This is a genomic window from Lysobacter daejeonensis GH1-9 (assembly GCF_000768355.1).
GTDB lineage: Bacteria > Pseudomonadota > Gammaproteobacteria > Xanthomonadales > Xanthomonadaceae > Aerolutibacter > Aerolutibacter daejeonensis.
In genome coordinates this window covers 1-54,748 of sequence record NZ_AVPU01000007.1, presented here as the reverse complement: position 1 = coordinate 54,748, position 54,748 = coordinate 1, and the positions used below count along the sequence as shown (strand labels likewise).

Genomic DNA, 54,748 nt, shown 5'->3' with positions numbered 1-54,748 from the left:
ACACAAGAAGTCGATCGTCAACCAGCGCGAGGTCGGCTTGGATACCCACGCCTTCCACAACGCGTTGAAGAACGCGATGCGCGAGGCGCCTGACGTCATCCTGATCGGCGAAATCCTGGACGCCACCACGATGGAGGCGGCGATTGCCTTCGCCGAAACCGGCCACCTGTGCCTGGCCACGCTGCACTCCAACAACGCCGATCAGACGCTGGAGCGCATCCTCAACTTCTTCCACGAATCGGCGCACAAGAACGTGCTGATGAACCTCGCGCTGAACCTCAAGGCGGTGGTCTCGCAACGCCTGGTGGTCGGTACCGACGGCCGTCGCCTGCCCGCGGCCGAGGTGCTGATCAACACCCCGCATGTGCGCGACCTGATGCGCCGCGGCCAAGTGCACGAGATCAAGCAGGCCATGGAGGAGTCGCTGGAGGACGGCATGGAAACCTTCGACCAGTGCCTGTTCCGCCTGCACAAGGAAGGCAAGATCGAGATGGAAGAAGCGCTGCGCGCGGCTGACTCGCGCGACGGCCTGGCGCTGAAGTTCCGCCTGTCCGAAGGCGGCTCGGGCGAGCACGACCCCTACGCCGACGTGTTCGACGCCGCATCCTCGCACTGAGGCCCGGCGCGGCCTTGGACCGCCCACAGAAGCACTGGTGAAAATGCAGAACGCCCGCACAATGCGGGCGTTTTGACGTTCAGGGCAGCACGAGCCGGGGCTTGGTTTGCGCGGGACCACGCGCTTTCCCGTTACTGCGGCGGACAATCCGGCTGGCGCTCCGGCCGGGCCGCGTCGAACTCCGGCAGCTTGAGGCACGCCGCCTCGATCCGCGCGATGGTCGGAAACGCGTTGAGATCCACCCCGAAGCGGCGCGCGTTGTAGACCTGCGGCACCAGGCAGCAGTCAGCCAGCGTGGGGCGGTCGCCCTCGCAGAAGCGGCCGGTCGCGGGATGGTCGGTGAGCATCGCCTCGACCGCGCGGAAACCCTCGACGATCCAGTGCCGCACCCATTCGTCGCGCTCCGGCTGCGGCACGTGCCATTCTCGATCGAAGTACTGCAGCACCCGCAGGTTGTTCAGCGGGTGGATGTCGCACGCCACCACCTGGGCGATGGCGCGCACGCGCTGGCGGTCGCGCGCGATAGCCGGCAGCAGCGGGTGATCGGGCCAGGTCTCGTCCAGATACTCCAGGATCGCAACGGACTGGCGCAGCATCCGCTGGCCGTGCTGCAGCACCGGCACCAGCCCCTGTGGGTTGGCCGCGCGGAAGGCGGCGCCATGCTGCTCCCCACCATCGCGTAGCAGGTGCACGGGCGCGATCTCGTACGCCAACCCCTTGAGGTTGAGGCCGATCCGCACGCGGTAGGCGGCGCTGGAGCGCCAATAGCTGAAAAGCTTGAGAATGTCGGTCACGCTGGAATTCCGGGTTCCCCATCACCAGTCCCGCGAACGTTACGCCCGCGGAGGGAGGCCAACCGACCTTCGGTCGGCCCCCGGGGCCACTGGTCAGGCCAGGCCCGTCAGGACGTGGGACCTTCGATGCGCTGCTCGATGGCGCCAAACACGCTGCGGCCGTCGGCATCCAGCATCTCGATGCGCACGCGATCGCCAAACTTCATGAATGGCGTCACCGGCTTGCCCTGCTCCAGGGTCTCAACGGTGCGGCGTTCGGCGAAGCACGAAGCGCCCAGCGACGTGTCCTCGTTGGCCACCGTGCCGGAGCCGACGATGGTGCCGGCCGACAGCGGCCGGGTCTTGGCCGCATGGGCCACGAGCTGGGCGAAGTTGAACTGCATGTCCACGCCGGCCTCCGGCGCGCCGAACCACTCGCCGTTGATGTGGGTCAGCAGCGGCAGGTGCACCTTGCTGTCCTGCCAGGCGTCACCCAGCTCGTCCGGCGTGACGAACACCGGGCTCAATGCCGAACGCGGCTTGGACTGCAGGAAACCGAAGCCCTTGGCCAGTTCCCCTGGGATCAGGTTGCGCAGGCTGACGTCGTTGACCAGGCCCACCAGCTGGATGTGGCCCGCGGCCTGCTCCGGCGTGGCGGCCATCGGCACGTCGTCGGTGACGATCACCACCTCGGCCTCCAGGTCGATGCCGTAGTCCTCGCTGACCACCTTCACCGGGTCGCGGGGGCCGTAGAAGCCGGCGCTGACCGCCTGGTACATCAGCGGATCGACATAGAAGCTCTCCGGCACCTCGGCGCCGCGCGCCCGGCGCACGCGCTCCACGTGCGGCAGGTAGGCGCTGCCATCGACAAACTCGTAGGCACGCGGCAGCGGCGCGGCCAGCGCCGCCATGTCCACGTCAAAGGCGCCGTCCGCGTTGCCGGCGTTGAGCGTGTCGTACAGCGCATTGAGGCGCGGCGCAGTGTTGGACCAGTCCTCAAGCGCGCGCTGCAGCGTGTCGGCGATGCCAGTCGCGCGAACGGCGCGGGTCAGGTCGCGGGACACCACGATGAGCGTGCCATCACGGCCGCCTTCCTTCAGCGATCCAAGTTTCATTGCGTAATCCGGTTGGGTGCGCCTGTGCGCAATTGTTTCAATTGTAACTTTGTCGATGGCCACGCGGCAGTGGGTCACGACCTTACAGGCCCGGGCCCTGTTAATGTTAGCGGCCAGTTTCAACGGAAAGCAGGATGCTGACCGACTTGCGTGCGCTCCAGCGCCTGGCCGAATGCGATAGCCCCGAGGCGCTTACCACGGCGGTGGACACTCTGGTCCGCCCGCTGGGGGTATGCCACTGGCTGTACGCCACCGACTTGCCCCTGGCCAATGCTGCCCGCGGCCAGTTCACCCTGGGCGGCTACCCGCAGGCTTGGGTGGCGCGCTACCTGGAGCGCGATTACCTGCAGCTCGACCCTATCGTGGCCCACTGCCACGATCGCGCCACGCCCCTGCTCTGGCAGGACGTGCAACCGGTCGGCCGGCTTGCCGGCAACCCCCACCAGCGCAAGATCCGCCAGATGTTCGGCGAAGCCAACGAGTTCGGCTTGGGCGCCGGCATCAGCGTGCCGTTGCATGGCCCCGGGCTCGCCTGGGGCCTGATGTCCTTCGCCACAGAAACGCAGGGCGGGGCGCTGCTGGCCAACCAACTGCCGCAACTGCACCTTGTCGCTCACTTTACCCATGAGGCCGCCCGGCGCTTCGCCCGGCCCAACCTGCCCCTGCGACTGCCGCCCCTGACCCGTCGCGAACGTGAATGCCTGTTCTGGGCCAGCCAGGGCAAGACCAGCTGGGAGATCGGGCAGTTGCTGCTGATCGGGGAACGCACCGTGATCTTCCACCTGCAGAACGCCGCGCAGAAACTCGGGGTATGCGGGCGCCAGGCCGCCGTGGCACGGGCGATCTCACTGGGCATGATCTCGGCCACCCCACCCCAGGAGCGGGTCGCAACGTCAAAACCGTGACGGCGACGAACCTGTCAATTCCGGCAGCTGCCGTAAGCGACAGGTCACGCGCTCACTTGTCTCTCCTTCATCGCATCAAGGAGAGACGCATGACCCGCATCACCGTAGCCCGCGCCGGCGAAGCCGGCCTCCACGCCCCGCTGCTGGACAGCATGTTCCGACTACGCGCCGATGTCTTCCACAGCCGACTGGGCTGGGATGTACGTGTGGAGGGCGGTCGCGAGCACGACTGGTTCGATCTCATCGGCCCGCACTACCTCGTCGCACGCGCGCCCGGCGACACTACCACCGCGCTCGGCTGTTGTCGGCTCCTGCCAACCCTGGGGCCCAACATGCTGCGCGACGTGTTCCCGGACCTGCTCGATGGCGCCCCCGTCCCGGCCAGCGACGAGGAGTGGGAGGTCAGCCGATTCGCAGTGGCCGAAGCACATACACAGGGCGGCGTCGGCTTCAGCGCACTGCCTGCCGCTATGGTGGCCGAGTCGCTGCGGTTTGGCGCGGAGCGCGACTTGAGCGCATTGGTGGGCGTGACCAGCGCGGCCTTCGCCCGGATGCTGATGCAGCTGGGCCTGCAGGTCGATGTCCTTGGCACGCCGCGACGCATTGGCCGGGTGATGAGCCTGGCGTTCCGACTGCCCCTGCATGCGCGCAACCTGGCGGCCGTGGGCGCACGCCCGGCCATCCGCCAAGCGCGCGCCGCGTGAGCCCAGTCCATGGGGCGGTGGCAGCCAGGGGGGCTGCCACCGCCACGCAATCAGGCCAGGGCCGTTGCGGTCTCTTCCATGAAAGGGGTGCTGCGGTGGGCGCCGAGCAGCTCGGCCGTGCCATCCCACAGGTCATGGCGGGCGACCAGGGCGTCGCGAGCCGCATGACGCGCCTCCTCGAGGGCGTCGGGGGATCGCCCGAGGGCAGCGCTGATCATGCGGCTCGCGGCGGGACCGTGGCTGTCACCATCCAGCTCGATGTGACGCTGCAGGTAATAGACAAAGCCCGGGGCCTCCGCGGTGGTGAGACCCCAACGGTCCAGCAGGCCCTGGAACATGCCCGGAATGACGTTCTCGCGGCCGTAGAAGAAGCTCGCCATGGCCTGCACGGTGGAGCCGTGCTGGCAGGTGTCCAGCGTGTGCGACACAAATCGCCGCACGAACCTCGGCACACTCGCGGCCTCGAATGCATCCGCCAGCGCCATCCCGGCACGCAGGCTGGCCAGGAACACCTCGAACTGCGCGGTCGACGCGCCCACGTCGCGCATGGCGACCAGGTACAGATCCAGGTGGCTGGCGGGGCTGCCGTGGGCATCGATGTCGCTTTCCTCGGCCAGCACGATGTCGTTGATCAGGCGCGCGGCGGCCGGATCCGCGGGCGGCATCCAAGGCAGCGTGACGCAGGTCAGGTCGCGTTGCAGGCGCTTTGCCAGCGACATGAAGTCCCAGACCGCGAAGACGTGCACCTGCATGAAGGCGCGTAACGACGCCATGTCGGTGATGCCATCGAAGACCCGGTGCCGCTCCAGCCGGGAACGCAGGTCCTGCATCTGGGGGGTGAGCACAATATCGACGTCCATGTCAGTAATACTCCGGTTGCGTGCGTGGGAAGGAGGCCGGTTCAGGCCGACTGGTACAGCGGATAAAGGCTGGCTTCTTCGCGTTCGATCCGTTGCGCGAGGAGAGCGCCCACGGCGCGGTAGTCCTCGAGGAATGCCTCGTGCGTGCGCTGGTCGAAATGGTTGATCTGGTACTTCTTGACGAAGTCGACCACGCCGCGCGCGATGGCGTTCATTTCCCGGCGGAAGCTGCGGATCAGCATCAGGTTCTCCGGGTCGTCCTGCATCGCGTTCTCCACATAGTTGTAGAAGCGAACGTTCTCGGCGATGAGGTGGCCTTCGAAGTGCGTCTTGAACGTGGTGAGCATGGCCGGCACGCTGCCATACCGGCGATCCGCGGCCTGGTTGCCGATCTCGGTGAACAGGCGCACCAGATCGCCGTGGTCGCGCTTGAGCGACGGCACCAGCGCGGCGTCATAGGCGATCGCACGCGGGCTGCGTACCGTCGTACTCGTTTCTTGCACCAATGTCCGTTGGGACTGCTCGGATTCCGAGCCCAGCACTTTCTTGATCAGACCGAACACAGAACCCCCCGAATTCCTCTTCCAACCAATCCCGGCTGAAGCGTGGACCCAAGGTAGCGGCAGGCCGCCTTGCTGGGCACCTGCAAGATCCGGCAGGTCATGCAGGGGCATCACTCCCCTCGGAACGCAGGCAACAAAAAACCCGCCTTTCGGCGGGTCTTTTGTTCTGTATTGGCAGCCCCGGAAGGATTCGAACCTCCGAATGTCTGAGTCAGAGTCAGATGCCTTACCGCTTGGCGACGGGGCTATGGAACAGATTGTAACCCAAGGATTAGCGCTTGGAGAACTGCGTAGCGCGACGTGCCTTGTGCAGACCGACCTTCTTACGCTCGACTTCGCGGGCGTCGCGGGTCATGAAGCCAGCCTTGCGCAGCTCGGACTTCAGCGACTCGTCGTACTCGACCAGCGCGCGGGCGATGCCCAGGCGGATGGCGCCGGCCTGGCCGGTGATGCCGCCACCGGCGACGGTGATGGTCAGGTCGAACGTGTCGGTGTTCTTGGTCAGCTCGAGGGGCTGGCGCACGATCATGCGGGCCGTCTCACGACCGAAGAAATCCTCGATCGAACGCTGGTTGATGGTGATCTTGCCGTCGCCCTTGCGCAGGAAGACGCGGGCGGTGGACGACTTGCGGCGGCCGGTGCCGTAATTCTGCTGGAGTGCCATGTGTCAGTACCTTAGAAATCGAGCGGCTGCGGCTGCTGGGCGGCGTGCGGGTGCTCAGCGCCCTTGTAGACCTTGAGCTTGCGATACATGGCGCGGCCGAGCGGATTCTTCGGCAGCATGCCCTTCACGGCGATCTCGATCACGCGCTCCGGGTGGCGCTCAAGCGCCTGGGCCAGGTTCTCGGTCTTGAGGTTGCCGACGTACCCGGTGAAGCGGTGGTACTTCTTGTCGAGCAGCTTGTTGCCGGTGACGGCAATCTTCTCGGCGTTGATCACGACGAGGTAGTCACCGGTATCGACGTGCGGGGTGAACACCGGCTTGTGCTTGCCACGCAGGCGGCGGGCCAGCTCGGAAGCGAGGCGACCGAGGGTCTTGCCGGAGGCATCGACCACGTACCAGTCACGCTGGACGGTCTCATTCTTGGCGCTGAAAGTCTTCATGACTGCTCTACTGATGGGTACATGGTCGGGCTGGTTCCGCGGGCCGGACGGGCCAGCGGAACTTCGCCGCGCGATGTAAGGGCGGAACGAAAGAAGCGGGATTGTAGCGGGGCAGTTGCGCCACCGCAAGTCCGCAGCCGGCAATGATAGCATCCGGCCATGCCCGCCGCTCCTCCGACCTCCACCGACCCGCTGGTGGCCTTGGCCGACCGTTGCGTGCAGTGCGGGTTGTGCCTGCCCGCCTGCCCCACCTACGCGCGCGACCACCTGGAAGCGGAATCGCCCCGCGGCCGCATCGCCATCGCGCGCGGGCTGGCGCTGGGCAGCATCGCCCCGAGCGTCGCCGGTGACGCCCACCTGGACCATTGCCTGGCCTGTCGCAGCTGCGAAGCGGTCTGCCCGGCGGGCGTGGAGTATGGCGCCCTGATCAGCCTGCAGCGCAGCCGGCAACGGGCGCGACGGCCCTTACGGGCCCTGCAGCGGATTACCGAGGCGCTGGCGGCACACCCGCGGCAGCTGACCGCGCTGCTGCGGCTGTATCGATGGACGTTCCCGTTGCTGCCCGTCGCGATGCGCCGATTGCCACGGCCGCCCGCCGCGCCACGAGGACGCCCTCCCAAGCCACTGCCCGCAACAACGACCACCCCAGCGCCGCGAGGCAACGTGCCCGCGGTTGGCACCCACCCACCTTCGACCAGCACATTCCTGGCCGATGCCCCGTCCGTGGCGCTGTTCGCGGGTTGCGCCGGGCGCGGCTTCGAGGCACCGCTGCGCGCCCAGTTCGGCGCGTTGTGCCATGCGCTCGGCTACCGCGTCGTGGACGCCCCCGGCCAGACCTGTTGCGGCACCCTGCACCGCCACGCCGGCGACGCCGACACGGCGACGCGTCTGGCGGCCGACAATGCCCGTGCGCTGTCCGGCATCGACCACGTGTTGACCCTCGCCTCCGGCTGCCATGAGGCGGTGGCCGCGTCCGTCGGCACGGACGGGCGTGCCGAGGACGCCCTGGCCTTCCTCGCGCGCCACCTGGACCGACTGGAGTGGGCGCCCTGCCCCGATCGCGTGGCCGTGCACCTGCCCTGCTCCCAGCGCAACGTGGTCCGCTCGACCCCGGCCTTGCGCCGCCTGTTGGATGCGGTGCCCGGGCTGCAGGCGCTGGAGCTGACCGCCGGCACGGGCTGCTGCGGCGCCGCCGGCACCGCGATGCTGGAAGATCCTGCACGCGCCGCGGGCTACCGGCAGCCGCTGCTCGACCAGCTGGCCAGTTGCGGCGCCACTCGATTACTCAGTGCCAATCTCGGCTGCCGCCTCCACCTGGCGGGCGGCACCACCATCCCGGTTGAACATCCGCTGGAATTCCTGCTGCGTTTGGCACGGATCAAGAATCCGCCGCCCGCGTCACCTTAGACTGCCGGCATGCAGAACCGTGCCCTCACCCCGTTCGACCGCGTGGCCGTGGAGGCCCAGCGCGCCCTGGAAACCGTACTGGGCAGCCCGCCCGCGCTGCGCGCCAATCCGGCCGCCATGGAAGCGGACGTCGTGCTGGACGAGGTGGAGCGCCGCCACGCCGCCGGGCTGATGCGCATCAACCATGTCGGCGAGGTGTGCGCCCAGGCCCTGTATTGCGGCCAGGCGGCGGTCGCGCGCGACGACGCCACCCGCGCGCACCTGCTGGAAGCCGCGCAGGAGGAAACCGACCACCTGGCGTGGTGCGCCGACCGCCTGCGCGAGCTGGACAGCCGTCCCAGCCTGCTCAACCCGCTGTGGTACGCCGGCAGCTTTGCCATCGGCGCGCTCGCGGGCTTGCGCGGCGATGGCTGGAACCTGGGCTTCGTGGTCGAGACCGAGCGCCAGGTGGAAGCGCACATCGACGAGCACCTGGCCTCGCTGCCCGCGGGCGATGGACGCAGCCGGGCGATCCTTGAGGTGATGAAGGCCGACGAGGCGCGCCATGCGGACGAGGCGGAGGCGGCGGGGGCGCGGGTGTTGCCGGTGCCGGTGCCCAGCCTGATGGCGGCGGCTTCGAAGGTGATGAAGGCGATTGCCTATCGGGTCTGAGCATCGCTGCGGCGCGCCGGGTTGAGCGCTTCGCTACGGGACGGAGCGGGACTGCCATGGCATTGCTCCAGCCCTCCATCGCGGCATCCTGCCGCGAGTCGGGCCACGCGCCATCCATGGCGCGTTTTTCCGCAACGCCATGGCAGTCCCACTCCTTTGGCACGCTGTTCTGAACCCCAAACGCAGAAACGCCGGCATGGCCGGCGCTTCTGGGTGTTGCCTTGGACCAACGATCCTGATCAGTCGGCCAGGTTGCGGCCGTGGTACAGCTCTTCGATCTCGCGCTTGAGGCGCGCCTCGATCTTCATGCGGTCCTTGAACGAGAGGTTCTTGGCCTTCTCCTCGAACAGGTAGTTGTCGAGGTCGAACTCCTTCAGGTGCATCTTGGTGTGGAAGATGTTTTCCTGGTAGACGTTCACGTCGAGCATCTCGTAGCGCGACTTCACGTTCTTGGCCAGGTAATCCTGGATCGAGTTGATCTTGTGGTCGATGTAGTGCTTCTTGCCCTTGATGTCGCGGGTGAAGCCACGGACGCGGTAGTCCATGATCACGATGTCCGACTCAAGGCTCTCGATCAGGTAGTTCAACGCCTTCAGCGGCGAGATCACGCCGCAGGTGGCGACGTCGATATCGCATCGGAAGGTCGCGATGCCGCTGTCCGGATGGGTTTCCGGATAGGTGTGCACGGTGATGTGCGACTTGTCCATGTGCGCGACCACGGCGTCGGAAATCACGTCCTTGCCCGCGGCCTTCTTGTCGATCACCGGCTCCTCGGAGATGAGGATGGTGACCGACGCACCCTGCGGGTCGTAGTCCTGGCGCGCGATGTTGAGGATGTTGGCACCGATGATCTCGGCCACATCCGTCAGGATCTGGGTCAGGCGGTCGGCGTTGTAAGCCTCGTCGATGTACTCGATGTAGCGGCGACGCTCGTCTTCGGAGGCGGCGTAGCACACGTCATAGATGTTGAACGACAGGGCCTTGGTGAGGTTGTTGAAACCCTGCAGCCGCAAGCGCGGCAACGGCTTGACCACGGTCTTTGTCCCGGTGAGGCGAGGAAGGGGGGCAATTATGGGGCAATTTCGCCCCCGGGGGTGAAACGCGACCGTCTTCACACCGTTCCGGGACGCTTGCCGCACTAGGACAGGTTCTGACCATTTGCGACATTGCCCGGTAGGCCCTAAGCTCCATCATGTAGCTGAATCCTGACTCAATGCCCAACAGACCGGTCGACGAATCCGTGACAGTCCTGCGCCGAACCAGCCCCCTCATGCCTGACGGGGCCACCATTGAACGCTTCCTCGCCCACTGCCACCGCCGCCGCTACCCGTCGCGCACGGACGTGTTCCGTCCGGGCGACCCGGCCAGCACGCTGTACTACGTGGTCTCCGGCTCGGTCAGCATCATCGCCGAGGAGGAAGACGGCCGCGAACTCGTGCTGGGCTACTTCGGCGCCGGCGAGTTCGTCGGCGAGCTGGGACTGTTCATCGAGAGCACCCAGCGCGAGGTCATCCTGCGCACACGCAGCGTCTGCGAGCTGGCCGAGATCGGCCACGAGCGCTTCTACGACCTGCTGCTGACCCGCATGGCCGCGGATGCGCCGAAGCTGCTGTACGCGATTGGCGCACAGATCTCGCGCCGGTTGCTGGACACCAGCCGCAAGGCAGGCCGCCTGGCCTTCCTCGACGTGACCGACCGCATCGTCCGCGCCCTGCACGACCTGGCGAAGGAACCGGAAGCGATGAGCCACCCGGACGGCACCCAGATCCGCGTCTCGCGCCAGGAGCTGTCGCGCCTGGTGGGCTGCTCGCGCGAGATGGCCGGCCGCGTCCTGAAGAAGCTGCAGGCCGACGGCAAGCTGCATGCCCGCGGCAAGACCGTGGTGCTGTACGGCACCCGCTGAGGCGTCATGAGCGACGCCCTGCTCTGCCCCAAGTGCGGCGCGCCGATGGAGCGCGTCGCCCACGTGAACGGCCATGCCGACCGCTGCACCCGCTGCCGCGGCTTGTGGTTCGAAATGCTGGAACATGAGCGGCTGAAGGACGACGCCGAGACGATCGACACCGGCGACGCAGAGGTGGGCGCCGAGTACAACCATGTCGACCGGATCAAGTGCCCCAGTTGCCCGCAGAGCCCGCTGATCCGCATGGTGGACCCGCAGCAGCCGCACATCTGGTTCGAAAGCTGCAAGCGCTGCTACGGGCGCTTCTACGATGCCGGCGAGTTCCGCGATTACGCCGAGCACACCTTCGCGGAGTTCTTCCGCGACCTGGACGCGCCGCAGCGCGATTGAGTCAGGTCACCGGGTCGCCCGCGCGGCCCGGGCATCCCCAGTTGAGGATGGGCGTGCCGGCCGGCAGCAGCCGGCGAAACATCGCCACGCGCGAGGGCTTAGGGTTGACCACCACCGGCCGCGCCGCCGCCTGCAGCAGCGGCAGGTCGGCGCTGCTGTCGGTGTAGGCCATCGCCACCGGCGCGGTGAAACCGGCCTGGCGCAGCATCACCATCTTCATGGCGTGGTGGCAGTGGCGGCGCGGGCCGACGCCCCCCAAACGCGGCACGACTTCGGTGCCGACCACCGGCACGTCCTCGTGGGCGACGAAGGCGAGGATTGCGCGGGCCAGTTCGGGGGGGGCGCCGGTGGCGACCACCACCTGGTCCCCGGCTTCGCGGTGGCGATGCAGCACGTCCAATGCGATAGGCAGCAGGCGGCCACGAATTTCGTCGGCGTGGAGCGCGACATAGCGGTCGATGGCCGCGTTGAAATCCGCGACGCCGCGCATGCCCAGCGAGCCGGCCCAGACGAACGCCGAGATGCCGCGGCGGCGCGTGGGCAGGAAGGCAATCAGCGGCGCGAACACCGGCGCGAGCAGCAGTGCCAGCGCGCGACGCCACCACTGCCGCTTCACCAGCCAGGCGAACAGGTGCGTGCCGGAATCGCCGTCGTACAGGGTGTGGTCGAAATCGAACACCACCAGCGGGGCGTCAGCACGTACCCCGGGGTAGGTCCGCGGCGCCGCGGACATCGCGTCGTCGCTGCTCATGCGGTGAACATCGACTGGAGCGCGGCGCCCGGGTCGGGCTGGCGCATGAACGACTCGCCGACCAGGAAGGTGTGGATGCCGGCGCCGCGCATGCGGGCCACGTCTTCGCGGCTGCCGATGCCGCTCTCGGTGACCATGATGCGGTCGGCGGGCATCGCGGCCTTCAGCTCCAACGACGTGTCCAGCGATACCTCGAAGGTGCGCAGGTTGCGGTTGTTGACGCCGATGAGCTGGCAGTCGGTCTGCAGCGCACGCTCGAGCTCGTCGATGTCATGCACTTCCACCAGCACGTCCATGCCCAGCTCGTGCGCAAGATTGGCCATCTCGATCATCGGCCCGTCCTCGAGCGCGGCAACGATCAGCAGGATGGCGTCGGCGCCGATCATGCGCGCCTCGTAGACCTGGTACGGATCGATGATGAAGTCCTTGCGGATCACCGGCAGCGCGCAGGCGGCGCGCGCCTCGGTCAGGTAGGCATTGCTGCCCTGGAAGAAGTCGACGTCGGTCAACACCGACAGGCACGCGGCGCCGCCGGCCTCGTAGCTGCGCGCGATCGCGGCCGGGTTGAAGTCCTTGCGGATCAGGCCCTTCGACGGGCTGGCCTTCTTGACCTCGGCGATCACCGCCGCGTCGCCGGCGTCGAGCTTGTGCTGGATGGCGCGCACGAAGCCGCGTGCGGCCGGCTGCTGCTGCTGCGCGCGGGCGCGCAGCTCCTCCAGCGGGCGCACCCGGCTGCGCTGCTCGATCTCCTCGGCCTTGCGGGCGAGGATGCGGTTGAGGATGTCACTCATGCGGTTCGTCCAAATCCATAGGCGCGCTCGACCTTGGCCACGCGCAATTCGTAGTGGCTGTACCAGCGCGCGCGGCCGATGGCACGGGTGGCCGCATGCTCGGCCTGATGCTTCCACGCGAGGATGGCGCGCTCATCGGTCCAGTAGCTGAGGGTGATGCCGAAGCCGTCGGCATCGCGGGTGGATTCGGCGCCGAGGAAGCCGGGCTGCTGCGCCGCAAGCTCGAGCATGCGCTCGGCGGCCTCGGCGTAGCCGGTGTCGTCGGCGTCGGTGCGTAGCGAGGTGAACGCCACCATGTAGTACGGCGGCTCCGGCAGCCGGGCGAAGCGATCGGCGCTCATGCTCAGGCGGCTCCGGCCAGTTCGCGGGTCAGGCGCACGAAGGTCTCCATGCGCGCGCGCGCCGCACCGGAGGCGATGACCTCACGCGCGCGCGCGATGCCATCGGCAATCGAATCGGCAATGCCGGCCACGTACAGGGCCGCACCGGCATTGAGCGCGACAATTTCGCGCGGCAGGCAGGCTTCATTGTCCAGCGCCTGCCGCACCATCGCGATGGACTCCTGCGCATTGGCCACGCGCAGGTTGCGGCTGGCGGCCATGGCGATGCCGAAGTCTTCCGGGTGGACCTCGTACTCGCGCACCACGCCGTCGCGCAATTCACCTACCAGGGTGGCGGCACCGAGCGAGATCTCGTCCATGCCGTCGCGGCCCCACACCACCAGCGCGCGCTGTGCGCCCAGCTCCTGCAGCACGCGCACCTGGATGCCGACCAGGTCGGGGTGGAACACGCCCATCAGGATGTTGGGCGCATCGGCCGGGTTGGTCAGCGGGCCGAGGATGTTGAACAGGGTGCGCACGCCCATCTCGCGGCGCACCGGCGCGACCACCTTCATGGCCGGGTGGTGCAGCGGCGCGTACATGAAACCGATGCCGCAGGTGTCCAGACACTGCGCGACCTGCTCGGGCGGCAGCTCGATGGCGGCGCCCAGCGCTTCGAGAGCGTCGGCGCTACCCGAGCTGGACGACACGCTGCGTCCGCCGTGCTTGGCCACCTTGCCACCGGCCGCGGCGATGACGAAGGTGCTGGCCGTGGAGATGTTGAAGGTGTTGCCGCCATCGCCGCCGGTGCCGACGATATCCACCAGATGGTTGCGGTCGGCCACGTGGACCTTGCGCGACAGCTCGCGCATCACCGTGGCCGCGCCGGCGATCTCGCCGACGGTTTCCTTCTTGACCCGCAGGCCGGTGAAGATGGCCGCGGTCATCACCGGCGAGACCTCGCCGCGCATGACCATGCGCATCAGGTCGACCATCTCGTCGTGGAAGATCTCGCGGTGCTCGATGGTGCGCTGCAGGGCTTCCTGCGGGGTGATCGGCATGGGGGCTCCGGGTCTGGATCGCGTCGCGGTTCAGGTGCGCTCGAGGAAGTTGCGCAGCAGCGCGTGGCCGTGCTCGGTGAGGATCGACTCGGGATGGAACTGCACGCCTTCGACTGGATGCTCGCGGTGGCGCAGGCCCATGATTTCCTCGAAGGAACCGTCGGGGTTCTCGGTCCAGGCGGTGACTTCAAGGCTACCGGGCAACGTGCCGCGGTCGACCACCAGCGAGTGGTAGCGCGTGGCCTCGTAGGCATCGGGCAGGCCGGCGAACACGCCGCGTCCCTCGTGGCGGATGCGCGAGGTCTTGCCGTGCATGATGTTCTTCGCGCGGATCACGTCGCCGCCGTAGGCCTGGCCGATGCTCTGGTGGCCGAGGCACACGCCCAGCACCGGCGTGTCCTGGCCCAGTTCGCGAATCACGTCGACCGAAACGCCGGCTTCGTTGGGCGTGCACGGGCCGGGCGAGATGACGATCCGCTCCGGCGCCAACGCGCGGATCTGCGGCACGGTGAGTTCGTCGTTGCGAACCACCTTGACCTCGGCGCCCAGCGATTGCAGGTACTGGACGAGGTTCCAGGTGAACGAGTCGTAGTTGTCGATCATCAACAGCATGGCGCGCCTCCGGCCGGGATCCCGCGTACATCGTGGCCGGCCCAGGCGCCGTGGCGGCCCGCTCCCGTACCCCGCGCGCGGTATCGCGCGCCTGCCGCGGTGGCAGACGCCCATTGTGCCGCATCCGGTTGGTTCCTTCTGCAACCGGGCGCGCAGGAAGGCAGAAACAGCGCGGCCGGCTGCCCAAGGCAAGCCGGCCGCGGTGGCTCGACCGTGCGCGTCGCCCGGTCAGCCGCGCGAGCGGATCTCCACCACGTCCTCGCGACGCAGCGGCACCGGCGTGCTGCCGATGCTGGCCTTGGTCTCGGCCAGCATGGCCGGCAGCACCACGAGGTAACTGACCAGCCCTTCGGTCAGTTCGATCAGCTGCACCGCCACCTCGCGGTCGATGGTGGCTTCATCCTCGAACCGGTGGCCAATGGCGCCGCTGGGGGCCAACAGCTGGGCGATGTTCTGTAGTGGCTTGGCCAGGTCGACGTCCTTGACCAGGGCATCCAGCTGCCGCGTGAGCGGCAGCTCGCGCTTGTCGGGGCCCAGCAGACGCTTGGCCAGTCCATCGAGGAAGTGGCGCAGGGTGATCGCCGAAGCGCCCCACTCGGCATGGTTGAACAGCTTGACCGCCGATTCGTAGGTTCGGCCCAGCGGGGCGGAAAGGGTGCGCAGGTGATCCACCCCGGCCACAAGTTCGCGGCCGCTAGCGGGCGGATCAATGTAGAGGATGGGTGGCACCTGATCATCGTGGCGGTCGAACTTGAGCAGGAACATCACGTCGCCGCTGCAGCGTGGACACGCGGCCTCGGCCACCGCCAGCAGGCGCGCGTGCTGGTGCCAAGCGACCGGACTGAAGGTGGCCTCGCGCAGGCAATGCGGGCACACCAGCTCGATCTGTTGCGGATGGCCGTTGGAAAAACGGGCCAGGACCTTCGACTCGTGGACCACTTGCATGGCAGCCCCCCTTTGGGTCACGTCACCGATGCCGCATGGATTCCCCCGACCCATTGAAGGGCCGCTTATGTGAAGAAAACGTTGTGACGGTCGTCACGGGGCCACCGGTCGTCCGCTACCGATGACCGCCTGCCCTGCCTGGAAGACTCTCAGAGCCCGCGCGCGGCCTCGGCCACCGCCCGGAACAGCGCCCGGCCCTTGTTCATCGTCTCCTCCCACTCCTTCTGCGGGTCGGAGTCGTAGACGATGCCGGCGCCGGCCTGCACGTACAGCCGGCCATCCTGGATCACGGCGGTGCGGATGGCGATGGCAGTGTCGGCATCGCCGTTGCGCCCCGGCTCGCTCCAGCCGAGGTAGCCGATGCTGCCGGCGTAGACGTTGCGACGCGTGGGCTCCAGCTCGCGGATCACCTCCAGCGCGCGGATCTTGGGCGCGCCGCTGACCGTGCCCGCGGGGAAGGTGGCACGCAGCACGTCGGCGTAGCTCAGGCCGTCGCGCAACTCGCCGGTGACTTCGCTGACGATGTGCATGACGTGGCTGTAGCGCTCGATCACGAACTGCTCGCCCACCTGCACGGTGCCGGGCTTGCTGACGCGGCCGACGTCGTTGCGGCCCAGGTCGATCAGCATCAGGTGCTCGGCGCGCTCCTTGGGGTCGGCCAGCAGTTCGGCCTCGAGTGCGTCGTCCTCTTCCAGCGTGGCGCCGCGCGGACGGGTGCCGGCGATCGGGCGCACGGTCACCTCGCCACGGCCCTGCGCGTCGTGTTGCAGGCGCACCAGGATCTCCGGCGAAGAGCCCACCACCTGCATGTCGCCCACGTCGAGGAAATACATGTACGGCGACGGGTTGAGCGCGCGCAGGGCGCGGTACACGTCCACCGGGCGCGCCTTGAACGGCACGCTCAGGCGCTGGCTCAGCACCACCTGGAAGATGTCGCCGGCGCGGATGTACTCCTTGGATTTCTCGACGGCTTGGATGAAGCCCTCGCGGGTGAAGCCGCTGACGAAATCGGCCTCGTCCAGCGCCTGTCCTTCCAGCGACTGTGGGTAGCCGGGCCCGCCCTGGCGCAGCCGGTGCACCAGTTCGTCGAGGCGGCGGTTGGCCTTGGCCAGGGCGCGCGGGTTGTTCGCCTCGGCGTGCACGATCAGGTACAGGCGGCCCTTGAGGTTGTCGAATACCGCGACCTCCTCGCTCTGCATCAGCAGGATGTCGGGCGTGCCCAACTCGTCGGGCAGCGGATCATCCTCGCTGGCGGCGGCAAGGCGCGGCTCCAGATACTGGATGCATTCGAAGCCGAACCAGCCCACCAGGCCGCCGGTGAAGCCGGGCAGTCCGGGCACCTGCGGCACGGAATAAGCGGCGCGCAGGCGCTCGACCTCGGCCAGCGGATCCTCGACGGTGCGACTTTCGACCAGCTCGCCGTCCTCGGTCACGAACAGGGTATGGCCAGCGAAGGCATACACGCGCCGCGCGGGCAGGCCGATGATCGAATAGCGGCCAAAGCGCTCGCCGCCCTCGACCGATTCGAACAGGTAGGTGTGCGGGCCGTCGGCAAGCTTCAGGTACACCGACAGCGGCGTGTCGAGGTCGGACAGCACCTCGCGCACGACGGGGACATGGGTGTGGGTGTCAGTGGCCTGCGGCTGCAGCGAAGCGGGGGACATCACGCGGGAATTCCTCATGGAGCGACGGGGCGGTGGCGACGGCGGCGAAGGGCCACCATCGCCAACCCACGTTGGCCAGAAGGGAATGCGGGTCCGCCCGGAGTGTCATGCCTTCACTCTATCGTTTCAGTCCCGTACGCGCGAGGGTTGCAGGCGCAAACGGCGGGCTCAGGCGAGCACCGCACCGTCCAGGCCGGGCTCGGGCGCAGGTGTATCGAGCAACGGCTCGGGGTTGCCGGGCACGCGCAGCAGCGGGCAGCCGGCAGGCAAGTGCATACGCACGCGCCCGGGTACGCAGGTGACATCGAAGTGATCGGCCTCGCACGGCTCGCCATCGAGGTTGAGCATCAGCGGCGCGGGGCCGGAGAGACGCAACTGGCGGCAGCGGTGGCGCACCGCGACGCGTTCGAGGGCGGCCTGGCGTCCTTCCGCGACCAGCGTGCCGACCGTGGCGCCCACTTCGCCGGAAAGTTCCGGCACCACGGTGAGGTCGAGCAGGCCGTCGTCGATATAGGCATCCGGGCACAGCTGCTGGCCACCCCCGGCCTGGCGCCCATTGCCCAGCCCCAGCGCGATGAAGCCGCCCTCCCAGGTGAAATCGTCGGCTTCGATGCGGGCCTGGACCGGCTCGATGCGGCCCAGCCGCGCGATGCCGGTGACCAGGTAGGCCAGGCCACCAAGCATCTTCTTCAGGCCCTCGTCGGTCTCGACGGTGACTTCGGTGCCGAAGCCGCCGCTGGCAAGGTTGGCGCACCAGTGGACCTCGCCTGCGGCCGCTTCAACCCGCAGCAGGTCCACGTCCACCGGCGCCGACTCGCGCACCAGCGCCAATGCGACCTCGGGCTCCAGTGGCAGCGCAGCGGCGGTGGCAAAGTCGTTGGCGGTGCCCATGGGCACCAGGCCGACGCTGGGCAAGGTGGACGCATCGGCCTCGTGGCGGGCGAGCGTCGCGACGACTTCACTCAAGGTGCCGTCGCCTCCGCAGGCCACGACCGTGGTGACGCCGGCGGCGAGGGCCTCGTCCACGTAGCGTTGGGCGTCCCCGGCCTCCCACGTCACCCGCACATCGGCACGCACGCCTTCGGCGCGCAAGCGCAGTACGGCCGCGCGCAGGGACTCGTCTCCGGCGGACTTGCCGTTGATTACCAGCAACCAATGCGGTGGGGAACTCGGCGACAGTGATGGCATCCGCGCAGGCTAGCCGGACGCGGGAAAATCGCCGTGAATGCCCTGCCCTGTCATGACCTTGTCACCGTCCGTGTGGAGCATGGAAGGCCATAGCAGGGACGACGGGCGGGGGCGGGATTGCCTCCAAAACAACCAAGGCCGGTGCCCGGGACGGGCATCGGCCTTGAACTTTTTACGGGGCGGACATGACAGCCTCCGCACCGGCACTCCTGGGGGAGGCTTGAGTGGGCCGCCCCTGCGGGAATCAGCCGCGGACGCCAGCCACCGCCGCCTTCATCCGGCCAATGACGTCCGCGTAATCGGGCGCGTTGAAGATGGCCGAGCCAGCGACGAAGGTGTCCGCACCCGCCTCGGCGATCTCGGCGATGTTGTCGGCCTTCACCCCGCCATCGATCTCCAGGCGGATCGGGCGACCGACGCGGTCGATCATCTCGCGCACGCGGCGCAGCTTGTCCAGCGTGCTGGGGATGAACGCCTGGCCGCCGAAACCGGGGTTGACCGACATCAGCAACACCATGTCCAGCTCGCCCAGCGCCCAGTCCAGCACTTCCAGCGGCGTGGCCGGGTTGAGCACCAGGCCGGCCTGGCAGCCATGCGACTTGATCAGCTGGATGGTGCGATGCGCGTGGCGGCTGGCTTCGGGGTGGAAGGTGATCATCGTTGCGCCGGCCTTGGCGAACTCCGGGACCAACGTGTCGACCGGCTCCACCATCAGGTGCACGTCGATCGGCGCGGTGACGCCGTGCTTGCGCAGTGCCTCGCACACCATCGGGCCGATGGTCAGGTTGGGCACGTAATGGTTGTCCATCACGTCGAAGTGCACCCAGTCGGCACCGGCCTTGAGCACGTTGTCGACCTCCTCGCCAAGCTTGGCGAAGTTGGCCGAAAGGATGGACGGGGCGATGACGGTGGGCTGCATGGCGGGCTCGCTGGCGGGAAGGCGGGTCGGCGGCCGGGGCCGCGCGGACGGTGGCGGGGTCTAGCGCTTGCGCAGGGTCTTGATGCGGTCGTAGGCGGCGTTGATCTCGCGCGCCTTGGTCTCGGCCTGCTCGCGCAGTTCCGGCGCGGCGCCGGCCATGCGGTCGGGGTGGTACTGCGAGATCAGCCGGCGGTAGGCCTGGTCGACCTCGGCGTCGGTGGCATCGGAGGTCAGGCCGAGTGCGGCGTAGGGATTATCGCGGCGCAGCTTGAACCAGTCGCTGTCGAAGGCGTGGCCGATCAGCAGGCCGATCAGCGCGCCCAGCGGTGGGTTGCCGCGCATCAGGGCGGCGCCGGCGAAGAAACCGAGCAACTTGCCGTACCAGCGCTTCATGCGGGGGTCCTTGCGGTCATGCGGGGGGCCTCGGGCGGCACCGGTGCGGGCCGTCACGCATTTTACCTGCAATGACGGCCCGGACCGTCGTACACTGCCCGGCCCGGTCGCGCCCGCGCACGGGTCGAGGCCCTTCCCCGGCGGACATCCCCGGTGATCGGCGCCGATGCCAGGCGTGCTGCGGCGGGGGTCCGTGCACACCTTGTTGGGGGCTTCACGTTGTCCACGACTCTGCTTCAGTCCGACCTGCCTGGCCTGCCCTTGCGCCACCGGGGCAAGGTCCGCGACGTTTTCGACATCCCCGCCGACCGCCTGCCTGCGGGCACGCCCGCGGGTGACTACCTGCTGATGGTCGCCACCGACCGCCTCAGCGCGTTCGACGTGGTGCTGCCCGACCCGATCCCGGGCAAGGGCGAGATGCTGTGCCAGATCAGCAACTTCTGGTTCGGCAAGACCGCGCACATCATCCCCAACCACCTGACCGGCATCGACGTGGCCTCCGTGCTGCCCGCCGGCGTGGACCCGGCGCTGTACGCCCAGCGCGCGGTGGTGACCAAGCGGCTGAAGCCGGTGCCGGTGGAGTGCATCGCCCGCGGCTACATCATCGGCAGCGGCTGGAAGGACTATCAGCGCACGGGCCGCATCAGCGGCATCACCCTGCCCGATGGCCTGCGCCAGGCCGAGAAGCTGGCCGAGCCGATCTTCACCCCGTCGACCAAGGCCGCCGTAGGCGACCACGACGAGAACATCGACTTCGATACGGCGGTGCGACTGGTCGGCGCCGATCTGGCGGAACAAGTTCGGGACGCGACGCTGCGGCTGTATTCGTTCGCGCGTGACTATGCCGCCGAGCGAGGGATCCTGCTGGCTGATACCAAGTTCGAGTTTGGCACCGACGCCGATGGCCGCCTGTACGTGATGGACGAGGTGCTGACGCCGGACTCCTCGCGCTACTGGCCCGCGGACGAGTATCAGGTTGGCACCAGCCCGCCGAGCTACGACAAGCAATTCGTGCGCGATTACCTGGAAACGCTGGACTGGGACAAGACGCCGCCAGGGCCGACGTTGCCGGCCGCGGTGGTCGAGCGGACCCGCGCCAAGTACGCGGAAGCGCTGCAGAAGCTGGCCGGGATCAGCGTCGACTGACTGCCGCTGCACTGCGATCCGAACGAAGGCGTCCCGCAAGGGGCGCCTTCTTCGTCTGCGAGGGCCGTCTTCGCCAGCACGCAGCCGGCCAGCCGCGTGCAGTCGCGGCATGACTTTGGCACTGCCCACCGCGATACTCGGCCCATCGGCACAGGGGACAGCCATGAACACGAGCGAACGACCGATCGACCGCTGGTTTGCCAGCTATTCCGGCGACCACCGCAACCCGACCAACCAGCTGATCCATGTGGTCTGCGTGCCGGCGATCCTGTGGAGCGTGATCGCGCTGCTGTGGTGCATCCCCGCACCCGGCACCTGGTTCAAGCCGGGCTTCTGGGCGGGCGCGGCCATGGTGGTGGCCGCGCTGTTCTACTACCGCCACACGCGCCGGCTGGGACTGGGGATGGTGGCGGTGTTCGTGCTGATGGGACTGCTGACGCGCTGGCTGTTCGACACATTCGGGGCGCAGGCGCTGCTGTCGCTGGCCATCGGCGTGTTCGTGGTGGCGTGGATCGGCCAGTTCGTGGGCCACAAGATCGAGGGCCGCAAGCCCAGCTTCCTCACCGACCTGACCTACCTGCTGATCGGGCCGGCATGGGTGCTGGCGAAGCTGTACCGGCGGCTGGGCTGGGCCTACTGACGCCACGCGCCTCGACCACCACCGACGCAGTACCGCCCTGGCCTCGCCGCCAGCCCGGCGATCCAAACGCCAGATGGACGCAGGCAAGCGACGGCGCGCAGGCGCACAATAGGGCGCCGATTCCTCAGGATCGTCGATGCCCCCTCGCGACCTAGTCCTGGTCCTGCTGGTCTGCCTGACCTGGGCCGGCAATTTCCTGACGTCCGCCCTGGCGCTGCGCGAGATTCCGCCGGTGCTGTTCACCGCGTTGCGCTTCGCGCTTCTGGCGATACCAATGCTGTTTTTCCTCAAGCGCCCCGCACGCGGGCAGTGGCCGCGGTTGGCGGCCGTGTGCCTGCTGATCGGCGTGCTGCATTTCGCGACCAGCTTCACCGCGCTCAAGCTGGCGGGCGACCTGTCCTCGCCAGCCATCGTGCTACAGAGCTATGTGCCGATGACCGCGCTGCTGGCGTGGCTGATGCTGGGCGAGCGCTTTGCCTGGCGCACGGGACTGGCCATCGCGATCAGCTTCGCTGGGGTGCTGGTGCTGGGGCTGGACCCGATGGTGCTGGACCACCCGATGGCGTTGTTGATGATGGTGGTGTCGGCGCTTTTCCTGGCGCTGGGCACGGTGCTGATGAAGGGATTGCGCGGGCTGGATGCCTACAGCCAGCAGGGCTGGACGGCGCTGATCAGCGTGGTGCCGTTGTTCGTCGCAAGCGCGGTGCTGGAACCGGGCGCCATCGGACGGCTACCCGACGCAAGTTGGGTAGCGTGGGTCGGCGCGCTGTACGCAGCGTTCCTGTCGTCGCTGGTCGGCCACGGCCTGTACTACGTGCTGGTGCAGCGCCATCCGGTGGCGCAGGTGACCCCGTGGCTGCTGCTGGTGCCGGTGCTGGCGGTGGGGCTGGGCATCGCCTTCTGGGGCGACCGTCCGGGGCCGCGACTGTTCATCGGCGGTGCGATGGTGCTGGGCGGCGTGCTGGTGATCGCGCTGCGCACGCTGGCGAAGGCGCGACTGTCGCCGGCGGGCGCGACGCAAGCCGCACGTGGCGGCGGATAGCTGGCATCAGCCTTCTTCGCCTGCCGGACGCGGATCGAACATGTCAGCCGTGGGGTTGAACGCCCGCGGTGCGTAACCGAAATCCCGGGCGGCCGGCGCGATATCGAACACCAGGTTGCTGCGCATACGCCGCACCGCCGCTTCACCCAGACCGGTGCCACGCCCGGTGAGCTGCGCCACGAACAACGCGGCCGTGAATAACGGCGACGGAAGTTCGACCAGCCGCGGCGGTGGCTGCAGCGTGGCCAGCACGCGGGCGACCATGTCGCGATAGGGCAGCGCCTCGCCGCCAGGCAAGGCGTAGGCGCGACCGTGGGTGGCTGGCCCCGCGACGCTATCGAGCGCCGCTTGCGCGAGGTCCTCCACGTGCACCGGCTGCCGCAACCCCCGCGCATTGCGCGGCAGCGGGAAACGGCCCCATTGCCTGGCCAGCATCGCGATGCGGGTCAGGGTGGCGTCGCGGCCGGCACCGTACACCAGCGTGGGCCGCAGGATCGTCGCTGCAGCGCCGCGTTGGCGGGCAGCCTCGAACACGCCGGCCTCGCCTTCGCGCAGGCGCCGCGCGACGTCACGCTCGTGCGCGTCCGCCGAGCCCTGCTTGGTGTCCACGCTGGTGGAACCGAACGCCACCACGCGAGCGCATGCGATGGTCGAGTCTGCGTACCAGTTGGCGAACGCATCCAGTGGCCCGGCGCTGAAGAGCACGTCGACCTGCCCGGGCAATGCGGGCATCTGGGAAAAATCGCCCTGCAACCACGCCAGACCCGGTCGGTCGGGCTGTGGATCACGCGACAGCGCAGTGACCCGCCACCCCGCACACGACAGACGTGCCAACAGCGGCCGGCCGATCTGGCCCGAGGCGCCAAACACCAGAGCGTGGCGCATCAGCGCGACCAACCTGATTGCATGAAACAGCGATCAGGCAATACGTCAGGGCGGCAAGGCATGGGTTCTCGGGTGACGCCGTCGCGGCCAATCCGGCGGGCCAGCATACCCAAGCCAGGGTTCGGGAGCACGTCTGGCATCCGCTAGAATGACTGATCGCGTGTGCCTCGGCCCGAGCGCCCGTTCAACGCGTGCCACCACGCGACACTGGAGCGAGATGCTGGTACTCCTCTTAGCACTGCCCTTCATCGTAGCCACCTGGCTGCTGCTGGACCGGTCGACCACCCTGCGTCGCAGTGCGTGGATGGCGGCCAGCGCTCCGCTCGCATCAACCCTCCTGTTGCTGGCCCAGGCGCCCGCAGTTTTCGGGGGCGATGTGCCGGGCGTGTCCTACCCCTGGCTGCCGCAGATCGGCCTGGATTTCTCGCTGCGCCTGGATGGGCTGGCATGGATGTTCGCACTGATGGTGCTGGCCATCGGCGTGCTGGTGGTGATGTACGCGCGCTACTACATGGGCGAGGAGGAGGACGCGCCCAGGTTCTTCGGCTACCTGCTGCTTTTCATGGGTGCGATGCTGGGGATGGTGCTGGCCGGCAACCTGCTGCTTCTGGCCATCTTCTGGGAACTGACCTCGATCACCTCATTCCTGCTGATCGGGTTCTGGGGAGGCCAGAAGGAGGCGCGCGAGGGCGCGCGCATGGCGCTGACCATCACCGGCGCGGGCGGTCTGGCGCTGCTGGGCGGCGTGATCCTCATCGGGCAGGTGGTGGGCAGCTACGAGCTCGATGCCGTGCTTGCGGCCAGCGACGCGATCCGCACCCATCCCCATTACCCGGCCATCCTTGCGTTGGTATTGGCGGGCATCTTCACCAAGAGCGCCCAGTTCCCGTTCCACTTCTGGCTGCCCCACGCCATGTCCGCGCCCACGCCGGTATCGGCGTACCTGCATTCGGCCACCATGGTGAAGGCTGGGGTGTTCCTGCTCGCGCGGCTGCACCCCGTGCTGGCCGGTACCGACCTGTTCTTCTACGTGGTCAGCACGGTGGGTGCCGCCACGCTGCTCGTGGGGGCCTGGAACGCGATCTTCCAGCATGACCTGAAGGGCCTGCTGGCCTATTCCACCATCTCGCACCTGGGCCTGATCACCCTGTTGTTTGGCTTGTCCACGCCGCTCGCGGTGGTGGCGGGGCTGTTCCATATCCTCAACCACGCCACATTCAAGGCGTCGCTGTTCATGGCCGCGGGCATCATCGACCACGAGGCCGGCACGCGCGACATGCGGCGCCTGGGCAACCTGCGCCACTTCCTGCCGGTCACCAGCGCACTGGCGATCACTGCGGCCTTGGCGATGGCCGGCATCCCATTGCTCAACGGCTTCCTGTCGAAGGAGATGTTCTTCGCGCAGGCGCTCGAGGTGCAGGGCCACGACACCATGCGCGTGGCGATGACGCTGGTGGCATTCCTGGCCGGTGCATTCGGCGTGGCCTACAGCCTGCGCTTCGTTCATGACACTTTTTTCGGCAGCGGGCCGCGCGCGGTTGCGGGTGACGTACATGAGCCACCCCGTTTCATGCGGATCCCGGTCGGGGTGCTGGTGGCGCTGTGCCTGGCCGTGGGCATCGTGCCGGCCTGGACCGTCGCGCCGGTACTGGCCACCGCTGCGCACGGCGTGCTGGGCGACCGCGTGCCCGAGTACAGCCTGGCGATCTGGCACGGTTTCAACCTGCCGCTGCTGATGAGCCTGGGCGGTGTGCTGGGTGGCGGGCTGCTGTACCTGGGACTCCGCCGCCTGATCGACCTGCACGCAGTTGCGCGATACGCCCTGGGCAGGCACCTGTTCCGGGTAAACACGCGCGCACTGCTGACCACTGCGCGGCGGGTCACCTTGCACGTGACCGATGGCAGCGTGCAGCGCTCGCTGTGGTGGGTGCTCGTGGCGGTGGTGGCAGTCAGCGCCGGCCCGGTCGCCGCGACGCTGGCGGGTGCCGCCAGTGCGGCCAGCCAACCGATGCCGCTGTTGGGCTGGGGGTTGTGGGCCATCCTCGTGGGCGGCACTCTGGCCACCGTGGCTCTGCACCGTCAGCGGCTGCTGGCACTCCTGGTGGTGGGTGCGGTGGGCCTGTCGGTGAGCCTGACGTTCGTGTTCCTGTCCGCGCCGGACCTCGCCCTGACCCAGTTGCTGGTGGAGATGGTCACCATCGCCCTGATGCTGCTGGCCCTGAACTACCTGCCGCAGACCTCGGTGAAGACCAACCTTCGCGCGCGCCGCTGGCGCGACGGCGCAATCGCATTGGTATCCGGCCTCGCCGTAGGCGGGCTGGTCTATGCGATGACGACCCGCCCGCTGGACACGGTGGCCGGCGAGCTGCTGGCACGCTCGCTGCCCGAGGGGTACGGCCGCAACGTGGTCAACGTGATCCTCGTCGATTTCCGCGGCTTCGACACGCTGGGCGAGATCACCGTCTTCGGCATCGCCGGACTGGTAGTGCACGCGCTGCTGCGCCGCGTGCGCCTTGCCGCGGAGGAAGTGCTACCCGGCGGACCACAACCCCTGCCGATGCCCGCCCACCTCAGCCACCTGCTGTTCCCGCTGGCACTGGCGGTCTCGGTGTACCTCTTCCTGCGAGGCCACAACGCCCCCGGCGGCGGATTCATCGCCGGGCTGGTGCTGGCGATCCCCCTGCTGCTGCAGTACGTGCTGCAGGGTTCGAACTTCGTCGAATCCCGACTGGGCTTCGACTACGTACGCTGCATCGGCGCGGGCCTGCTGGTGGCGCTGGCCACCGCGGTCGCGCCCATGTTGCTGGGCTACCCGTTGCTCACCAGCGGCCACGCTGAACCAAGCCTGCCTCTGGTCGGCAAGTTGCCTTTAACCAGCGCAATGGGTTTTGACACGGGCGTGTACCTGGCGGTGTTCGGGGGCGCGATGCTGATCCTGTCGATGATGGGCACCATCAAGCCGCCGGCGGACACCGAGACTCAGTCACCGTCCGACCGGGAGAGCGACTGACATGGAGCGGACATCATGGAACTAGTCTTTGCCAGTGCCGTAGGCGTACTCACCGCGGCTGGCGTGTACCTGCTGCTGCGCTCGCGCAGTTTCGACATGATCCTGGGGCTGACATTGCTCTCCTACGCGACCAACCTGCTGATCTTCTCGGCTGGACGGCTGCGGGTGGGCGCACCTCCGGTGCTGCGCGACGGTGCCGCCGCCACCCTCGCACAGCACGTTGACCCCCTGCCGCAGGCCTTGGTGTTGACCGCGATCGTGATCGCCTTCGCCATGACCGCGGTGACGATCGTCATTGCCATGCGCAGCCGCTCCGACAACCGCAGCGACCACGTGGACGCGGGCGACGAGGACGCCACGTGAGCCTGACTGACCACCTGCCGGTGCTGCCCATCCTGCTGCCGATGTTGACCGCGGCCGTGATGCTGCTGGTCGAACGCCGGGGCGTCGCGCTCCAGCGGGCACTGGCTGCGGTTTCGATGGCTGGCATGTTGGGAATCGCCGCTGCCCTGGTCAGCTTGGCCGACACGGATGCCATCACCTTCTATCTGGTGGGCGACTGGCCCGCGCGGCTGGGCATCGCGCTGGTTGCCGACCGCACCAGTGCGCTGCTGGTACTGACCACCACCCTGCTGGGAGGTGCGTGCCTGCTGCACGCCGCCAGTGGCTGGGACCGCCAGGCGCTGCATTTCCACGCGTTGTTCCAGCTGCAACTGGCGGGGTTGAACGGCGCGTTCCTGACCGGGGACCTGTTCAACCTGTTCGTGTTCTTCGAGGTGATGCTGATCGCCTCGTACGGACTCTTGCTCAGCGGCGGCCGCGGCCCGCGTCTGAGCGCCGGCCTGCATTACGTGGTGTTCAACATCACCGCGTCCACCCTGTTCCTGATCGCGCTGGGCCTGCTGTACGGCACGCTGGGCACGCTCAACATGGCGGAGATGGCCCTGCGGGTGTCGCAGGCGAACGCGGCGGACCTGCCCCTGATCCGTGCCGCGTCCGGCATCCTGCTGGTGGTGTTCTGCTCCAAGGCGGCGCTGGTCCCGGTCTACCTGTGGCTGCCCGATACCTATACGCGGGCCCCCGCGGCGGTGGCGGCCCTCTTCGCGGTGATGACCAAGGTGGGCGTGTACGCGGTGTTGCGCGTTTTCACCCTGGTCTTCGGTGACGACGCGGGGGCATTGGCGGGTTGGGCATGGGAGTGGTTGTGGCCCGCCGCGCTGGCTACGCTTGGCTTGGCCACGCTCGGCGCGCTGGCCGCGTCGTCGCTGCGGATGCTTGCGGCCTACCTGGTGATCGCCTCGGCGGCCACGTTGCTGACGGCGTTTTCACTGGCCACTCCCGATGCAGTCGCGGCCGGGTTGTTCTACCTCGTGCACAGCACGTTTGCCGCGGCGGCGCTGTTCCTGGTCTTCGACCTGGTCAGCCAGCAGCGTGGCGAGATCGGCGACCTCCTGGATGTGTCGGGCGCGCTGCATCGACGTGCCCGTCTGGGCCTGCTGTTTGCCATCGGGGCGATGTCCGTTTCCGGCCTGCCGCCGCTGTCGGGCTTCCTGGGCAAGGTGCTGGCGCTGTCCGCGGTACCTCCTGGCGCGGTGGCCTGGACGTGGTCGGTGGTGCTGGTCACCAGTCTGCTGACGATCGTCGCGTTCGCACGCACGTCCACGCAGGTGTTCTGGAATGCGCCTGACTGGCCCACTGGCACACCGCTCCCGCCCGCGCCCTCCCCGGTCGCCATGGCCGCAGCGGCCCTGCTGCTGGCATACGGCGTTGCGCTCAGCGTGTTTGGAGACCCCGCGATGCGCTACACCCGCGCGGCTGCATTGCAACTGTTGCATCCCTCCGCCTACATCGAGGCGGCGCATGCCACCTTGCCCCGGTTGCGGGAGCCCTCGCCATGACACGTTGGATTCCCTCGCTGCCCCAGAGCCTGTCGGTGCTGCTGCTGTGGCTGCTGCTGGTGGCTGACCTGACCTGGGGCCAGTTGCTGCTCGGCCTAGGCCTCGCGATTGGCCTGCCGCTGCTGTCGGGCCGACTGATGCCCCAGCGTGCACGTTTCGGACGGCATGGCGTCCTGCTGCGGCTCGCCCTGCGCGTGGCTGGGGACATCGTGCTGTCGAACATCGAGGTGGCACGGCGCATCCTTGGCCCAGAGCGCGCACTGACCCCGGGATTCGTCTGGGTGCCACTGGAACTGACCAACATCCACGGCATCACCGCGCTGGCCAGCATCATCACCCTCACGCCGGGCACGGTGTCGGCCGAATTGTCCGAGGACCAGCGCCACCTGCTCGTGCACTGCTTCAACCTCAAGGATGCAGCAGCAACCGTGGCCGACATCAAGCATCGCTACGAGGCCCCACTGAAGGAGATCTTCCCGTGATCCTCGACTTCGCCCTGGACGCCGCGCTGGGCGCCGTCGCGCTGGCCATGCTGATGAGCCTGTACCGGCTGCTGCGCGGACCCTCGGTGCCCGATCGCATCCTCGGCCTGGACACGCTATACGTGAACACCATCGCCGCGCTGATGCTGTTCGGCATGCAACAGCGCACGGCGATCTACTTCGAAGCGGCATTGGTCATCGCCATGCTGGGCTTCGTCAGCACGGTGGTACTGAGCAAGTACGTGCTGCGACGGGACATCATGGAATGAACGTCGTGCTGGAATCACTGCTTGCCGCCCTGCTGTTGATCGGCAGTGGCTTCGTGCTGGTCGGCTCACTGGGCCTGGTCAAGCTGTCGGAGTTCTTCAAACGCCTGCACGGACCGACCAAGGCCACCACGCTGGGCGTGGGCTGCATCCTGATGGCATCGATCGGTTTCCACGCATGGCTGGGCGATGGCCTGGGGGCACGGGAGGTGCTCATCACCGTGTTCCTGTTCATCACCGCGCCAATCAGCGCCCATGTGATGGCGCGCGCGGCGCTGCGACTGGCGCCCGGTTTGCGGCCGCCAACACCCACGTCGGAAGCAGCAGCGGGCCGCTCAGCCGCTACCCGCGACTGAGCCGGGTCAGCCGTGAAGCCAGGCCAGCTCGAACGCCACCCAAGCCACCAGCGCCAACAGCAGCACGCCGCCTTCGCGCTTGCTCACCCGCAGGTCGCCCCGCAGCATCGGCACCATCATCAGCGCGAACACCAGGGCCGCCGGCAGCTCGAAGCGCACGAACGACTCGGGCAGCGGCACAGGGTTGAAGGCCGCCATGCCACCGACCACCAGCAACAGGTTGCACAGGCTGGACCCGATGACATGACCGGCCACCAGATCGCCCTGGCCGCGGCGCGCGGCGGCAATGGCAGCGGCCATTTCCGGCAATGCGGTGCCGATCGCCACCGGCAACAGGCCGGTGAGCAGCGGACTCATGCCCAGGCCAGCGCCCAACACCGGCGCGTGCACCACCACGAATCGCGAGCCGTAGTACAGCAGTGCGGCGGCGATGGCGAAACGCACCACGTTGAGCGCCAGGTCGGTGCGGGTTCGCGCGAAGGCTTCGATCTCGGCCTGCAGCTCAGGCGTTTCGTTACGGCCGCGCACAAGGGAGAAGGCCACCACGGCGACGAACGCCGCCAACAGCACCATGCCATCGCCGCGCGAGAGCACGCCATCCAGCCCCAACCCCATCACCGCCGCCGTGCCGACCAGCAGCACCACCAGCAGCGGCGACAAGGCGCGCCAGCGCACCAGCAGCGGTGCGGCGAGTGCCGCCGCGCCCAGCGTCAGGCCGAAGTTGACCACGTTGCTACCGACGGCATTGCCCAGCGCCAACGACTGTTGGCCGCGCACGATGGCGTGGCCATTGACCGCCAGTTCCGGCAACGAGGTGGCGAAGGCCACCAGCAGCAGACCGGTAGTGAAGGGCGTCAGCCCCAACCGCTGCGCCAGGCCGGAAGCGCCCTTGACGATGGAATCACCACCCAGCGCCAGCAGCGCCAAGCCCAACAGGAACATCCCAACGGCTGCGAGCATTGCCCTTCCCCCCTGATGTGACGGCCGATTCTATGCCCGGCCCGGTGAAGGATGCGCGGGGACAGGTCCCGCCGGTTGGGACGGAGACCACGCGAGGCCCGGATTGAGCATGTCATCACGCATTCATACAGCCAACGTATCGTGCCGCAGTCCTTGGGAGGAGGGCTCACGATGCTGCTGGCAAAGACCGACAAGGCGCGCACCGCCATCCAGAACCGGGATGCCGGGCTGAGCGCGCAGGACCGCCACATCCTCATCGTGAGCAATGGCCAGCGCAGCCTCAACGACATCGTGTCGATGCTGGGCCCGGCGACGCTGGCACCGATCGACCGGTTGTTGCGCGAGGGGTATCTGCAAGCCGCCGCGGGGGAGCGCGGGGCCGATCAGGTGGCCGGAGCGGCCGGCCAGGGCATGGGCGCGCTGCTGCGGGCGTCACGCGACCTGGCCACGCGGGTGCAGGAGCGCGCACAGGCGGCCATCGAGGCCGCTACCGCCGCACCGGCAGCGACTGCACCGCCCGCGCCCACCGGCACCCTGGCCGAGCAGGTGGCGGCGTTGCCTCCGCCACCGCCCGTGCCGCGTGTCGGTCCGCGGCGCTCAACGGCCGCGGCGAAGATGTACATGCTGGACATGCTGCAGTTGCAGCGCAGCGTGGAAGCCGCAACGCTCAAGGTGGCCATCCAGTCCAGCAGCAGCGGCGACGAGGTCCTGGCGAGCCTGGTCGAAAGCCTGCGCCATCTGCGGTCGGTTGCGACGGAGTCTTACTACACCCGCGTCACCACGCGATTGGGCGAAGTGCTGCCGGAGGAATTCGTGCCGCGCCTGGCTGCTTCGCTGCGGATCGATGCGACCGCCTGCTCGGCGGCCTGAGCATCGGAACGCGTCAGGAGCAGCCTTCGACGTAATCGATTTCGGGTGGCACGCCCACGCGCCACTCGGTGACGCGGGCGTCATCGCCCTTGCCGTCGGTCTCCAGGACCAGCACCGCCTTGCCACCGGCCGGGTCCTTCACCCGCAGGTATTGGCCGTCGGAGTATTTGTGCGGCTGCACTTCGATGCGTCCGGCATAGCGCCGGACCACCTCGGCCTTGGTCATGCCCACATGTGCCCCGCCGGGCGCCACGAAGTTCCGGCTCTCGACGGAGAACCGCGCAAACCGGCCCTCGCTGATCATGAAACTGAAGTCCGCCGGCCGCTTCGACCATGTTGGGGCCATGAAGTAGCACTGGTCATTGAGATCCTTGCCGATGACCTTGAGCTCACCGCCCCAAAGTCGCGTCATGTCCGCGACAGGCGCGCCAAACGGAATGTCGCCGTAGCCGCTGAAGCGCGCGAGGTTCAGGTCGCCGTCGGGGACGGGCGTTGGCGCGTCGCCGTCCGGCACTGGAGGCGGGGTTGTCACTGGCGCCGCGGCCGAGGGCATGCTGGAGGCAGCGCCAGTCGACGCTTGCGCCGGCGGTGTCCGATCCTGCGGCACCGTTTGCGGCGCTTGCGTGCCAGCGGTTACCGCATCGCCCGACGCGCGCTCATCTGCACAGCCGGCCAGCATCGTTGCAGCCAGCAACAACAGGGACATCCTTCGCATGGACCACTCCTTCCTGGGGTGGTCCAGTATCGCAGTCGGCGGTGAAGCCGGCGACTAGGCCGGCCCCATTCGGTCAGCCCGGCGCGCGGAAGTGCTTCTTCAGCCCGGCCCAGCAGGCCTGGTACTCGCGTTGGCGGTGCGATGCCTCGATCGCCTGCATGGCCGGACGGATCACGGCGCGCGTTTCGAACATGAAGGCCATCGTGCCGCTGATGTAATCGGGCTGGCTGAGGTCGGCACTGCTGGCCTTCTCGAACGTCGCCGCATCCGGACCGTGGCCGGTCATGCTGTTGTGCAGCGAGCAGCCGCCCGGCACGAAGCCCTCTGCCTTGGCATCGTACGCGCCGTGCACCAACCCCATGAACTCGCTGGCGATGTTGCGGTGGAACCACGGCGGACGGAACGTGTCCTGCATTGCCAGGATACGCGGCGGGAAGATCACGAAGTCCAGGTTGCTGACGCCCTCGCTGTCGCTGGGCGAGTGCAGCACCAGGAAGATCGACGGATCCGGATGGTCGTAGCTGATCGAACCGATGGTGTTGAATCGACGCAGGTCGTACTTGTACGGCGCGTAGTTGCCGTGCCAGCCGACCACGTCCAGCGGCGAGTGGCCGATGTACGCGCGCCACAGGTGACCCTGGAACTTGGCGACCAGCTCGAAGTCGCCCTCGACGTCCTCGTAGGCCGCGTTCGGCACTTCGAAGTCTCGCGGGTTGGCCAGCCCATTGCTGCCGATCGGGCCCAGGTCCGGCAGCTTGAGCATCGCGCCGAAGTTCTCGCACACGTAGCCGCGCGCCTCGCCATCGGGCAGCGACACGCTGAAGCGCACGCCACGCGGGATCACCGCGATCTGCTGCGGCTCCACGTCCAGCACGCCCATCTCCGTCTCGATGTGCAGGCGACCGTGCTGCGGCACGATCAGCAGCTCGCCGTCGGCATCGTAGAAGTAGCGCCCGTGCATGTCGCGGTTGGCGGCATACAGGTGGATGCCCACGCCCGACTGCGCGGCCGGGCCGCCGTTGCCGGCCATGGTGAACAGGCCGTCGATGAAGTCGGTCGGCGCCGCCGGCATCGGCAGCGGGTTCCAGCGCAGCTGGTCCGGCGTGACCGGGCCTTCACCGAACGCGTTGTGGAACTGCGGCTGTGCGTACGGCTTGAACTCGCCATGCATCGCCGCCGGGCGGATGCGGTACAGCCAGCTGCGACGATTGGCGTGGCGCGGCGCGGTGAACGCCGTACCGGACAGCTGCTCGGCGTACAGACCGTGCGCCACGCGCTGCGGTGAGTTGCGCCCCACCGGCAGCGCGCCGGCGACCGCCTCGGTCGCGAACTCGTTGCCGAAACCCGTCTGGTAGCCGTTACTGCTCAGTGCCATGGCATGCGCCCGTCGATGTGGGTGCTGGCCCCGGCCGGGACCAGCGATGGTCAGGTGGTGATGTGCCGTGTGGTGAAGAAGTGACACAGGGCGATGCGGCGCACGTGGCGCCGCACCGCCAAACCTCAGATCACGCCGCGCTTCATCTGGTCGCGCTCGATCGACTCGAACAACGCCTGGAAATTGCCTTCGCCGAAGCCCTCGTTGCCCTTGCGCTGGATGATCTCGAAGAAGATCGGACCGATCGCGTTCTGGGTGAAGATCTGCAGCAGCTTGCGGGTCTTGGTCTCCGGATCGGCGTCGATCAGGATCTTGTTCTTGGCCAGGCGCGGCACGTCCTCGCCGTGGTTGGGGATGCGCTGGTCGACCACGTCGAAGTAGGTGTCCGGCGTGTCCAGGAACTCGATGCCCTGCGCGCGCATCGCCTCCACCGTGTCATAGATGTTGTCGGTGAAACAGGCGATGTGCTGGATGCCCTCGCCCTTGTACGCGTCCAGGTATTCGTTGATCTGCGACTTCGGGTCGCTGGACTCGTTCAGCGGGATGCGCACGATGCCGTCCGGCGCGGTCATCGCCTTCGACACCAGGCCGGTCTTCGCACCCTTGATGTCGAAGTAGCGGATCTCGCGGAAGTTGAACAGGCGCTCGTAGTAGTCCGACCACTTCTGCATGTTGCCGAAGTACAGGTTGTGGGTCAGGTGGTCGATGAAGGTCAGCCCGAAGCCCTTCGGGTCCTGCTCGACGCCTTCGATGGCCACGTAGTCCTCGTACACGTTGCCGTTGTCGCCGTAGCGATCGACCAGGTACAGCATGCAGTCGCCGATGCCCTTGACCACCGGCGCGTCCACCGCCTTGCTGTCGGCCTTGTCGGCCACCGCCTCGCCGCCGTTGCCGACCACGGTGTCGAACACCTTGGCGGCCGGCTCGCGGAAGCGGATCGCGAAGCCACAGGCGCTGGGCCCGTGCTTGGCGGCGAAGTCGGCGGCGAAGCTGTCCGGCTCCTCGTTGACCAGGAAGTTCACCCCGCCCTGGCGGTAGACGGTGATGGCGCGGCTCTTGTGGCGCAGCACGGCACTGAAGCCCATGCGGCGGAAATAGTCGTGCAGCAGTTCACCCTGCCCGGCCGGCGCGGCGAACTCGACGAACTCGAAGCCGTTGATGCCGAGGGGGTTCTCGAAGGTGGTGACCTGCATTCCGAGGTTGGGCTGCGCGTTCATGGCATGCTTCCGTTGTCGCGGCCGGCCCCGGCGGGGTCGGCGTGAGGGATGAGGCTTTATAGTTTCAATTGAAACCAAGATCAAGGCAACCGACCCCATGGCACCCCACACCCAGCTCGATCTGGAGCGCTTCCTGCCGTACCGCCTGTCGGTGCTGTCCAACCGGATCAGCAGCTCGGTGGCACAGATCTACTCCGACCATTTCCAGCTGACCATCACCGAATGGCGGGTGATGGCCATCCTGGGCCGATATCCGGACCTGTCGGCCAACGAAGTGGCGCAGCGCTCGGCGATGGACAAGGTGGCGGTGAGCCGCGCGGTGGCTCGCCTGCTGGAATCGGGGCGGCTGACCCGCGAGATGCACGACGACGACCGCCGCCGCTCGGTGCTGCGCCTGTCGCCGGAAGGCATGCGCATCTATGACCAGATCGCGCCGCTGGCCCTGGATTTCGAGCGCCAGTTGCTGGGCGACATGACCCCCGAGGAGCGCGCCCTGCTGTTCCGCGTGCTCGACCGGCTGGACGAGCTGGAGCTGAAGGTTGAGGCCGCCAACGCGGTGAGGGGCTGACCGGGCACGGCGGCGGCATAGCGCGGCGCTCCGTCCGTGCCGTGCGGTCCCGCTTGGCGAGGGCATCCGGCACGAGGGCGAGAGCCAAAGAAGAACGGCGACCCTGAGGTCGCCGTTTTCATTTCCCGCGTGCTGACTGGCAACGCCGGGAGTTGCGGCCCGCATTCGGCGGGCCGCCTTGGAGGCTTACTTCACGCCGTGCATCAGACGCTGGATCAGCGGCGCCACCAGGAACAGCACCACGCCCGCGCCCACCAGGGCCCAGAAGCCGAAGGTGTAACCGCCCAACGCGGAGGCGGTGGTCATGCCGCCCTCGCCACTCACGTGGCCGGCGAAGATGCCCGACAGGTTGTTGCCGATGCCGGTGGACAGGAACCAGCCGCCCATGCCCAGGCCGACCAGGCGCACCGGGGCCAGCTTGGTCACCATCGACAGGCCGATCGGCGACAGGCACAGCTCGCCTACGGACTGGATCCAGTACACGGCGAACAGGGTCCAGAACGGGATCTTGTTGGTGGCCGGGTCCAGCAGGCTGGACAGCGCGAACATCAGCAGCAGGAACGCCAGGCCGTTGAAGATCAGGCCCAGGCCGAACTTGCGCGGAATCGACGGATTGGCCTTGCCCAGCTTCACCCAGATCCAGGCAATGACCGGGGCCAGGGTGATGATGGCCACCGAGTTGACCGACTGGAACCACGCGGTCGGGAACTCCCAGCCGTTGAGGTTGCGGTCCACGATCTGGTCGGCGAGGAAGGTGAACGAACTGCCGGCCTGTTCGAAGAACATCCAGAACAGGATGTTGAACGCGAAGATCAGCAGCATCGCGATGACCTTGTCGCGGGCCACGGCGCCGTTGCGGAAGCCTTCGACCAGCAGCATGCCGGCCAGGCCGATGAACAGCGCGGTCAGGATCACCTGCAACTTGGCCGAACCCATCGCCAGCAGCGTGTACACCAACGGGATTGCGGCCAGCGCACCGAGGGCGACGTAGGCCACGCGGTGCTTGCCAGGCGCCTCTTCCGGCGGACGGCCGATGCCCTGCAACTGGCGGCGACCGAACCAGAACCACACCAGGCTGATCAGCATGCCGATGCCCGAGGCGATGAACACGATCTGGTACGCCGGCATGGCATCGGTACCAAACACCTTCTGCGCCAGCAGCTGGGTCAGGATCGGCGCGATGAACGCACCGGCATTGATGCCCATGTAGAAGATGGTGAAGCCCGAGTCGCGGCGCTCGTCACCGGTCGAGTAGAGCTTGCCGACCATCGTGGAGATGTTCGGCTTGAACATGCCGTTGCCCACGACAATCGTGGCCAGGCCGAAGTTGAAGATCTGCTGGTTGGGCAGCGAGATCATGAACAGGCCCGCGGCCATGAACACCGCACCCAACAGGATCGAGCGCTGGTAGCCGATGACCCGGTCGGCCACGTAGCCGCCGAAGATCGCACCCGCGTAGACCAGCGCCAGGTAGGAGCCGTAGGTCAGGTTGGCCGGCGCCTGGCCGGAGGGGTCGCCGCCGTGGAACTGGGCGACGATGTAGAGCACGAGTGCCCAGCGGATGCCGTAGAACGCAAAGCGCTCCCAGAACTCCGACATGAACAGCATCCACAGGGGCTTGGGATGCCCCAGGATCTGCTGGAACTCGGGAATGGGCGCTTCGTTGCCCTGGCTAGGTACTGCGGCTCCGCTCATGCGGGGTCCCCTGTGTGGTTCGAAAAAAGAAGTTGCACCCCGTGCAACCGGCACGGGACCCGGGAGGTTTACCGGCTGCCGGTGGCCACGTCAAACCGGCGGCGCATTGCTGCGACGCACCATAGGCGGCCGAAGCGCCCCGATGATCCCCTGGCAAACGCCTCGTGCAAGGCGCCGCGACCCGCCCTGGGCTCGGCCACGCGCGGCGTCAGCCGGGCGCGCCGCCGTAGCCCCCCTGCGGCCCGATCGAGGTCCGCACCTCGAACAGCTCGGGGAAGAACGTCAGCTCCAGCGCCTGCTTGAGGAAGCCCACGCCGCTGGACCCGCCGGTGCCGCGCTTGAAGCCGATGATGCGCATCACCGTGCGCATGTGGCGGAAGCGCCACAGCTGGAACTGGCTTTCCAGGTCCACCAGGTCCTCGCACAGCGCGTACTCGCGCCAGTAGGTGTCGGTGTCTTCGTAGATGCGCTCGAACACCGGGCGCAACGCCGGATCGGCCGCGTGCGGCTGGCTCCAGTCGCGCTGCAGGTGGTGCGCCGGGATGGCGTGGCCGAAGCGCGACAGGTAATGCAGGAAGTGTTCGTACAGGCTGGGGGCGTTGAGCACATCGGCCAGCCCGGCCTGCAGGTCGGCGTCGTGCGCGAACACCTTGAGCATGTCCGCGTTCTTGTTGCCCATCAGGAACTCGATGGTGCGGTACTGCAGCGACTGGAACCCCGACGACGGCCCGAGGATGTCGCGAAAGCCCATGTACTCCGACGGCGTCAGCGTCTCCAGCACCGACCACTGCTCGGTCAGCTGGCGCATGACCTGCTTGCAGCGCGCCAGCACCTTGCGGGTCTGCCACACTTCATCGCGGCCGAGGTGGGCAATGGCCGCGCGCAACTCGTGGATCATCAGCTTCATCCACAGCTCCGAGGTCTGGTGCTGGATGATGAAGAGCATCTCGTCGTGGTGCGGCGGGTTGGACAGGGGCGCCTGGGCCGACAGCAATCGGTCCAGGTGCAGGTAGCCGCCGTAGGTCATCCGCCCGGACAGGTCGGTGTGGATACCGGTTTCCAGCTCGCGTTGGTTCTTGTCGACGGTCATCGGTACGCCTCGGGGTAGCCCAACAGGGTACTCCAGCCCACCGGCGATGGCGCAGCGCGACATGCGTTCGTCATCTCCCTGCCATACCGTATGGGCAGGCTGTCCGCGCCACCATGCCCGACGCGCTCCGGCCGTCGGCCGTCAATAGGGGAAAACCATGCACAACCGAATCGGCCGCGCCGCGGCCGTGGTGCTGTCGCTTGCCGTGCTCGCCTGCGCCGGACACGCGCAGGCCCAAGTGGTGATCAGCCAGGTCTATGGCGGCGGCGGCAACACCGGCGCCACCTACCGCAATGACTTCATCGAGCTGCGCAACCTCGGCAGCGCCCCCGTGAGCCTGACCGGTTGGAGCGTGCAGTACACGTCCTCCGCGGGCACGTCCTGGGGCAGCCGCACCGCGCTGTCGGGCACCATCGCGGCCGGCGGGTACTACCTCATCCAGCAGGCCGCCGGCGCGGGTGGCACCACGGCGTTGCCCACGCCCGATGCAAGCGGCAACATCGCCATGTCCTCCTCGTCGGGCAAGGTGGCGCTGGTGCGCACCTCCACCGCGCTCAGCGGCGCCTGCCCGCTGGCGGACGCGAACCTTGAGGACTTCGTCGGCTTCGGCAGTTCGGCCAACTGCTTCAAGGGCGCCGCGCCTACCGGCACGCTGTCGAACACCACCGCAGCGCTGCGCAAGAACGATGGCGCCACCAATACCGGCGACAACGCTGCGGATTTCCTTGTCGGCACACCCAATCCGCGCAACAGCGGCAGCACGCCGCCGCCACCGCCTGACCCGGCGATCCCGTTGACCATCGCGCAGATCCAGGGCGCTGGCGTGACCTCTCCCCATGTGGGCAAGCGGGTGGTCACCGAAGGCGTGGTCACCGCGATCCGCTTCAACAACGGCTTCTTCCTGCAGGCCGCCAACGACGATGGCGATGCCGCCACGTCCGAGGCGGTGTTCGTGTTCACCCAGAGCGCGCCACCGTCCACGGTACGCGTGGGCAACCGCGTGCGCGTGACCGGCAAGGTGGAGGAATACACGCCGTCCAATCCCAACCAGCTCAGCGTCACCGAGATCACCGCACCGGAAGTGGAGTTGCTGGCCAGCGGCGCGGCACTGCCGGCCGCGGTGCCGCTGACCGTCGACGAACTGGGCGCCCAGGCACTGCCGGGCACGCTGGAACGCCTGGAAGGCATGCGTGTCAGCGTGACGCGGGCGGTCGTGGTCGGGGCCGCGGACGGCACCATCACCGAACGCACCGCCACGTCCACCAGCAACGGCGTCTTCCATGTGACCTTGCCGGACGTGGCGCGGCCGTTCCGCGAGCCCGGCCTGGGGGCACTGGACGTCATTCCGATTCCGGCTGGCAAGAACCCACCGCGCTTTGACACCAACCCCGAGCGCCTGATGATCCGCAGTCGCGGCCAGGCGGGCGCGACGCTGCTGGCGGTGGACGTGGGCGCGGAAGTCACCGGGCTGGTGGGCGTGCTGGATTACAACTCCGGCACGTGGGCGCTGCTGCCCGATCCGCCGACTGCGGCCACGCCGGCGCCGACTGTGATCGGCGGTCGCCTGCCGGAGGCGGTCAATGACGCCGATTACGACGCGGTCACCGTGGCCGGTTTCAACCTGCTGCGCTTCTTCGACGAGATCGCCGACAACAACGGCGCACCGACGCTGAACGCGGACGCGCTGGACAAGCGCCTGACCAAGACCGCCAGCGCGATCTGCGACTACCTGAAGGCGCCGGACATCCTGGGCGTGGTGGAAGTGGAAAACCTGCGCGTGCTGGGCCTGCTGGCCGAGCGCATTAACAGCGGGTGTGCGCGTGCGCCGGCCTACGTACCACTGCTGGAGCAGGGCAACGACGTGGGCGGCATCAACGTCGGCTTTCTGGTCAGCCAGCGCCTGGTCGCCGGCCAGCCGCGCGTGACGGTGGAATCGGTGAGCCAGTCCGGCAAGGACACCACGCTGGCCAATCCCGATGGCACCACCAGCCTGCTCAATGACCGGCCGCCGCTGGCGCTGCGTGCCCGCGTGCAGCAGGACAACGGCGCCACCTATGACGTCACGGTGATCAACAACCACCTGCGCTCGCTCAACGACATCGACGATACCGCGCCGGGCAGCAACGGCTGGAGCACCGGCGGTGCCCGCGTGCGCGCCAAGCGCGGCGCCCAGGCCACCTACCTCGCCGGGCTGGTGCAGTCGATGCAGGCGTCGGAGCCCACGCGCAACATCGTGCTGGTCGGCGACTTCAATGCCTTCGAGTTCAACGATGGCTACGTCGACGTGCTCGGCGTGATCAAGGGCGAACCCGCGGCCGAGGACCAGGTCATCGACCACGTGGCCAGCCCGCTCACCACGCTGCTGGTCGACGGCTCGCAGCTGATTGCCGATCCCGGTGCACGCTACTCGTATGTCTACGAAGGCAACGCCCAGACCCTTGACCATGTGCTGGTGAACGAGGCGCTGCTGCTGGGCGCCCGCGACCTGCGCGTGGACCATGCGCGCATCAACGCCGACTTCGGCGTGCACCACTTCGGCGACGCCAGCCTGCCGCTGCGCGTGTCGGACCATGACCCGGTGCGCGTGGCAATCAGCGTGCCGGCCTTCCGCAGTGCGGACCTGTCGGTTATCGCGTCCGCCGCCGCACCGCGCGTGCACGTCGGCGACGACGCGCAGTTCGACGTGCGGGTGCGCAACGCCGGGCCGGGGGCGGCCGAGTTCGCAGCGGTGGCGTTCGCGGTGGAAGGCGGTGCGGTGCCCGTTGTCGCGCCGGCCGCCGGCTGGACGTGCGACGCCCCGGTGACCCAGGCTGGGACCACCAGCGTCAGCTGCATCACGGCCGCGCTGGTGGTGGACGGCGAGGCTTCCTTCGCGGTGCGCGTGACGGCGCTGGACGCGCTGGGTGGCCAATCGTTGCGCCTGGTCACGGCGGTCCGCTCGCAGATCACCGATCCGGCCAATGCCGACAACCAGACGGAAGCATCCGTCGCGGTGGACGCCCTTGCCAACCTGGCTGTTGCCATCGACGACGGCAACACCAAGCGCATGCCGAAGAAGCTGCACTACGACGACGTGGTGCCGTTCGCGATCGAGGTGGCCAACGCAGGCCCGGACGCCGCCTGGCAGCCGACGCTGAGCCTGTACGGCGACGCCCCGGCGGCGAACGTGGCGCTGGATGCACCGACGGGCTGGACCTGCCTCGTGACCGGCGACGAGATGCGGTTCGACGCGCAATGCCGCCTGGCCGGCGCGCTGGCGGCCCACGGCACCAGCCGGATCACCGCGCACCTGCGGGTGCCCGCGCGCCCGGACAGCACCGGCTTCCTGCGGTTACATGCAAGCGTGACCACCGGCACGCCGGAGGCTGACGCAGGCAACAATACGACCCAGTACGCCAACCGCATCGTGGGCGTACCCTGACGTCGCCACCGGCCAGCCAATGGCCCGGGACGAAGGAAGCGCGGCACATGCCGCGCTTTTTTCGTTTTGTCATGCCGCAGCGCGCAACGGGACTTTAAGGCCGCGCGCCTATCATGGTCGGGTTGATCCAACCGTTGATCCAGCCGAGGAAGTCCCCGCGATGACGATCGCCGCGCGATACGAGATCGAGTACCTGCAATACCTGGGGCCCGATGGCACCCTCGTCGCCGAGCCGCCCGCCGACCTCGCCGACCCGAACGCGCTGCTGCCGCTGTTCAAGCAGATGCTGTTCGTGCGCACCTTCGACACGAAGGCCATCGCCCTGCAGCGCACCGGCAAGCTCGGCACCTATGCCGCCTGCCTGGGCCACGAGGCCACCCACGTGGGCATCGGCGCATCGATGCAGCCCGACGACACCTTTGCTCCCAGCTACCGCGAGTACGGCGCGCAGTTCATGCGCGGGGTGAAGCCGCGCGAGGTGCTGCTGTACTGGGGCGGCGATGAACGCGGCAACGATTTCTCCGGGCCCAAGCAGGACTATCCGTGGTGCGTGCCGATCTCCACGCAGATGCTGTATTCGGCTGGCGCGGCGCTGAAGTTCAAGCTGCGCGGTGAGAAGAACATGGCCGTGGCCGTATGCGGTGACGGCGGCTCCTCCAAGACCGACTTCTACGCGGCGGTGAACTCGGCCGGCGCTTATTCGCTGCCGCTGGTGCTGTGCGTGGTCAACAACGGCTGGGCGATCTCGGTGCCTCGCTCGGCGCAGACCGGCGCCACGACGCTGGCGCAGAAGGGCCTGGCCGGCGGCCTGCACTGCCTGCAGGTGGACGGCAACGACCTGATCGCCGTACTGGAAGGCATGCGCCGCGCCAGCGAACGCGCGCGCAGCGGCGAAGGCGGCAGCGTCATCGAGTTCATGACCTACCGCCTGCACGACCACACCACCGCCGACGACGCGCGCCGTTACCGCGGCGAGCAGGAGGTCAAGGACGCCTGGACCCGTGACCCGATGACCCGCCTGCGCACGTACCTCACCGCCAAGGGCGCATGGAACGAGGCCGAAGAGGCGGCGTGGATCGAAGAGTGCGGCAAGCGCGTGGACGAGGAAATCAACGCCTACCTCAACACCCCGGTGCAGCCGGTGGAGGCGATGTTCGACTACCTGTACGCCGACATGCCCGAGGACGTGCGCAAGCAGCGCGCGGCCGCGCTCGCCCTGGAGGGCCGCGCGTGAACAAGGCCGAGACCATGACCCAGATCGACAGCAAAGCCAACGCCCCCGCCGCCATCACCCTGATCGAAGCCGTCACCCAGGCGCTTGCGTACGAGATGCGCAACGACGACCGCGTGCTGGTCCTGGGCGAGGACGTGGGCGTCAACGGCGGCGTGTTCCGCGCCACCGCCGGACTGCATGCACAGTTCGGCAGTGGCCGCGTGCTGGACACACCGCTGGACGAAACCACCATTGCCGGCCTCACCGTCGGCCTGGCCAGCCAGGGCATGCGCCCGGTGGCCGAGGCGCAGTTCGACGGCTTCATGTACCCGATGGTCGACCACATCGTCTGCCACGCCGCCCGCCTGCGCTACCGTACGCGCGGCCGCCTGACCTGCCCGATGGTGCTGCGCGTGCCGTGGGGCGGTGGCATCCGCGCGCCCGAGCATCACAGCGAGGCCAACGAGGCAATCTTCACCAACGTGCCCGGTTTGCGCGTGGTGATGCCGTCGTCGCCGCAGCGCGCCTACGGCCTGCTGCTGGCCGCGATCCGCGACCCGGACCCGGTGATCTACTTCGAGCCCAAGCGAATCTACCGCGCGTACAAGGAAATCGTGCCGGATGACGGCGAGGCGCTGCCGCTGGACGTGTGCTACGTGCTGCGCGACGGCACCGACGTCACCCTGGTCACCTGGGGCGCGCAGGTCAAGGAGTGCCTTGAAGCCGCCGACAAGCTGGCTGCCGAGGGCATCAGCGCAGAAGTCATCGACGTGGCCACGCTGCGCCCGCTGGACTTCGACACCATCGCCGAGTCGGTGAGCCGCACGGGCCGCTGCGTGATCGTGCACGAGGCGCCCAAGACCGCCGGCTTCGGCGCCGAGATCGCCGCGCGCCTGGCCGAGGAGTCGATGTACGACCTGCTCGCGCCGGTCGAGCGCGTCACCGGCTACGACACCCACATCCCGCTGTTCCGCCTGGAAATGAAGTACCTGCCCAGCGTGGAGCGGATCGTGACTGCGGCCAAGCGCACGCTGGCGGCCGGCTGAGCACGCCTGCAGCGTCGGGCGCGCGGCCTTGATACGTGCGCCCCACCCCGAACACACCGAGGACGCCACGGCGTCCCACGAGGATCCAGCATGAGTGAGAAGAAGACGTTCCTGCTCCCCGACCTGGGCGAAGGCCTGCCCGACGCCACCGTTGTCGAGTGGTACGTGAAGGTAGGCGATGTCGTCCGCCTGGACGAGAACCTGGTGTCGATGGAAACCGCCAAGGCGGTGGTCGACGTGCCGTCGCCGGTGTCGGGCAAGGTACTGCGCCTGGCCGGTGGCCCCGGTGACGTGATCGTGACCGGCACGATGCTGGCCGAATTCGAGATCGACCCGTCGCTGCCGCAGCGCGCCGAAGGCCAGGACACCGGCCACCACCATGGCCCGAGCCATGGCGTGGGCAGCCACGCCCCCAGCGATGGCGACAAGGTGGTCGCCTCCGACGATGGCGGCGCGATCAGCGCGGGTGCCGAGGCGCCGGCAAAACGCGACGACGCCGGCACCGTGGTTGGTGCGATGCAGAGCTCCGATGCGGTGCGCAGCGAGCAGGCGGTCGCGGTGGGCGGGGTCAAGGCGATGCCTGCGGTGCGCGCGACGGCGCGCAAGCTGGGCGTGGACATTGCCCGCGTGCGCGCCACCGGCGCCGATGGCGTGGTGACCATGGATGACGTGAAGCGTGCCGCCGCCGACGGCAGCGCCAAGCCCGGCGTGCGTCCTGCCGTGCGCGAGGTGCTGGAGACGTCACCGGCTTTCCGCGCGCTGCCGCCGGAAACCCGGAGCGAGGTGGCGCACAACACGGTGCGCAGCACGCTGTCCCAGTCCGGCAAGCCCATGCGCACCCAGCCGCCGGGCGTGGCCGCCAGCGGCCAGCCGGAACAGCTCAAGGGCGTGCGCCGCAACATGGCGCGCGTGATGGCCGACGCGCACGCCAAGGTGGTGCCCACCACCCTGTGCGACGATGCCGACCTGCACGCCTGGCTGGGCAAGCAGGACATCACCGCACGCCTGGTGCGCGCCATCGTCACCGCATGCAAGACGGTACCGGCGCTCAACGCCTGGTTCGACGGCGACAACCTCAGCCGCACCATGCATCCCAACGTGGACATCGGCATCGCCGTGGACACCGATGACGGCCTGTTCGTGCCCGCACTGCGCAATGCCGACATGCTCGACGCGCGCGGCATCCGCGAGGGCATCAACCGCCTGCGCTCGCAGGTCGAGGCACGCAGCCTGCCGGCCAGCGAGCTCAGTGGCTACACCATCTCGCTGTCCAACTTCGGCATGTTCGCCGGGCGCTACGCCACCCCGGTGGTGGTGCCGCCGTGCGTGGCCATCGTTGGCGCGGGCAAGCTGTCGCACGACGTGGTCGCGGTGATCGGCGGCATCGAAGTGCACCGCCGCATGCCGATCTCGCTGACCTTCGACCACCGCGCCTGCACCGGCGGCGAGGCCGCGCGCTTCCTCAAGGCGTTGCTGGACGACATGGCGCTGCCGCAGTAAGCAGCCACGACGAACGGCACGCACTGGCGCCGTCATCGCAGCAAGAAAAAGGGCGGCGCCGCCCTTCTTTCTGGACGGTCCGGGCCCTTGGCCCGGCGAGTCTGGACTTATCTCAGCCCGCCGACATCGTCGCGGGCTGCAGCCTCCGGGGCCGGCTAGGCAAGGCATGGCGCAGGATGCGCCACACCACCTGGCCGAACTGCCGCACCATCGAGCCGGTGTTGTAGTGCTGGCCGTAGCGCGCGCAGATGCGCCGCACTTCAACCGCCATCTCCGCGTAGCGGTTGGCCGGCACGTCGGGGAAGAAGTGGTGTTCGATCTGGTGGCTGAGGTTGCCGGTCAGCACGTGCAGCCAGCGCCCGCCACTCAGATTGGACGAGCCACGCAGCTGTCGCAGGTACCAGTGCCCGCGTGACTCGTTCTTCACCACGTTCTGCGGGAACGTCTCGGCGTGGGTGGTGAAGTGGCCGCAGAAGATCACCGTGAAGGTCCACAGGTTGCGCAAGCCGTTGGCCACGAGGTTGCCCAGCAGCACCGGCAGGAAGAACGGCCCCGCCAACGCCGGGAACACCACGTAGTCCTTGCCCAGCTGGCGCACCCACTTGCGTCCCACCGGGCGGAACTTGCGCCACATCGCGCGCGTGGTGGTGCGGCCGAACATCCAGCGGTCCAGCTTCAGCTCCTGGATCGCCACGCCCCACTGGAACATCAGCGCCAGCCCCATCGCCACCAGCGGCTGCAGCAGGTAGTACGGGCGCCAGCGCTGCTCGGGGAAGATGCGCAGCAGGCCGTAGCCGATGTCATCGTCCATGCCACGCACGTTGGTGTAGGTGTGGTGGCGGAAATTGTGCGACTTGCGCCAGTTGTCACTGGTACCGGCGATGTCCCACTCGTAACTCTGGCCATTGAGGTGCGGGTCGCGCATCCAGTCGTACTGGCCATGGATGACGTTGTGGCCCAGCTCCATGTTCTCGAGGATCTTGGACAGGGCCAGCAGCAGCACGCCGCCGATCCACGCGCCCCACATCAGGGCCGGCGTGTCGAACGCCAGCGCCACCGCGCCCAGGAACAACAGGCCTCGTCCGGCCAGTCCGGTGTAGCGCACCGCCTTCACCACGCGGCGGATGTAACGGGCGTCGCGCTGGCCCAACGAGGCAAGGATGCGGGCTCGCAAGGCATCGAGTTCTGCGCCAAAGCGTTCCAGTTCGGCGACGCCCAAGGCGCGATTGAGGGTTTTGCGGGACATGCGGTACTGACTCAAAGATCGATGACGAGGTCACTGGCGGCACTGTGCACGCACAGCTTCAACGCGGACACCGGCTCGGCGATGGCGTCGCCGGTGTGCAGGTCGCGGGTGGTACCGCTGCGCTTGCCGCAGGCGCAGGTGTTGCAGATGCCCATGCGGCAGCCGTGCGCGGGCTTGAGGCCCTGCGCTTCCAGCGCATCCAGCAGCGGCATGCCGCGCGGCACGGTCAGCGTGCGGCCGCTGCCGGCCAGCGTGACCTGCACGTCGCCGGTGTCGTCCACCACGCGCGGCGGCGGGGTGAAGGCTTCAGCCTGGAAGGAGTGCACCTGCGCCGCGAGCAACTCGCGCGTATGCGCGACGAATCCACCGGGGCCGCACGCATACACCTTGCGCTGCGCCAAGCCGGGTGCGACGGCATCCAGCAACGCCGCATCGATGCGGCCACTGGACTCATCCTCCGCGCTTGCGGACTCGCGGCTCAACGCGAAATGCACGTTGAAGTTGGAATGCGCGGCCGCCAGGCGGCGCAGCTCATCAACGAAGCACAGGTCGGTGCGGGTGCGCGCGGCGTACACCAGCGTCAGTAGCCCCGGCATGCCCTGCGCCGCCAATGCGCGGACCATCGCCATCAGCGGGGTGATGCCGCTGCCCGCGGCGAGCAGCAACAGCGGCGCCGCGTGTGCGGCCGGCAGCGTCATCTCGCCGAATGCCAGTCCCAGCTCCAGCACGTCGCCCACCCGGGCGTGGTGGCACAGGTGGGTGCTGAGCTTGCCGCCGGGTACGTGGCGCACGGTGACGGCCAGCCTTCCATCCGCGCGTGGCACGTCCGACAGGCTGTAGCTGCGGCTGATCCGCGCGCCATCGACCTCGGCGCCGAGGCTCAGGTGCTGGCCTGGCTGGAAGCCCCGCCAGTGGCGGTTCGGCGCCAGCAGCAGCGTCACGGCGTCATGCGACTCCTGCCGGCGGCCCACGATGCGGGCCAGCGGCCGCTCCAGCGACCACGTCGGCGCCACGTGGGACACCCAGAAATCGATGAAGGCCGGGGAAACCCACGTGCGGGCCAGCCGCCGGAGCCGACCGGGCCGGGCCGGAGCGGGGGGGAGGGAAACGGCACTCATGGGGAGTCACTATACACGCGGACACACAAATGTATATACACGTGTATATTAACCGTTTGGCTATGATGGGGCTCCGAGCCCAGCGACCCGCCCCGTGACCCTACCCTCCGATCTCGCCACCGAGTTCCATATTGGGCGCAAGGCCACGATCTCGCGGGAAGACCTGACTGCGGCCGCGCTGCGGCTGATCGGGCCGCACCGCAGCGTGTCATCGCTGAGCCTGCGCGAAGTGGCACGCGAGGCCGGCATCGCGCCCAACAGCTTCTACCGCCACTTCCGCGACGTGGACGAACTGGCCGTGGCGTTGATCGACCTCGCCGGCCAGTCGCTGCGCGAGATCGTGGGCAAGGCGCGGCGGCGCGCCAGCAGCGGGCGCAGCGTGGTGCGCAGTTCGGTGGGCGCGTTCATGGAGCAGGTACGCGCCGACGATCGCTTGCTGCACGTGCTGCTGCGCGAAGGCACTGCCGGCTCGGATGCGTTCAAGCACGCGGTCGACCGCCAGCTCGACTTCTTCGAGGAAGAGCTGCGCGTGGATCTGGTGCGCCTGGCCGCCGCCGACAACCTGCCGTTGCACGAGCCGGCGCTGGTGGCCAAGGCCATCACCCGGCTGGTGTTCGCCATCGGTACCGCCGCCCTCGACCTGCCGCGCGAACGCGATGCGGAGCTGGTCGAACAGCTCACCCAGATGGTACGCATGATCCTGCGAGGTTCGCAGGCGATGGCGCGCCCACGCCCCTGAGGACAACGCCATGGCCCACCGCAGCCGCCTGGCCGGCTTCATCATCGACTGTCAGACCAAGGACCTCGACACCGCGGCCGCGTTCTGGAGCCAGGCCCTGGGCCTGCGCGTGGCCGACCCGGACTCGGGCGGACTGGGCCTCTACGCCGAGTTCGGCGACGCGCCCGGCGGCCTGCACGTGGAGGTGCAGAAGGTCGAGCACGCCTCGCGCGTGCACCTGGACATCGAGGCCGACGACGTCAACGCCGAAGCCACGCGCCTGGAGGCACTGGGCGCGAAGAAGCTCGCGTTCGTGCGCGAGCGCTGGTGGGTGATGGAAGCGCCGACCGGCCAGCGGTTCTGCGTCGTGCCAATGCGCGAGGACACACGGCGCGAGCCGCCCAACCACTGGCCCTGAGCAACGCTCAGTGCGGTTCGGCGGTGGTCGGATCGATCACCGCACGCACCTGCGCCACCCGATCCACCGGAAAACCGCCCAACTCGCCATGACTGCGTAGCGCCGCCTCGTCCTGGGCCATGTACACGCAGTAGATCTTGTCGTCGGTGATGTACGACTCCTGCCACTGGATCGACGGCCCCATGTTGTCGAGTACGTCGCGGGACTTCTGCGCGATCGCCTGCAATTCGGCGGCGCCGAGCTTGCCCGCACCGGGGAATTCGCGTTCGATGATGTATCTGGGCATGACACGGCCCTCATCCGGCGCGGGGCGGCTCCGCGGGAGCCCGCGCATGGGGATGGCGGCGCTCGTCCTGGCACCGCCCCTGCCGCGGCATTGCGCGGCAATCGCATTCTGCGCCGCTCAGAGGGGGGTGGCAATCGCCGCCGCGGCATTCCGTGCCTGCCAAACCAGCAAGCCCTGAGCGTTCAGTTCGATGTCCATACCCAGCACCGCAGACACCACGGCCGCTGCATCGGCCACGCCATGCGCACGCGCCCGCTGGATGTAGTAACGGGTTAACCCGTCGACCAGCCGGGCGTGCCGCAGGTTGTCGCCATCGTCCGCGGCACAGGCCTCGCGTACCAGCGCCACCATCGCATCGACCTGCTCCGCCAACTCCGCGCCCAGCCGCGCCACGTCGCCGACGCGGCCGTAATGGGTCAGGTACATCGCCTCCGGCGCACGCGCCTGCAAGGTGCGGATCGACGCCTTCAACGGCTCCGGATCGAACTGCACCGGCGAAGTGGTCGGAATCACGAACGGACGGCCGTCCACGTCCAGCTCGCGGTACGACAATCCAAACGTGTCGCCGGTGAACCAGCTGTGGCTGCGCGCGTCCCACACGCAGAAGTGATGGCGCGCATGGCCGGGCGTGTCCACGCACAGCAGCGGGCGGCCCGCCAGGTCGATGACGGCGCCATCGGCCGCTTCCCGCACACGCTCTGCGGGCACCGCCTGGATGGCGCCGTAGCTGCGCGTGATTTCCGCCTCGCCGTATACGGCGGCGGCCCCGGCCACCAACCGGGACGGATCGATCATGTGCGGTGCGCCGCGCGGGTGCACCACCAGCGTCGCGTTGGGCAGGTGCTGCATCAGCTGGCCCGCGCCACCGGCGTGGTCGAGGTGCACGTGCGTGAGAATCAACCAGTCCACCGCTTCCGGCCCGAGGCCCTGCGCAGCCAACGCGGCCAGCATCGCCGGCACGCTGTGGTTGGTGCCGCAATCGATGAACGCTGCGCGGCCCTGTTCCACCATCAGGAACGCGGCATCGAACTGCGGCCGCTGGAATCCGGTGTCGATGGTGTGGATGCCGTGCGTTGCGCCCATGGTGACCTCTCGGTTTCAGTTCAACCGCAGTCTAGGCAGACGGGTGTGGCGCCACGATGCGGCTTTGGTCGCAGCGGTCAGGCCTTCGCGGCTTCCTTGTCCTTCGCCGCCTGCACGATGGCATCCAGTGCGGCCTGTGCCTCGTCGACGGCCACGCCGTCGCCCAGCGCGGCCTGCGCATCCAGCGCCGATACCGACAGCGTGCCGGCCTTCAACGCGCCGATCAGCTCCCCGGCCTCGCGCGGCGAGGCGAAGCCAACGCTTTGCAGCAGCACGCGGTCGCCTTCGGTCAGCTTGAAGTAGAAGCGGCCGTCAGTCTCCCGGTATTGCTTGATCACCGGCAGCGACGCTTTCTCCACGGCCTTGGCCGCAGTCACCGGCACCGCGGCGAGGTTACGCAGGCCCACGGCCTCGCGCAGCTCCGCCATCAGCGGCGTGGCGTACTGCACGCGCAGGCGACGCGCACCATCGCGCAGGATGTCCTCGATGTCCGCCGGGCGCGCCATCAGCGCCTCGTACTTCTCGCGCTGCGGTGCGATCTCGGCATCGATGCGCTCGAACAGCGCCTGCTTGGCATCGCCCCAGCCAATGCCATCGGCGAAGGCTTGGCGCATCGCCGCGGCCTCGGCATCGGTGGAGAACGCCTGGTACAGCTGGAACAGGTGCGAGCCGGCCGCGTCCTTGGGTTCGCCCGGCGCCCGCGAGTCGGTGACGATGCCGGCGATGAGCTTGCGCAGTTGCTCGCGCGGCACGAACAGCGGGATGGTGTTGTCGTAGCTCTTGCTCATCTTGCGCCCGTCCAGGCCAGGCAGCGTGGCCACCTGCTCCTCGATGTGCACCTCGGGTAGCACGAAGTACTCGCGCCCCACCGCCTCGCCGTAGAGGTGGTTGAAGCGCTGACCGAAGTCGCGCGCCATCTCGATGTGCTGGATCTGGTCGCGGCCCACCGGCACCTTGTTCGCGTTGAACAGCAGGATGTCGGCGGCCATCAGCACCGGGTACATGAACAAACCCGCAGTCACCGCCGCGTCATCGTCCTCGCCCGCTTCGCGGTTCTTGTCCACCGCCGCCTTGTAGGCATGCGCGCGGTTGAGGATGCCCTTGCCGGCCACGCAGGTCAGCAGCCACATCAGTTCGGTGGTCTCGGGGATGTCGCTCTGGCGGTAGAACCACACCTTGTCCGGCTCCAGTCCGCACGCCAGCCACGTCGCGGCGATTTCCAACGTGGAGCGCTGCACGCGTGCCGGGTCCTGCACCTTGATCAGTGCGTGGTAGTCGGCGAGGAAGTAGAAGCTCTCCACGTCGGCAGCGCGGCTGGCGGCCACGGCCGGACGGATCGCACCGGCGTAATTGCCCAGGTGTGGCGTTCCGGAGGTGGTGATGCCGGTGAGGACGCGGGTACGGGACATCAGAAGGCAACCGTGGGGTGAACGAACCCGCATTTTACCCGGCGCGGGCCAACCCCGCCGGGCACGTTCGGGCGTTCCAGCACGTACCCCAAGCGGAGACACGCCCATGTTGCGCCCCATCCTGCTGCTGGCCGCGGCCCTGCTCGCCGCCTGCTCCCTGCCCGCCCCCGCCCGGCCCCGGGTCGAGATCAGCGTGATCGACCGCGACGAAGGCGATTGGCTGGCACCCGTTCGCCACCGTGGGCAGGACTGGATCGCCGGCACGCCGGGCCACCGTTACAGCGTGCGACTGAGCAATACCAGCAGCGAGCGCGTGCTGGTCGTGCTGTCGGTGGACGGCGTCAACGCGGTGACCGGCCAGACCGCACACCCGTCGCAGGCCGGTTACGTGCTGGGCCCGTGGCAGAGCGCCGAGGTCAATGGCTGGCGCAAGTCGCTGGATGACGTGGCGCAGTTCGTATTCACCGACCTGCCGGACAGCTACGCCGCGCGCACGGGCCGGCCCGACAACGTCGGCGTGATCGGCATTGCGGTGTTTGCCGAAGCGCGGCCGGCGACGTTGCCTGGTCCGCTGTACCCGCCCGCGCCGATCGCAGGCAGCGCACTGAAGTCGGAGCGCTCGGCCACAGCGCAGGCCGACGCCGCCAGTGCCGAAGCCATGCCGCAGAGCATCGGCACCGGTCACGGCGAGCGCGAATGGTCACCGGTATCGCACACCGATTTCGTGCGGGCCTCGCAGCGCCCACAGCAGGTGGTGGAACTGCGCTATGACGATCGCAGTGCGCTGGTCGCGCGCGGCATCCTGCCACGCGATGGCCGCCGGCCGCCGCATGCGCCGCGAGCGTTTCCACAGGGATTCGTTGCCGACCCGCCGTATCAGCGCTGAGCACGAGGGCCGTATCGGCGCATGGAGAGCGCCACCCCTTGTGCCCACTCCGCCGGCAACAAACACGGGCCGGCAGCGCCGGCCCGTGTGTCCAACACCCGCAGTGGTCGACCAGCCCGCAACAGTGCGGCCCCGATCCACTGCCTGATGGCGATCAGTGCAGCGACTTCTCGAAGTCACGGACCTCACGCTGCGCGCGGTCGCGATCCCAGCCGTACTGCTCCTGCAACTTCCCGGCGAGGTATTCGGCGTTGCCCTCACGAACATCGAATACGTCATCGGTCAGGTCGCCCCACTTGGCCTGGGCCTTGCCCTTCAGCTGCGTCCACTTGCCGGCGATGATGTCCTTGTTCATTGCGTGATTCCTCTTTCTGCTGGGGGAAATGCGGCTCTGCTGTGCCGCACGCACAGGGTCGCAATGTGCGCATTCGCATCCGGTCACCGCGGCGTTACGCGGGCATTCGCACCAAGTGAAATGCATCGCGTTCAGATGCATGAGCAGGCCCGCAATGCACAAGCGCTGAATGCCGGCTGCAGCACGTCGGTCGTCGATGCGCCATTGCGTACTCCGGCGACTTGATGTCCCTACAGGATGGAAAAAGCAGAAGGGCCGGAGAGAACCGGCCCTTCCACTTCCGCTTGTGCGTTGACGGCATCAGTAATGGCTCAGCACTTGCCGTCCTTGCAATCGCCGGCCTTGTCTTCCACCTTCTCGCCGACCTTCTGCACGTCCTGGCCCACGCCTTCCATGGTGTTGCAGGCGGTGAGCACGCTGGTCGAGAACGCGGCCAGCAGCATCAAGGCAACAATACGCTTCATGGGTCATCTCCTTCGATCATTGATTGGGTCGCGCCATGCGCTGGGGTGGCCGCTACGGCGCGCCGCCCGTATCCGCATCTAACGCGCCGGGATGTGAAACCCATGTATGGGGAACCTGGGCGCAATCAGGCCCTGTTCACGCTTGCGTCGCGCTGCACCCACCCTGGGCCTTCCCCCGCCAGGGCACTGGCAAGCCCCCCTGTCAGACGCGAAAGGGCCGGATCGCTCCGGCCCTTTGGGGGATAACACCTGGACGCAAGGCCTTACTTGTCGGCCTTCTCTTCCATCTTCCCGCCGACCTTCTGCAGGTCCTGGCCGAAGCCCTTGACGGTGTTGCAGGCGGTGAGGCCGGTGGTCGCAAGCAGGGCGATCAGCAGCAGCAAGGTGGAACGCTTCATGGGGCTCTCCGGGTGTATCTGGCAGGGAGGATGTCGGGTCTGCACGCTATCACAGCGGCGCGCGCGCTGGCAGGACCGGCGCCCCACTCCCGGCAGCCCGCGCGCGGTTACTGCGACGCAAGTCGCCACACGGAGCCGCGTGCCGTTCGCGGTCAGTCGCGCATCAGGGTCGACTTGCCGAACAGGCTTTCGACCAGGTCCACGGCCAGCTTGCCGGTGCGGTTGCGCTTGTCGATGATCGGATTGAGCTCGACGATGTCCAGCGAGGCCATGCGCCCGGTGTCGGCGATCATCTCCATCACCAGCTGCGCCTCGCGGTAGTTGGGGCCGCCGGGCACGGTGGTGCCCACGCCCGGCGCAATGCTCGGGTCGAGGAAGTCGACATCGAAGCTGACGTGCAGGTGGGTGTTCTCGTCCACCCCTTCCAGCGCTTCCTCCATCGCCCGCTTCATGCCGACCTCGTCGATGTAGCGCATGTCGTAGACGTCGAGGCCGTATTCCTTGACCAGGCGCTTCTCGCCTTCGTCCACCGAGCGGATGCCGATCTGGCGCACCACGTCGGGGGTGATGGCCGGGGCGTCGCCACCCAGGTGGGTGAGCTCACGCGGACCCATGCCGCACAGGCAGGCCACCGGCATGCCGTGGATGTTGCCCGAGGGGGTCACCTGGCTGGTGTTGAAGTCGGCGTGGGCGTCCAGCCACAGCACGCGCAGCTGCTTGCCCGTCTCGCGGCAATGGCGCGCGACGGCAGTGATCGAGCCCAGGCCCAGGCAGTGGTCGCCGCCGAGCATGATCGGCAGACGGTCTTGCCGCAGCTCGGCGAGCACGGCCTCCATTACCAGGCGGTTCCACTCCACCACTTCGGACAGGTGGCGATAGCCCTCCACCGGCTTCTGCCAGGGGTTGCGCGGGCCGTCCAGGTTGCCGCGGTCCACCACGTCGACCCCACGGGCCACGAGCGCCTCGCCCAGCCCCGCGATGCGCAGCGCCTCCGGCCCCAGGCGGGCGCCGCGGTGGCCGGCACCGACGTCGGTGGGCGCGCCGATGAGGGAAACAGGGGGATAACGTCGGCTCATGCGGCAACAGCTCCGGCAGGTCCGCGCGACGGCCCGGCGGGCTCCCGCGGCGGGGATTCCATTCAATGGTGCCGACAGTCCGATTTGAACGGACGACCTACCGCTTACAAGGCGGTTGCTCTACCAACTGAGCTATGCCGGCAACTGAACCCACAGTTTACCCGAGCCGCGCGCAAACGCCTCAGCGCAGCGTGGCGCAATCAGCCGGCCGCAGCTGGCCGGCGCCGGCCTGCGCGCGGGCAGCCGCCGCGTCAAAGCCGG

The 54,748-nt window shown here is 68.1% G+C and carries 57 protein-coding genes, 2 tRNA genes and 1 pseudogene (1 of these 60 cut by a window edge); 25 read left to right on the top strand and 35 right to left on the bottom strand.

Annotated features, from left to right (window positions below):
* Positions 1 to 616, top strand: the 3' portion of a protein-coding gene (locus tag N800_RS05930) for a PilT/PilU family type 4a pilus ATPase (RefSeq protein ID WP_036135879.1). 500 nt of this gene lie to the left of the window's left edge; only the last 616 of its 1,116 coding nucleotides appear in the window; its start codon lies beyond the left edge, outside the window; the stop codon is at positions 614 to 616.
* A gap of 131 nt (positions 617 to 747) precedes the next feature.
* Here N800_RS05930 and maiA read toward each other — a convergent pair whose 3' ends face one another.
* On the bottom strand, positions 748 to 1,410 hold the full coding sequence (gene maiA, locus N800_RS05925; protein WP_036135877.1) for a maleylacetoacetate isomerase: 663 nt from the start codon (positions 1,408 to 1,410) through the stop codon (positions 748 to 750).
* A 107-nt stretch (positions 1,411 to 1,517) separates the two neighbouring features.
* Positions 1,518 to 2,504 (bottom strand): fumarylacetoacetate hydrolase family protein, encoded by a 987-nt coding sequence (locus N800_RS05920; RefSeq protein ID WP_036135875.1) that lies wholly within the window; start codon positions 2,502 to 2,504, stop codon positions 1,518 to 1,520.
* A 134-nt stretch (positions 2,505 to 2,638) separates the two neighbouring features.
* Here N800_RS05920 and N800_RS05915 point away from each other — a divergent pair, with 134 nt between their 5' ends.
* Positions 2,639 to 3,409, top strand: coding sequence for a helix-turn-helix transcriptional regulator (locus N800_RS05915; protein ID WP_052107967.1), 771 nt, complete (start codon positions 2,639 to 2,641; stop codon positions 3,407 to 3,409).
* An 89-nt stretch (positions 3,410 to 3,498) separates the two neighbouring features.
* The gene (locus N800_RS05910; protein WP_052107966.1) at positions 3,499 to 4,113 is read left to right on the top strand and encodes an acyl-homoserine-lactone synthase; all 615 of its coding nucleotides are present in this window, start codon (positions 3,499 to 3,501) and stop codon (positions 4,111 to 4,113) included.
* 50 nt (positions 4,114 to 4,163) lie between these two features.
* Here N800_RS05910 and N800_RS05905 read toward each other — a convergent pair whose 3' ends face one another.
* The 5 genes from N800_RS05905 to rplM form a co-directional block, all read right to left on the bottom strand.
* Positions 4,164 to 4,973: a DUF3050 domain-containing protein gene (locus N800_RS05905; protein ID WP_036135874.1), complete on the bottom strand. Its 810-nt coding sequence runs from the start codon at positions 4,971 to 4,973 to the stop codon at positions 4,164 to 4,166.
* A gap of 41 nt (positions 4,974 to 5,014) precedes the next feature.
* Positions 5,015 to 5,476 (bottom strand): hemerythrin domain-containing protein, encoded by a 462-nt coding sequence (locus N800_RS15260; protein WP_198032479.1) that lies wholly within the window; start codon positions 5,474 to 5,476, stop codon positions 5,015 to 5,017.
* A 232-nt stretch (positions 5,477 to 5,708) separates the two neighbouring features.
* Positions 5,709 to 5,783 (bottom strand) — tRNA-Gln (locus N800_RS05895).
* A 24-nt stretch (positions 5,784 to 5,807) separates the two neighbouring features.
* Positions 5,808 to 6,200, bottom strand: a complete 393-nt coding sequence (rpsI, locus tag N800_RS05890; RefSeq protein ID WP_036135873.1) for a 30S ribosomal protein S9 — start codon at positions 6,198 to 6,200, stop codon at positions 5,808 to 5,810.
* 11 nt (positions 6,201 to 6,211) lie between these two features.
* Complete coding sequence (rplM, locus tag N800_RS05885) at positions 6,212 to 6,640, bottom strand: 50S ribosomal protein L13 (protein ID WP_036135871.1); 429 nt, start codon at positions 6,638 to 6,640, stop codon at positions 6,212 to 6,214.
* A 159-nt stretch (positions 6,641 to 6,799) separates the two neighbouring features.
* On the opposite strand from rplM, the gene N800_RS05880 reads away from it, so the two are divergent.
* Positions 6,800 to 8,047 carry a (Fe-S)-binding protein gene (locus N800_RS05880; protein WP_052107964.1) on the top strand — a complete coding sequence of 416 codons (1,248 nt, stop codon included), beginning with the start codon at positions 6,800 to 6,802 and terminating at the stop codon, positions 8,045 to 8,047.
* A 9-nt stretch (positions 8,048 to 8,056) separates the two neighbouring features.
* Complete coding sequence (gene coq7, locus N800_RS05875) at positions 8,057 to 8,698, top strand: 2-polyprenyl-3-methyl-6-methoxy-1,4-benzoquinone monooxygenase (RefSeq protein WP_036135869.1); 642 nt, start codon at positions 8,057 to 8,059, stop codon at positions 8,696 to 8,698.
* A gap of 239 nt (positions 8,699 to 8,937) precedes the next feature.
* On the opposite strand, the gene speD is transcribed toward coq7, so the two are convergent.
* Positions 8,938 to 9,732 carry an adenosylmethionine decarboxylase gene (speD, locus tag N800_RS05870; RefSeq protein WP_036135867.1) on the bottom strand — a complete coding sequence of 265 codons (795 nt, stop codon included), beginning with the start codon at positions 9,730 to 9,732 and terminating at the stop codon, positions 8,938 to 8,940.
* A gap of 236 nt (positions 9,733 to 9,968) precedes the next feature.
* On the opposite strand from speD, the gene crp reads away from it, so the two are divergent.
* Both crp and N800_RS05860 read left to right on the top strand, forming a co-directional pair.
* Positions 9,969 to 10,601: a cAMP-activated global transcriptional regulator CRP gene (gene crp, locus N800_RS05865; protein ID WP_052107963.1), complete on the top strand. Its 633-nt coding sequence runs from the start codon at positions 9,969 to 9,971 to the stop codon at positions 10,599 to 10,601.
* Between the two features lie 6 nt (positions 10,602 to 10,607).
* Positions 10,608 to 10,991, top strand: coding sequence for a TFIIB-type zinc ribbon-containing protein (locus N800_RS05860; protein ID WP_198032478.1), 384 nt, complete (start codon positions 10,608 to 10,610; stop codon positions 10,989 to 10,991).
* Between the two features lies 1 nt (position 10,992).
* Here N800_RS05860 and N800_RS05855 read toward each other — a convergent pair whose 3' ends face one another.
* The 10 genes and pseudogenes from N800_RS05855 to N800_RS05810 all read right to left on the bottom strand — a co-directional run bounded on the left by N800_RS05855 (position 10,993) and on the right by N800_RS05810 (position 19,635).
* Positions 10,993 to 11,742 carry a haloacid dehalogenase-like hydrolase gene (locus tag N800_RS05855; protein ID WP_425476499.1) on the bottom strand — a complete coding sequence of 250 codons (750 nt, stop codon included), beginning with the start codon at positions 11,740 to 11,742 and terminating at the stop codon, positions 10,993 to 10,995.
* Positions 11,739 to 12,533: an indole-3-glycerol phosphate synthase TrpC gene (gene trpC, locus N800_RS05850; RefSeq protein ID WP_036135862.1), complete on the bottom strand. Its 795-nt coding sequence runs from the start codon at positions 12,531 to 12,533 to the stop codon at positions 11,739 to 11,741. The genes N800_RS05855 and trpC overlap by 4 nt, the downstream gene beginning before the upstream one ends.
* Positions 12,530 to 12,874, bottom strand: a complete 345-nt coding sequence (locus N800_RS05845; RefSeq protein WP_036135860.1) for an antibiotic biosynthesis monooxygenase family protein — start codon at positions 12,872 to 12,874, stop codon at positions 12,530 to 12,532. Before N800_RS05845 ends, trpC begins: the two co-directional genes overlap by 4 nt.
* Positions 12,875 to 12,876: 2 nt before the next feature.
* Complete coding sequence (trpD, locus tag N800_RS05840) at positions 12,877 to 13,914, bottom strand: anthranilate phosphoribosyltransferase (RefSeq protein ID WP_036135858.1); 1,038 nt, start codon at positions 13,912 to 13,914, stop codon at positions 12,877 to 12,879.
* 30 nt (positions 13,915 to 13,944) lie between these two features.
* Positions 13,945 to 14,526, bottom strand: a complete 582-nt coding sequence (locus N800_RS05835; protein ID WP_036135856.1) for an anthranilate synthase component II — start codon at positions 14,524 to 14,526, stop codon at positions 13,945 to 13,947.
* Between the two features lie 228 nt (positions 14,527 to 14,754).
* A complete protein-coding gene (locus N800_RS05830; protein WP_036135853.1) occupies positions 14,755 to 15,471 on the bottom strand; it encodes a hypothetical protein in 717 nt (238 codons plus the stop codon).
* A gap of 149 nt (positions 15,472 to 15,620) precedes the next feature.
* Positions 15,621 to 17,135 carry an anthranilate synthase component I gene (trpE, locus tag N800_RS05825; protein ID WP_156962884.1) on the bottom strand — a complete coding sequence of 505 codons (1,515 nt, stop codon included), beginning with the start codon at positions 17,133 to 17,135 and terminating at the stop codon, positions 15,621 to 15,623.
* A 246-nt stretch (positions 17,136 to 17,381) separates the two neighbouring features.
* Positions 17,382 to 18,323: pseudogene (gene yegS, locus N800_RS05820) on the bottom strand (lipid kinase YegS); the annotation flags it as partial.
* A 244-nt stretch (positions 18,324 to 18,567) separates the two neighbouring features.
* Positions 18,568 to 19,242: a ribulose-phosphate 3-epimerase gene (gene rpe / locus N800_RS05815; protein WP_036135847.1), complete on the bottom strand. Its 675-nt coding sequence runs from the start codon at positions 19,240 to 19,242 to the stop codon at positions 18,568 to 18,570.
* Positions 19,243 to 19,302: 60 nt separating this feature from the next.
* A complete protein-coding gene (locus N800_RS05810) occupies positions 19,303 to 19,635 on the bottom strand; it encodes a J domain-containing protein (RefSeq protein WP_036135843.1) in 333 nt (110 codons plus the stop codon).
* 219 nt (positions 19,636 to 19,854) lie between these two features.
* On the opposite strand from N800_RS05810, the gene N800_RS05805 reads away from it, so the two are divergent.
* The 3 genes from N800_RS05805 (at position 19,855) to N800_RS16440 (ending at position 22,463) form a co-directional block, all read left to right on the top strand.
* Positions 19,855 to 20,781 (top strand): phosphoribosylaminoimidazolesuccinocarboxamide synthase, encoded by a 927-nt coding sequence (locus N800_RS05805; protein ID WP_036136020.1) that lies wholly within the window; start codon positions 19,855 to 19,857, stop codon positions 20,779 to 20,781.
* 163 nt (positions 20,782 to 20,944) lie between these two features.
* On the top strand, positions 20,945 to 21,421 hold the full coding sequence (locus N800_RS05800) for an Mpo1 family 2-hydroxy fatty acid dioxygenase (RefSeq protein ID WP_036135841.1): 477 nt from the start codon (positions 20,945 to 20,947) through the stop codon (positions 21,419 to 21,421).
* 136 nt (positions 21,422 to 21,557) lie between these two features.
* On the top strand, positions 21,558 to 22,463 hold the full coding sequence (locus N800_RS16440) for a DMT family transporter (protein WP_052107962.1): 906 nt from the start codon (positions 21,558 to 21,560) through the stop codon (positions 22,461 to 22,463).
* 6 nt (positions 22,464 to 22,469) lie between these two features.
* Here N800_RS16440 and N800_RS05790 read toward each other — a convergent pair whose 3' ends face one another.
* Positions 22,470 to 23,348 (bottom strand): NAD(P)H-binding protein, encoded by an 879-nt coding sequence (locus tag N800_RS05790; protein WP_052107975.1) that lies wholly within the window; start codon positions 23,346 to 23,348, stop codon positions 22,470 to 22,472.
* Positions 23,349 to 23,565: 217 nt separating this feature from the next.
* Between N800_RS05790 and N800_RS05785 the strand changes: the two genes are divergently transcribed.
* The 6 genes from N800_RS05785 to N800_RS05760 are packed head-to-tail and all read left to right on the top strand — an operon-like array spanning position 23,566 to position 29,360.
* Complete coding sequence (locus N800_RS05785) at positions 23,566 to 26,358, top strand: monovalent cation/H+ antiporter subunit A (RefSeq protein ID WP_036135837.1); 2,793 nt, start codon at positions 23,566 to 23,568, stop codon at positions 26,356 to 26,358.
* A 15-nt stretch (positions 26,359 to 26,373) separates the two neighbouring features.
* Positions 26,374 to 26,721, top strand: a complete 348-nt coding sequence (locus N800_RS05780) for a Na+/H+ antiporter subunit C (protein WP_036135834.1) — start codon at positions 26,374 to 26,376, stop codon at positions 26,719 to 26,721.
* A 2-nt stretch (positions 26,722 to 26,723) separates the two neighbouring features.
* A complete protein-coding gene (locus N800_RS05775; RefSeq protein ID WP_036136015.1) occupies positions 26,724 to 28,256 on the top strand; it encodes a monovalent cation/H+ antiporter subunit D in 1,533 nt (510 codons plus the stop codon).
* Positions 28,253 to 28,738 (top strand): Na+/H+ antiporter subunit E, encoded by a 486-nt coding sequence (locus tag N800_RS05770; RefSeq protein WP_036135831.1) that lies wholly within the window; start codon positions 28,253 to 28,255, stop codon positions 28,736 to 28,738. Before N800_RS05775 ends, N800_RS05770 begins: the two co-directional genes overlap by 4 nt.
* A 47-nt stretch (positions 28,739 to 28,785) precedes the next feature.
* Positions 28,786 to 29,007: a K+/H+ antiporter subunit F gene (locus N800_RS05765; RefSeq protein WP_232227551.1), complete on the top strand. Its 222-nt coding sequence runs from the start codon at positions 28,786 to 28,788 to the stop codon at positions 29,005 to 29,007.
* The gene (locus N800_RS05760; protein WP_036135829.1) at positions 29,004 to 29,360 is read left to right on the top strand and encodes a Na+/H+ antiporter subunit G; all 357 of its coding nucleotides are present in this window, start codon (positions 29,004 to 29,006) and stop codon (positions 29,358 to 29,360) included. The genes N800_RS05765 and N800_RS05760 overlap by 4 nt, the downstream gene beginning before the upstream one ends.
* A 6-nt stretch (positions 29,361 to 29,366) precedes the next feature.
* On the opposite strand, the gene N800_RS05755 is transcribed toward N800_RS05760, so the two are convergent.
* Positions 29,367 to 30,320, bottom strand: a complete 954-nt coding sequence (locus N800_RS05755) for a sodium:calcium antiporter (RefSeq protein ID WP_036135826.1) — start codon at positions 30,318 to 30,320, stop codon at positions 29,367 to 29,369.
* 171 nt (positions 30,321 to 30,491) lie between these two features.
* On the opposite strand from N800_RS05755, the gene N800_RS05750 reads away from it, so the two are divergent.
* Positions 30,492 to 31,190: a hypothetical protein gene (locus N800_RS05750; protein WP_036135823.1), complete on the top strand. Its 699-nt coding sequence runs from the start codon at positions 30,492 to 30,494 to the stop codon at positions 31,188 to 31,190.
* A 13-nt stretch (positions 31,191 to 31,203) separates the two neighbouring features.
* Here the strand turns inward: N800_RS05750 and N800_RS05745 are convergent, their stop codons facing one another.
* The 3 genes from N800_RS05745 to hppD form a co-directional block, all read right to left on the bottom strand.
* Complete coding sequence (locus N800_RS05745) at positions 31,204 to 31,905, bottom strand: lectin (protein ID WP_156962882.1); 702 nt, start codon at positions 31,903 to 31,905, stop codon at positions 31,204 to 31,206.
* 73 nt (positions 31,906 to 31,978) lie between these two features.
* On the bottom strand, positions 31,979 to 33,280 hold the full coding sequence (gene hmgA / locus N800_RS05740) for a homogentisate 1,2-dioxygenase (protein ID WP_036135820.1): 1,302 nt from the start codon (positions 33,278 to 33,280) through the stop codon (positions 31,979 to 31,981).
* Between the two features lie 125 nt (positions 33,281 to 33,405).
* Positions 33,406 to 34,497, bottom strand: a complete 1,092-nt coding sequence (hppD, locus tag N800_RS05735) for a 4-hydroxyphenylpyruvate dioxygenase (RefSeq protein ID WP_036135818.1) — start codon at positions 34,495 to 34,497, stop codon at positions 33,406 to 33,408.
* Positions 34,498 to 34,594: 97 nt separating this feature from the next.
* On the opposite strand from hppD, the gene N800_RS05730 reads away from it, so the two are divergent.
* Positions 34,595 to 35,065 (top strand): MarR family winged helix-turn-helix transcriptional regulator, encoded by a 471-nt coding sequence (locus tag N800_RS05730; RefSeq protein ID WP_052107960.1) that lies wholly within the window; start codon positions 34,595 to 34,597, stop codon positions 35,063 to 35,065.
* Between the two features lie 186 nt (positions 35,066 to 35,251).
* Here the strand turns inward: N800_RS05730 and N800_RS05725 are convergent, their stop codons facing one another.
* Positions 35,252 to 36,760, bottom strand: a complete 1,509-nt coding sequence (locus N800_RS05725) for a peptide MFS transporter (RefSeq protein WP_036135815.1) — start codon at positions 36,758 to 36,760, stop codon at positions 35,252 to 35,254.
* A 208-nt stretch (positions 36,761 to 36,968) separates the two neighbouring features.
* Positions 36,969 to 37,850: a tryptophan 2,3-dioxygenase gene (locus N800_RS05720; protein WP_036135812.1), complete on the bottom strand. Its 882-nt coding sequence runs from the start codon at positions 37,848 to 37,850 to the stop codon at positions 36,969 to 36,971.
* 157 nt (positions 37,851 to 38,007) lie between these two features.
* Here N800_RS05720 and N800_RS16260 point away from each other — a divergent pair, with 157 nt between their 5' ends.
* From N800_RS16260 to N800_RS05700, 4 genes are all read left to right on the top strand, one after another.
* Complete coding sequence (locus tag N800_RS16260; RefSeq protein WP_036135810.1) at positions 38,008 to 41,271, top strand: lamin tail domain-containing protein; 3,264 nt, start codon at positions 38,008 to 38,010, stop codon at positions 41,269 to 41,271.
* Positions 41,272 to 41,431: 160 nt separating this feature from the next.
* Positions 41,432 to 42,505, top strand: coding sequence for a pyruvate dehydrogenase (acetyl-transferring) E1 component subunit alpha (gene pdhA / locus N800_RS05710; protein ID WP_036135809.1), 1,074 nt, complete (start codon positions 41,432 to 41,434; stop codon positions 42,503 to 42,505).
* 14 nt (positions 42,506 to 42,519) lie between these two features.
* Positions 42,520 to 43,530, top strand: coding sequence for an alpha-ketoacid dehydrogenase subunit beta (locus tag N800_RS05705; RefSeq protein WP_036136003.1), 1,011 nt, complete (start codon positions 42,520 to 42,522; stop codon positions 43,528 to 43,530).
* A 90-nt stretch (positions 43,531 to 43,620) separates the two neighbouring features.
* On the top strand, positions 43,621 to 45,030 hold the full coding sequence (locus N800_RS05700) for a dihydrolipoamide acetyltransferase family protein (protein ID WP_036135808.1): 1,410 nt from the start codon (positions 43,621 to 43,623) through the stop codon (positions 45,028 to 45,030).
* Positions 45,031 to 45,142: 112 nt separating this feature from the next.
* Here N800_RS05700 and N800_RS05695 read toward each other — a convergent pair whose 3' ends face one another.
* Both N800_RS05695 and N800_RS05690 read right to left on the bottom strand, forming a co-directional pair.
* Positions 45,143 to 46,276 (bottom strand): fatty acid desaturase family protein, encoded by a 1,134-nt coding sequence (locus N800_RS05695; RefSeq protein ID WP_036135804.1) that lies wholly within the window; start codon positions 46,274 to 46,276, stop codon positions 45,143 to 45,145.
* Positions 46,277 to 46,287: 11 nt separating this feature from the next.
* Complete coding sequence (locus N800_RS05690; RefSeq protein WP_036135801.1) at positions 46,288 to 47,394, bottom strand: ferredoxin reductase; 1,107 nt, start codon at positions 47,392 to 47,394, stop codon at positions 46,288 to 46,290.
* Between the two features lie 94 nt (positions 47,395 to 47,488).
* Between N800_RS05690 and fabR the strand changes: the two genes are divergently transcribed.
* Together fabR and N800_RS05680 are read left to right on the top strand one after the other, a co-directional pair.
* Complete coding sequence (gene fabR / locus N800_RS05685; RefSeq protein ID WP_036135798.1) at positions 47,489 to 48,133, top strand: HTH-type transcriptional repressor FabR; 645 nt, start codon at positions 47,489 to 47,491, stop codon at positions 48,131 to 48,133.
* 10 nt (positions 48,134 to 48,143) lie between these two features.
* A complete protein-coding gene (locus N800_RS05680) occupies positions 48,144 to 48,530 on the top strand; it encodes a VOC family protein (RefSeq protein WP_036135795.1) in 387 nt (128 codons plus the stop codon).
* Positions 48,531 to 48,537: 7 nt separating this feature from the next.
* Here N800_RS05680 and N800_RS05675 read toward each other — a convergent pair whose 3' ends face one another.
* The 3 genes from N800_RS05675 to N800_RS05665 form a co-directional block, all read right to left on the bottom strand.
* Positions 48,538 to 48,816, bottom strand: a complete 279-nt coding sequence (locus tag N800_RS05675; RefSeq protein WP_036135792.1) for a DUF4242 domain-containing protein — start codon at positions 48,814 to 48,816, stop codon at positions 48,538 to 48,540.
* 117 nt (positions 48,817 to 48,933) lie between these two features.
* Positions 48,934 to 49,899, bottom strand: a complete 966-nt coding sequence (locus N800_RS05670; protein ID WP_036135789.1) for an MBL fold metallo-hydrolase — start codon at positions 49,897 to 49,899, stop codon at positions 48,934 to 48,936.
* 77 nt (positions 49,900 to 49,976) lie between these two features.
* Positions 49,977 to 51,308, bottom strand: a complete 1,332-nt coding sequence (locus N800_RS05665) for a tryptophan--tRNA ligase (RefSeq protein ID WP_036135788.1) — start codon at positions 51,306 to 51,308, stop codon at positions 49,977 to 49,979.
* A 106-nt stretch (positions 51,309 to 51,414) separates the two neighbouring features.
* Here N800_RS05665 and N800_RS05660 point away from each other — a divergent pair, with 106 nt between their 5' ends.
* On the top strand, positions 51,415 to 52,194 hold the full coding sequence (locus tag N800_RS05660) for a hypothetical protein (protein ID WP_036135787.1): 780 nt from the start codon (positions 51,415 to 51,417) through the stop codon (positions 52,192 to 52,194).
* 154 nt (positions 52,195 to 52,348) lie between these two features.
* Here N800_RS05660 and N800_RS05655 read toward each other — a convergent pair whose 3' ends face one another.
* The 5 genes from N800_RS05655 to N800_RS05640 form a co-directional block, all read right to left on the bottom strand.
* The gene (locus N800_RS05655) at positions 52,349 to 52,549 is read right to left on the bottom strand and encodes a CsbD family protein (RefSeq protein WP_036135785.1); all 201 of its coding nucleotides are present in this window, start codon (positions 52,547 to 52,549) and stop codon (positions 52,349 to 52,351) included.
* A gap of 311 nt (positions 52,550 to 52,860) precedes the next feature.
* A complete protein-coding gene (locus N800_RS05650; protein WP_036135783.1) occupies positions 52,861 to 53,013 on the bottom strand; it encodes an entericidin A/B family lipoprotein in 153 nt (50 codons plus the stop codon).
* A gap of 263 nt (positions 53,014 to 53,276) precedes the next feature.
* On the bottom strand, positions 53,277 to 53,411 hold the full coding sequence (locus tag N800_RS15590) for an entericidin A/B family lipoprotein (protein ID WP_084087257.1): 135 nt from the start codon (positions 53,409 to 53,411) through the stop codon (positions 53,277 to 53,279).
* A gap of 152 nt (positions 53,412 to 53,563) precedes the next feature.
* Entirely contained in the window at positions 53,564 to 54,487 is a 924-nt protein-coding gene (rocF, locus tag N800_RS05645) for an arginase (protein ID WP_036135781.1), read from the bottom strand.
* 66 nt (positions 54,488 to 54,553) lie between these two features.
* Positions 54,554 to 54,629: transfer RNA gene (locus N800_RS05640), tRNA-Thr, on the bottom strand.
* Positions 54,630 to 54,748 lie beyond the last annotated feature (119 nt).

Bases quoted from the DNA above. Each gene is read 5' to 3' on its own strand.
- N800_RS05920 (WP_036135875.1), bottom strand. From the start codon at position 2,504: ATGAAACTTGGATCGCTGAAGGAAGGCGGCCGTGATGGCACGCTCATC.
- N800_RS05915 (WP_052107967.1), top strand. From the start codon at position 2,639: ATGCTGACCGACTTGCGTGCGCTCCAGCGCCTGGCCGAATGCGATAGC.
- N800_RS05910 (WP_052107966.1), top strand. From the start codon at position 3,499: ATGACCCGCATCACCGTAGCCCGCGCCGGCGAAGCCGGCCTCCACGCC.
- N800_RS05905 (WP_036135874.1), bottom strand. From the start codon at position 4,973: ATGGACGTCGATATTGTGCTCACCCCCCAGATGCAGGACCTGCGTTCC.
- rpsI (WP_036135873.1), bottom strand. From the start codon at position 6,200: ATGGCACTCCAGCAGAATTACGGCACCGGCCGCCGCAAGTCGTCCACC.
- rplM (WP_036135871.1), bottom strand. From the start codon at position 6,640: ATGAAGACTTTCAGCGCCAAGAATGAGACCGTCCAGCGTGACTGGTAC.
- N800_RS05880 (WP_052107964.1), top strand. From the start codon at position 6,800: ATGCCCGCCGCTCCTCCGACCTCCACCGACCCGCTGGTGGCCTTGGCC.
- coq7 (WP_036135869.1), top strand. From the start codon at position 8,057: ATGCAGAACCGTGCCCTCACCCCGTTCGACCGCGTGGCCGTGGAGGCC.
- crp (WP_052107963.1), top strand. From the start codon at position 9,969: ATGCCTGACGGGGCCACCATTGAACGCTTCCTCGCCCACTGCCACCGC.
- N800_RS05860 (WP_198032478.1), top strand. From the start codon at position 10,608: ATGAGCGACGCCCTGCTCTGCCCCAAGTGCGGCGCGCCGATGGAGCGC.
- N800_RS05855 (WP_425476499.1), bottom strand. From the start codon at position 11,742: ATGAGCAGCGACGACGCGATGTCCGCGGCGCCGCGGACCTACCCCGGG.
- trpC (WP_036135862.1), bottom strand. From the start codon at position 12,533: ATGAGTGACATCCTCAACCGCATCCTCGCCCGCAAGGCCGAGGAGATC.
- N800_RS05845 (WP_036135860.1), bottom strand. From the start codon at position 12,874: ATGAGCGCCGATCGCTTCGCCCGGCTGCCGGAGCCGCCGTACTACATG.
- trpD (WP_036135858.1), bottom strand. From the start codon at position 13,914: ATGCCGATCACCCCGCAGGAAGCCCTGCAGCGCACCATCGAGCACCGC.
- N800_RS05835 (WP_036135856.1), bottom strand. From the start codon at position 14,526: ATGCTGTTGATGATCGACAACTACGACTCGTTCACCTGGAACCTCGTC.
- N800_RS05830 (WP_036135853.1), bottom strand. From the start codon at position 15,471: ATGCAAGTGGTCCACGAGTCGAAGGTCCTGGCCCGTTTTTCCAACGGC.
- trpE (WP_156962884.1), bottom strand. From the start codon at position 17,135: ATGTCCCCCGCTTCGCTGCAGCCGCAGGCCACTGACACCCACACCCAT.
- rpe (WP_036135847.1), bottom strand. From the start codon at position 19,242: ATGCAGCCCACCGTCATCGCCCCGTCCATCCTTTCGGCCAACTTCGCC.
- N800_RS05810 (WP_036135843.1), bottom strand. From the start codon at position 19,635: ATGAAGCGCTGGTACGGCAAGTTGCTCGGTTTCTTCGCCGGCGCCGCC.
- N800_RS05800 (WP_036135841.1), top strand. From the start codon at position 20,945: ATGAACACGAGCGAACGACCGATCGACCGCTGGTTTGCCAGCTATTCC.
- N800_RS16440 (WP_052107962.1), top strand. From the start codon at position 21,558: ATGCCCCCTCGCGACCTAGTCCTGGTCCTGCTGGTCTGCCTGACCTGG.
- N800_RS05790 (WP_052107975.1), bottom strand. From the start codon at position 23,348: ATGCGCCACGCTCTGGTGTTTGGCGCCTCGGGCCAGATCGGCCGGCCG.
- N800_RS05785 (WP_036135837.1), top strand. From the start codon at position 23,566: ATGCTGGTACTCCTCTTAGCACTGCCCTTCATCGTAGCCACCTGGCTG.
- N800_RS05780 (WP_036135834.1), top strand. From the start codon at position 26,374: ATGGAACTAGTCTTTGCCAGTGCCGTAGGCGTACTCACCGCGGCTGGC.
- N800_RS05770 (WP_036135831.1), top strand. From the start codon at position 28,253: ATGACACGTTGGATTCCCTCGCTGCCCCAGAGCCTGTCGGTGCTGCTG.
- N800_RS05765 (WP_232227551.1), top strand. From the start codon at position 28,786: ATGCTGATGAGCCTGTACCGGCTGCTGCGCGGACCCTCGGTGCCCGAT.
- N800_RS05760 (WP_036135829.1), top strand. From the start codon at position 29,004: ATGAACGTCGTGCTGGAATCACTGCTTGCCGCCCTGCTGTTGATCGGC.
- N800_RS05755 (WP_036135826.1), bottom strand. From the start codon at position 30,320: ATGCTCGCAGCCGTTGGGATGTTCCTGTTGGGCTTGGCGCTGCTGGCG.
- N800_RS05750 (WP_036135823.1), top strand. From the start codon at position 30,492: ATGCTGCTGGCAAAGACCGACAAGGCGCGCACCGCCATCCAGAACCGG.
- N800_RS05745 (WP_156962882.1), bottom strand. From the start codon at position 31,905: ATGCGAAGGATGTCCCTGTTGTTGCTGGCTGCAACGATGCTGGCCGGC.
- hmgA (WP_036135820.1), bottom strand. From the start codon at position 33,280: ATGGCACTGAGCAGTAACGGCTACCAGACGGGTTTCGGCAACGAGTTC.
- hppD (WP_036135818.1), bottom strand. From the start codon at position 34,497: ATGAACGCGCAGCCCAACCTCGGAATGCAGGTCACCACCTTCGAGAAC.
- N800_RS05730 (WP_052107960.1), top strand. From the start codon at position 34,595: ATGGCACCCCACACCCAGCTCGATCTGGAGCGCTTCCTGCCGTACCGC.
- N800_RS05725 (WP_036135815.1), bottom strand. From the start codon at position 36,760: ATGAGCGGAGCCGCAGTACCTAGCCAGGGCAACGAAGCGCCCATTCCC.
- N800_RS05720 (WP_036135812.1), bottom strand. From the start codon at position 37,850: ATGACCGTCGACAAGAACCAACGCGAGCTGGAAACCGGTATCCACACC.
- N800_RS16260 (WP_036135810.1), top strand. From the start codon at position 38,008: ATGCACAACCGAATCGGCCGCGCCGCGGCCGTGGTGCTGTCGCTTGCC.
- pdhA (WP_036135809.1), top strand. From the start codon at position 41,432: ATGACGATCGCCGCGCGATACGAGATCGAGTACCTGCAATACCTGGGG.
- N800_RS05705 (WP_036136003.1), top strand. From the start codon at position 42,520: ATGACCCAGATCGACAGCAAAGCCAACGCCCCCGCCGCCATCACCCTG.
- N800_RS05700 (WP_036135808.1), top strand. From the start codon at position 43,621: ATGAGTGAGAAGAAGACGTTCCTGCTCCCCGACCTGGGCGAAGGCCTG.
- N800_RS05695 (WP_036135804.1), bottom strand. From the start codon at position 46,276: ATGTCCCGCAAAACCCTCAATCGCGCCTTGGGCGTCGCCGAACTGGAA.
- N800_RS05690 (WP_036135801.1), bottom strand. From the start codon at position 47,394: ATGAGTGCCGTTTCCCTCCCCCCCGCTCCGGCCCGGCCCGGTCGGCTC.
- N800_RS05680 (WP_036135795.1), top strand. From the start codon at position 48,144: ATGGCCCACCGCAGCCGCCTGGCCGGCTTCATCATCGACTGTCAGACC.
- N800_RS05675 (WP_036135792.1), bottom strand. From the start codon at position 48,816: ATGCCCAGATACATCATCGAACGCGAATTCCCCGGTGCGGGCAAGCTC.
- N800_RS05670 (WP_036135789.1), bottom strand. From the start codon at position 49,899: ATGGGCGCAACGCACGGCATCCACACCATCGACACCGGATTCCAGCGG.
- N800_RS05665 (WP_036135788.1), bottom strand. From the start codon at position 51,308: ATGTCCCGTACCCGCGTCCTCACCGGCATCACCACCTCCGGAACGCCA.
- N800_RS05660 (WP_036135787.1), top strand. From the start codon at position 51,415: ATGTTGCGCCCCATCCTGCTGCTGGCCGCGGCCCTGCTCGCCGCCTGC.
- N800_RS05655 (WP_036135785.1), bottom strand. From the start codon at position 52,549: ATGAACAAGGACATCATCGCCGGCAAGTGGACGCAGCTGAAGGGCAAG.
- N800_RS05650 (WP_036135783.1), bottom strand. From the start codon at position 53,013: ATGAAGCGTATTGTTGCCTTGATGCTGCTGGCCGCGTTCTCGACCAGC.
- N800_RS15590 (WP_084087257.1), bottom strand. From the start codon at position 53,411: ATGAAGCGTTCCACCTTGCTGCTGCTGATCGCCCTGCTTGCGACCACC.
- rocF (WP_036135781.1), bottom strand. From the start codon at position 54,487: ATGAGCCGACGTTATCCCCCTGTTTCCCTCATCGGCGCGCCCACCGAC.